Origin of the sequence: Anoxybacteroides rupiense (assembly GCF_014196195.1) — a bacterium.
Classification (GTDB): Bacteria; Bacillota; Bacilli; order Bacillales; family Anoxybacillaceae; genus Anoxybacteroides; species Anoxybacteroides rupiense.
In genome coordinates, this window is record NZ_JACIDF010000002.1 from 403,701 (window position 1) to 460,167 (window position 56,467).

The window sequence follows — 56,467 nt, forward strand, 5'->3', positions numbered from 1 at the left end:
GATCTACCAATATACTCGCTTTTCCAATAATTAATTGGTTTTTTCCCCTTCACCAGATCTTCACCTTCCCTATTCATTCAAACGAATAGGACTGACTTAAGGACAGCCAGCCCAATCGATCTCAACTCATGGTGCCAAATAATCGATTCACGTTGTTCTCTTTGTACTGTATTCATACAACGGACAGATGGAACGATTGATATCTGTAAAAAACCCTGATCAATGCTCAGAGACAAGCCGATGGCTTCCTCGGTCATGCCAAAGCGTGACGGAGCGCCAAACAACCAGTCGCTTATCGATCCATTCATGGATCGATAAGCGATGGGTTCGGTCGCCCGTTCATCGAAACCGGATGAAACTTGATTCATTTGGTGATCAATATGGATTCATCGTAATCTATATAACACCACGAATGATCACATTATTCTAATTCCGACATCGGAATATATCCCATTTCTTTTACCTTTGCCGCAAACTCTTCACCTTTAATAAAGTCGATAAATCCTTTTACAGCGTCTTTCGGTTCCCCTTTTGTGACCATGTACTCATAAGACCAGAACGGATATTTTTGCGCTTTAATATTTTCAATCGTTGGTTCAGCACCATCAATTTTTAGCGTTGTTAAAGCGTTCGCTTTATCTCCTACAAGGTACGACATGGCTACATAACTAACGGATCCTGGCGTCGTTTGAATCGCTTGCTCTACTGCGCCATTAGAATCCTGAACGGTTCCAATGCTTTCATCAATGGCCACGTCTTTCATGATCGTTTTTTCAAATGTTGCGCGTGTTCCTGAAGAAGCCGGGCGGTTAATGACATTGATTTTCTCGTCGTTTCCACCAACTTCTTTCCAATTTTTCACCTTACCAGAAAAAATATCTTGAATTTGCTGAACAGTTAATGATTCGACCTTTACATCTTTATTTACAACTAAAGAAAAGGCAATGCCTGCTACTTTAGTGTCAATTAATTCTCCTGCTTTTGATTGGTCTTCAATTTTTTCTGCTGATGGAACATCTGAGTTACCGATTTGAACAGCACCAGCTGCTACTTGGTTGACACCCGTACCGCTTCCTCCACCTTGCACGGTAATCGAAACATCTGGATATTTTTGCATGAACTCAGTTGCTGCTTCTTCAGCAAGCGGCTGAAGCGCTGTAGAACCGGCTAATGTCACCGTTCCGGAATAAGATGTGTTTCCTTCGTTGCCTTGATCGTTCGTTGCTCCTGATGTTTGATCGTTGTTATCAGAATTCCCACATCCAGTAAGTGCCCCCGTGATGAATAGTGCTGCCATCGCTAGCTTTAGATTTCTTTTCAGCATCATTTTACCCTCCATATTTTTTCTGTATCTGATTTACAAAGCCATTGTATCGAACAAGTTTTAGGCTTTTATTAATGAAATGTTAAGTTTCAGTAAAGATGATTTCCTTTTTTTACAAAACTCTAGAACGGACAGAAAATAAAACAAAATCTGAAACAATCTTTCAACTTGCTCTTTACGAGTCTCTCCTACCTACATGGAAGACTTCGCTCTGAATCGTTGGCTATGGGCTTTTTAATCGAAAAGAGGCATATTTATAAAGGACAAGCATACATAGTTAATAACGGCAATTTGTTCGTTGATGGAAGAAATAGGAAGAGAAACGGAGAAGGAGCCATTCATCTAAAGAAGATTCACTTGTGCTTTTGGTTGTGATCATCATTAGGAGGACAGAAAGCCGCGATGAGGAAATTAATGAAGGTATGCGCCGTTTGTCTAGCGATTTATATTATTTATCATGACGTCACAAAAGGAACATTGCCCGTTTCCGAACAAAAAGTGGCCCATGCACCTTCTGCTAAAACAGAAACAGCTGCATCAAGCAGCTATCGGGTCATCAAAGTACAAGCGGGAGACACTCTGCTTTCGATTATGGAACGCGAACAAGGCCAATCGCTGCCGGTTTCGATTGAAGAGCTTATTGAAGATTTTGAAGCACTCAACCCGGGCATAAAAGCAACCTCTATTCAAATTGGCAAAGCGTATAAATTTCCCATCTATAAATAAAAAGAACTGAATTTCTTGTCAACCGTTGACCAACACTGTTACAATAATTGAGAAGTTGACATGAACTTGTTTCTTAAAAGGAGCGAATGTTTCGTGAATGAAATAATTCATCGTTCAAAAACCCGGCCTGTTCGCGTCGGAAACCTGACGATCGGTGGAAGCAATGAAGTTGTTATTCAAAGCATGACAACGACAAAAACGCATGATGTGGAGGCAACGGTTGCTGAGATTAAACGGCTGGAAGAAGCGGGATGCCAAATTGTTCGCGTAGCCTGCCCTGATGAACGAGCAGCCAATGCTATCCCTGAAATAAAAAAACGAATTAATATTCCTCTTGTTGTAGATATCCATTTCGATTATAAGCTGGCGCTAAAAGCCATTGAGGGTGGAGCAGACAAAATTCGTATTAATCCAGGAAACATTGGACGCCGCGAGAAAGTGGAAGCGGTCGTGAAAGCGGCAAAAGAACGGGGAGTTCCTATTCGAATTGGCGTTAATGCCGGCTCCTTAGAAAAACGGATATTAGAAAAATATGGATACCCAACAGCGGATGGTATGGTGGAAAGTGCGTTGCATCATATTCGAATTTTAGAGGAGCTGGACTTTCACGATATTATCGTCTCGCTAAAAGCATCCGATGTTCGTCTCGCGATCGAAGCATATGAAAAAGCTGCACGCTCATTTGATTATCCACTTCACCTTGGCATTACCGAGTCAGGAACATTATTTGCAGGAACCGTTAAAAGCGCCGCTGGACTTGGCGCCATTTTAAGCAAAGGCATCGGAAATACGATCCGTATTTCACTCAGCGCCGATCCAGTCGAAGAAGTTAAGGTTGCAAGAGAACTATTAAAAACCTTTGGCCTTGCCTCCAACGCGGCTACGCTGATTTCTTGTCCTACATGCGGCCGTATTGAGATTGATTTAATTAGCATCGCCAATGAAATTGAGGACTATATCGCCAAAATCAAAGCCCCTATTAAAGTCGCAGTGCTCGGTTGCGCCGTCAACGGTCCTGGCGAAGCACGAGAAGCTGATATCGGCATTGCTGGCGCGCGGGGAGAAGGCCTTCTTTTCCGCCATGGAAAAATTGTAAGGAAAGTTCCAGAAGAAACAATGGTTGACGAATTGAAAAAAGAAGTGGATAAACTGGCTGAGGAATATTTCGCCAAGCAAAAACAATCACAAAAAGCTTGACGCATGATGCGTCAAGCTTTTTATTCAGTAATAAAACGGCAAAATAAACAGTTTTACGATTATCGACACAATGCCGATCCCGATCGCCCAAGCCCCTAAAGTTCTTGCGCCGCGTCGGCGTGCAATAAAGCCGACAATAATTCCTGCTGCTCCTAAAATAATCGGCATCATAAACAGGGAAAGAAGCGAAAGGGCGAGTGCTGTCCAGCCAAATCCTGCGCCTCCTGCTCCTTCTCTTTCATCACTTCGATCGTAATGACGAATCGGTTCAGCGATTTCTGACGATGTTTCCTCCATAAAATCAGGTTCACTGTCTGTTTCTCTTATTGATCGCACGTAGCTCTCATTGTCATACGAGCGATTTCGATCATCGGCCATGTTATTCCCTCGCTTTCCTTAAATCAAGGAGCATTTATAGTATGATTCAACACCTTCAAAATATTGATGCGAATGTTTTCATCGCGAGGAAAAATACACGTAATATGTTACAATATAGATGAAGAAAGGAGTGCAGAAGCGACCATGAAAAAACGACTCGGGATTGACATCGACGGAACAGTTACGTGCCCAAGCACATTTATTCCTTATTTAAATCAGTCATTTCAAAAGGAGCTGACACTTGCTGAGATTACCCAATACAATTTAGCTCCTTTATATGGCACCACAGAAGAAGAAATGGATCAATGGATGGAGCAGTATGAGGCCACGATTTATGAGCAAGCCCCTCTCGCCCAGCACGCTCTAGAGATGATCAACAGCTGGAAGGACGAATATGAGCTTTTCTACATCAGCGCTCGCGGCAAGCATTTATATAATATTACAGAGCAATGGTTTAAAAAAAATGGCGTTCATTACCATCATATTGAGCTTGTTGGTTCTCACGATAAAATTGCAGCAGTGAAAGCCTTTGATATCGCTGCTTTTTTTGAGGATAAATATGATAACGCTTGTGACATTGCAGAACAATGCGGCATTCCTGTAATTTTATTTGATACTCCGTACAACCAGGGACCTTTGCCTAAGCAAGTAATCCGCGTCAATACATGGATAGAGGCAAAACAACAGCTTGAACAATGGTTCCATGCCGTTCAAGGGGACATCTCGTTATAACGAGATGTCCCCTTGACATTCCGGACATTTCCCATATATTTCGAATTTATGACCAGATACTTCATACCCTTGTAAATGCTCAGCTAGCTCATTCATCGGACAAGTCGCAATCTCTTTCGTCTTTCCGCACTCCATACAAATAAAATGATGATGGTGGTGCGAGGTGCTGCAAGTAAAACGAAAATGCTTTTCTCCAGACAGCTCGGTCATTTCTAAAATTCCAAGCTCCACAAATAAGGACAAATTGCGGTAAATCGTATCAAAGCTTAATCCAGGATAATCGTCTTTTAAAGCATCCAATACATTTTTGGCCGTTAAATACTTATCTGTTTTGGCAAATAAGTAAAGCATATCTTCCCGTTTTCCCGTATGCTTAAACCCGCTTTTTTTCATTAACTGAATCGCTTGCGCCACATCCATTTTTCCTTATCTCCTTCTCCATTTTTTCCAAAAAACAGAAATGAGCAAAATCACGATGGCCAGCATCACAATCGTTCCACCTGGTGCCAAATCAATCTCATACGATACCACTAATCCGACAATTACCGCTAATTCGCCAAATAATACCGAAAAAAACAGGGTCTGTTTAAATCCTTTAGCAATGCGAATGCTTGCAGCAACTGGCAGCGTCATTAGAGACGATACAAGCAAAATTCCCACAATTCGCATTGAAGCCGCAATCACTAATGCGACAAGCACAATAAAGATAAAATGAATCGTCTTAGCGCGAATCCCTGATGCTACCGCATATTCTTCATCAAACGAAAGCAGAAATAATTCCTTATAGAGCAGAAAAATCACGGCAATCACAACAAAGGCAATCCCTAAAATAATCCAGACGTCCTGTCGACTAACAGCGCTTACGCTGCCAAACAAATACGTAAACAAATCGGTATTAAATCCATCAGCTAACGAAATAAAAATAACGCTTAGACCGATTCCGCCTGATAAAATAATCGGAATCGCCAGCTCTTGATAGTGCTTATATACGCTGCGTAATTTTTCAATCAAAAGCGAACCAGCAACAGAAAAGCCCATTCCCATGTAAAGCGGATTCCAGCCTATCGATGTCCCCATTTTTTTCTCCAGCAGCAGCCCGGCTGCGATGCCGGCAAGCGTGACATGGCTGAGGGCATCTGCAATCAGCGACAAGCGGCGCACAACAATAAATACGCCCAATAGCGGGGCAATAAAGCCAATTAACATCCCTGCAAAAAACGCATTGCGCAAAAACTCATAATGAAACATATCTCCGATCATTGCAAAGTACCTCCACTAGTGCTGATGAGAGAGCACATGAAGATGGTGTCCGTAAAAATGGGACAAATCACTTTTCTGAAGCTGTGCAAATTCCCCGGCTCCCCCATGAAAATAGAGATGCTTGTTTAAGCACGCCACATGCGTCACCTTTTCTGTAATGGTCCCGACATCGTGAGTCACTAATATAAAGGTAATGCCAAGCCCTTTATTCAGCTCTTCTAGCATGTTGTAAAAATTTTGGACATGATGGACATCGACTCCAACAGTCGGCTCATCTAAAATTAACAGCTCGGGTCTGCTTGCAATCGCCCGTGCGATAAACACCCGCTGTTGCTGGCCTCCCGAAAGCTCACCAATGTTTTTTCGAGAAAATTCGCTCATGCCGACAGCGTCAATCGCATCAAAAACAGCTTGTTTATCTTTAGGAGATAAAAAACGGAATAACCCAAGCTTAGCTGTTAACCCGCTTGCCACTACTTCGTATACAGTAGCTGGAAAGCCTGTGTTAAAACTGTTCGCTTTTTGTGAAACAAAGCCAACGCGATGCCATTCTTTAAACGACGTAATCGGTGTATCAAATAAAAATATATTCCCTTTTTGAGGTTTTAACAATCCTAATATACATTTTAGCAGCGTTGACTTGCCAGAGCCGTTTGGTCCAACTAGCCCTAAAAAAGCTCCTCTCGGGACAGCAAATGTAACGTCCTCCAGCACATTTTCTTTTTCATAGCGGAATGACACGTTCTCCACTCTTAATACCGTTTTCACTGCCATTTTCTTCTCACCTACTGATGAAATAAGTGCGGCTCGTTAGGCGAAAGCCCTTCCCCCGCCGCTTGATACAAGATCTATCATCTATTGATCCGTTCATACAAAAAAGGAATGAATATAAAAAATTAAGAATGATTACGATTTATTTATGAATGTAGTATAGCGAAAAGATCGCCGTTTGTAAATAAAATCGGCTCTCGAGCAACGTTTCATTTTCCGATGCTCTTATACTTCTGGTCGATTCAATCTAACGCGCACTCCCTTGTTTTCTTTCGACCATACAGACACATAAAAAGCATGTGCCCATGATATTCCGCGGCTTTCAACAGAATTTCATAACACATTCTAGGCCTACACTTCATACGATACACATATAATACAATACATCGCAAAGGGGAGAGGAACCATGAATCTTTATCAACAATTGATCAATCAAAAAATCAAAACCATCACTCCAGAAGAGCTTGTTTCATACAGTCGGGATTATAATATTCCGCTAACATTAGAGGAAGCGGAGCAAATCATCCAGATCGCCCGCAATAACAAAATCAATATCTTTAATGCACAAGAAAGAGCAAAATGGGTTCGCGAGCTCGCGAAAATCACATCACCACAAACGGCCAAGCAAGCGAACGAGCTATTTATGAAATTTACCAGCAAAAAATAAAAAATTTCGCATTTGATCTAAACCGCGTTCTTTATGGCAAAATACATTGCCTTGCTATTGCTATCATCCAACCAACAAGCATCGATAATTCTTTCGTGAAATATCCTGGGATGAAACGAACGGTATTTATAAATGCTCACAGTCGAAACCATTCCTTCTCTTGCTTTTCCGTCATCCATCACATAACAGCGGCAAGTCTGTCGGCTGCGAACGCCGACAATCGTTTATAGAACTCGCAGTTCCAGATCTCACCAATTCACTGATGGCCTTCGTGCTGTCATCAATCATGATGAATGAGCGGTATTTGTCAAAACTCGCGGTCAGGAAGCGATTTGGCGGATTGCCTCGATCACGTTCAACTAGCATCACGGATGGTTTTATATATCATTAGATTTCACAGACCGATTTTCTCCATTTATAAGCGGTCTCTGTTACATGTTTGAACATAAAAGCGATCCTATATAATGAGAAGGATCGCTTCTCTGTTTTCCATTCATTTTTCGGCACGCTTTCTCATCAGGGATTCGCTTATCACGGACAGCAACAGAAAGAATGAATCCTGCTATGTTGCCAAGGTAAATTCAACTACCTCATTCTTTTCATGCATAGAGAACGGAACAGTCCTCTATTGATCATGATGCTTGCATAATTTTTGCTAGCACCTCTTCATCAAACTGTCGGCTGCGCAGCATGGCAATTTCAAAACGATATGGCGGCTTTTTATTGTTTTTATCTTCACCAACATATGGAGTTTCTAAAATCTTTGGAATATCTCCCAGTTGTGGATGATGAACAATATAATTAAGGGCTTGGAAGCCGATGTGCCCAAAACCGATATTTTCGTGACGGTCTTTGCGGCTGCCGCGCGGATTTTTGCTATCATTAATATGCAGAACCTTTAACCGCTCAAGTCCAATGATTTTATCGAATTCCTCAAGAACACCGTCAAAATCCTCCACAATATTATAACCCGCATCATGAACGTGACACGTATCAAAGCAAATGGACAGCTTATCATTATGTGTAACGCCATCCATAATTTTTGCTAGCTCTTCAAAACGACTACCGCATTCCGAGCCTTTTCCGGCCATCGTTTCTAAGGCGATTTGTACCTCTTGATCAGATGTAATGACTTCATTTAATCCTTCGATAATTTTGGCAATTCCCGCCTCTGTGCCAGCTCCAACATGCGCGCCCGGATGAAGCACAATTTGTTTGGCGCCAATGGCAGCTGTTCTTTCAATCTCCGCGCGCAAAAATTCCACTCCAAGCTCAAATGTCGCCGCATTCACCGTATTGCCAATGTTAATAATATATGGAGCATGAACGACTATTTCTATAATTCCGTGCTCCTTCATATGCGCCAGTCCCGCGTCAATATTCAGTTCTTCAATCTTTTTTCGTCTTGTGTTTTGTGGTGCACCCGTGTAGACCATAAAGGTATTTGCTCCATAGGAAGCAGCTTCCTCACTGGCAGCGAGCAACATTTTCTTACCGCTCATTGATACGTGGGAACCAATTTTTAGCATCTCCAATCTCCCTTTCCTTCCTAAACCCTTATTTATTTTTCAGGCGCCGCAGCCTTTTTTTCTGCTTTTCCATTTCTTCCTTCATTTTTTTCTTGTATCCCGGCTTTACTTTCTTTGGCTTCTTCACGGTTTTTTTGACAAGCTGATCTATTTCCCCTGCTTGCTTCGTCCGTTTGCTTCGCTGATTCCACGCCGGCAAATCGGTCCATTCTCCGCTTACAAGATCGCGCTGAATAAACTCAATGCCCATTTTTTCTAGCTTTGCTAATGCATCATAATCGGACGGCTCATAAATCGTGGCTGCTACTCCCTCATATCCAGCGCGTCCAGTCCGGCCAACGCGATGCACGTAAAATTCAAGATCGTGAGGCAGCTCGTAATTAATCACGTGACTGACACCTTCAATATCAATGCCGCGCGCCGCTAAATCCGTAGCAACAATGTATTGAAATTCAAGATCACGAATTTGCTTCATAATTTTTTTTCGCTCTCTCGGCGTTAAATCCCCATGCAGCACTCCTACCCTTAATCTTTTTTCATTCAGGGCATAAGCTACCTCATCAGCCATTTTTTTCGTGTTGGTAAAAACAATCGCTAAATACGGATTGTATGCAACAAGCATGTCATACAACAATTTTAATTTATCACGATGACGAAGCGGAACGAGAATATGTTCAATTTTTTCAGCCGTCGCCTGTTTCGGAGCAACATGAACATATTTAGGATTCTCCATATATTTTCGCAAAAATGGCTTTAATTTTTCAGGAATCGTAGCTGAAAATACGAGCATTTGCAGTTGATTGGCCATTTTCGCTGCAATTTGGTCGACATCGAAAATAAATCCCATATCCAGCATTAAATCCGCTTCATCGACCACAAGCATGTCCGCCTTATGGACAAACAACGCCTGTTCACGCAGCAGATCATTAATTCTCCCAGGCGTCCCAATAACAAGCTGTGGCTGCTTCTTCAATTTTTCAATCGTCTTTTGCTTATCCGTACCACCGATGAAACATCGGGCATGAATCACAGCATCTGGCGGGCAATGTTTGATCATTTTTAACGCCTCATGATAAATTTGCGTCGCTAGCTCACGCGTAGGCGCTGTAATCACAGCTTGAACCTCTTCACGGGATGGATCGATTTTTTCTATGATCGGCAATAAATACGCATGAGTTTTTCCTGTCCCTGTCTGCGACTGGCCAATCACACTTTCACCGCGAAGAATCGATGGAATCAGGCGCTCTTGGATTTCGGTTGGCTTATAAAAGCGCAGGTGCTTAATGGCTTCTATGATAAAAGGCTGAAATGCAAATCTCTCAAACCGTGTTTCCTTCATTGCTTCATCTCCTTTCATTTGCCGTATTACCAAATAAACTCGACTTATCATTATAGCCGATTTTCTCTTTTCTATGCAACTATAGGCGGCCGTCTAAATAAAAAACACTTTCGATGATACTCGCATATTTTATGTTATAAACTATTTTAAGAAAGGAGGAAAAAGAGATGATGAGACCCCCAATGCCTCCAACTCCGCCGACTCGCTCATTTCCATTTATGAACTCGTCATTTTCGCCTCCAGCAGCCTATCCACAGCCAAGAATGGGCGGATTTTTATCAAGGCTGCTTTCACGCGGACAACCAATGATGCCTTCCTCTCCTTTCTCCTCGCTGCCCATGATGCAAAACGCTGTCAGTAGCGCCAGTACAGCGACAAGCGGCGGAGGAATTAGCGGCATGCTGACAAATGTACAAAAGATGCTCGGAATTGCTCAAAACGTCGTGCCAATGGTTCAGCAATATGGACCATTTGTAAAAAACCTTCCAGCGATGATTAAAATTTTTAGGGAGCTGAAGCCGACGGATGACAATAGCGAGTCTGAAACATCAGACATAAATCCTGCCAAAGAAAAGGAAGCCAAAGAAGAAAAGAAACAGCATTCCAAAGACCAGAAAGAGCACAAGCCGCGCGAACTGCCATCCGCCAAATCAACACCAAAGGAAAGAACACCAAAAGAAGCAAAACCGTCTACCCCTAAATTGTATATCTAGTTCTTCTTTGTATTCTTTCCCCTTCTCCGATATAATGAAAAAGAAGTGCCAATGGGCAGAGCGAAGGAGGGGCTTTACAAATGGAAGTAATCAAAATAACACCGCGCGGCTATTGCTATGGAGTGGTTGACGCGATGGTAATGGCCAGAAATGCCGCGTTAGATCCAACACTGCCAAGACCGATCTACATTTTAGGAATGATCGTTCATAATAAACACGTAACCGATGCATTCTCTGAAGAAGGCATCATCACGCTTGATGGAGAAAACCGTTTAGAACTGCTTGAAAAAATTGAGCATGGAACGGTCATCTTTACGGCGCATGGCGTTTCTCCAGAAGTGAAGAAGCGAGCTCGTGAAAAAGGGCTTGTCACCATTGACGCCACATGCCCAGATGTCACAAAAACCCATGATTTGATTCGCGAAAAACTAAAAGCCGGATATGAAATCATTTATATCGGCAAAAAGGGGCATCCAGAGCCTGAAGGAGCCATTGGTATCGATCCGTCGCGCATTCATCTTGTTGAGACGCTAGCGGATGTTGACAAGCTAAATATTCATAGTGAACACATAATGGTGACGAATCAAACCACCATGAGCCAATGGGATGTAGCGGATATTATGAAGAAAGTGCAAGAAAAGTATCCGCAAGTAGAAGTGCATAAAGAAATTTGTTTAGCCACACAGCTTCGCCAAGAAGCGGTTGCCGAGCAGGCAAAAGAGGCAGATGTAACCATCGTCGTAGGCGATCCGCGGAGCAATAACTCCAACCGGCTTGCGCAAGTATCGGAAGAAATCGCTGGAACAAAAGCATACCGCATAGCGGATGTAACCGAAATCGAAATCGATTGGATTAAAGATGCGAAAAAGGTGGCTGTCACCGCTGGCGCTTCGACACCGACTCCGATCACCAAAGAAGTGATCGAATTTCTCCAGCAGTTTGATCCAAACAATCCGGAAACGTGGAAACGCGAGCGCAAAGTACCGCTGCAAAAAATCTTGCCGAAAGTCAAAACAAAGCAACAAGAAACCGGGGTTTAAGTCAGCCCCGGTTTTTATTTCGCCATTCAGTAGGTTACACAAATGTAAACGGATCTGTATGGACTTTTGACGCATAAACAGCGGTATTCCACTTTTTCTTGGCAAATTCCTGTTCTAAAAAGCGGGCAACTCCCTGTTTCATCACTTTTTCCACATTATGTCCCGGATCAACGATATTTAACCCAAGGGCCATAGCATCGTGCGCTACATGATAATAAACATCGCCCGTTACATACACATCTGCTCCGCTCATTTTCGCTTGCCGAATATATTTATTTCCGTCTCCGCCGACAACAGCTACCTTTTTCACCGGATCGTCAAGCTGTCCTACAACACGAACCGCAGGGACATCAAGCGATTTTTTGACGTGCTCTGCAAACTCTCCCAATGTCGTTTCCTGTAGCAGCTTCCCTACTCTGCCCAATCCCCATGTATGCCCCTGATTGTCAAGCGAATAGACATCATATGCGACCTCTTCATACGGATGGGCTTTCAGCATAGCCGCAATGACTTTTTTTTGCAGAGAAGCGGGGACAATCGTTTCAATCCGCACTTCCTCTACCTGTTCAAGCTCACCCTTTGCTCCAATAAATGGATTCGCTCCGTCTTCTGGCAAAAATGTGCCGATCCCTTCACTGTTAAATGTGCAATAACTATAATTCCCAATATGGCCAGCGCCGGCATGTCCAAGCGCTTCCCGAACAGCAGAGGCATGAGTTTTCGGAACATACACTACTAATTTTTTCAATTTCTCTTCATACGTTGGCGCAAGCACCTCTACTTCCTTCAGTCCAAGCGCCTCAGCGAGCCAGTCATTGACGCCTCCTTGGGCGATATCTAAATTCGTATGAGCTGCATACACTGTGATATTATGCTTTAAGCATTTTTCAATGATGCGCCCTTGGGCTTGATCAGTTAAAATCTGCTTCAGAGGACGATAAAGAGGCGGATGGTGGGCGATCATTAAATCTGCGCGATTAGCGATCGCCTCATCCACTACCTCTTCCAGCACATCTAGCGCAATGAATACAGTATGAATCGGCTTATTCAACGTTCCCATTTGTAAACCGATTGGATCCCCTTCCATTGCTAACGACTTCGGGGCAAATTGTTCAAATAATTGAATGACTTCATATCCATTTGGAACCTTGCTCATCGCAATACCTCCTCGATCAGTTGAATTTTGCGCTCTAGCTCTTGCTTTTTTTTCATACTTTCCTGCGTGAGTGCTTTTTCTTCAAGCTGCGCAATAATTTTCTTCCAATGCTCGAGCTCACTTCGCCATTTTTTTAAAAAGATGTCATTCCTCTCTTTCAGTAAAAACGGGCCAAGAAGCAATTCAGCCTCTATATGGTCATGGTTATAAGGCTTTAAACCGTTTCCTTGCTCGGCGACAAGAACCTCATAAATTTGTCCGTCCTCCTCCAAAATCCGTTCCGCCACAAGCTCCCATCCATGGGAAATCAGCCAGTTTCTCACAACATGTGCTCCGACATTCGGCTGTAAAATCAACCGCTGAACCCCTGATAATTTCTCCTTGCCATTCTCTAGAATATGAGCAATCAACGTTCCGCCCATCCCAGCAACCGTCACACAATCCACTTCATCCGGCTCGATTACAGCCAGACCGTCTCCTTTTCTCACAAAAATAACTTGGCTAAGTCCTGTTTTTTCGACCTGCTTTTGTGCCGAGCGGAACGGTCCGTCAGCCACTTCCCCGGCAACAGCCTTCGTAATATAGCCATGCAAATACGCATAGCATGGCAAATAGGCATGGTCAGATCCTATATCAGCCAGTTTCGATTTTTTCGGTATAAATGAAACAACGGTTTCTAGCCGCTTTGACAGTTTTAACTCATTCATTGTATCTCCCTTTCCGCACTGCGACATGATCGCCTTTATTGTATCATAAACAAAAAATCCCTTCACCCAAGGTAAAGGGACTTTGGCTATTATTGCAATTTTGAAAGCCATTTGGCCATCTCGTCAGCTTTTTCTGGCGGTACAAGTCCTGCAGGCATATTGCCGCGACCGTTTTCAAGGACATGCTTGATTTCGTCTACTGAGAGACGTTTTCCAACACCTTTTAATGACGGACCGACGCCACCTTCGTAATTCACGCCATGACAGCCGCTACATGTTTGTTTATAAAAGTCTTCTGGTTTTGCAGCTGTTGTTTGTTCTGTTTTAGCTCCGCCCTCTTTCTCTTTTGCCATCTCTTTAGCGTCGCCAAGCCCTTTAAATGAAAGAGCAATCATTAGACCAATCCCAAATACCATGATAATAACAAATGGGATTAACGGGTTTCGATTCATCAGTTTAACCTCCCTTATGTATAGACTATCCTGAAAATGTAACCGCTACAAACAATTTTATTTTACTGTAAATCTGGAAGAAGGAAAAGCCCTAAATCACTTTCTCGCTGAAAATCGTCGAAAAAGAGCGACATTACACAAAAAAGGAACCAATGAGCAATGCAATGCCGAACACCCCTGAGATCGCAAAATAAAGCAGCCGCATGCGAAGGCCAAAAACAATCCACAATGCGCAATTTAAAAAAATCACCAAAGCGGAGATCGGCTTGTTTTTGGGAAAATAATAATCACTCAAATGAACAGAAGCCAAAAAGACCAAAAAAGCGCCGATAATGAGCGGCAGATGCACGAGCCTCGCTTCTTTTCTCCATTTCCATATTCCAATAAAGCAAAGAAGAATAAAAAAGGATAAAAGGAGCATTTGCAAAACAAACGACAATTCAGTAAAATAAATGGCAAGAACACTTATTGGCAACAAAAGACAAATTAACAATATAAAGAAAATGTGAAGCCAAGCGCCTGCCCTCCTCACAGCCGTCTGAGCCGAGGAGCGGTCTCCTTCTGTATAAAGCGCTAGCAAATAATCGCAATATTGCTCTGGAAGAAGGCGTGAGCGCTTCCAATATTCAATTTCTCTTACAATGATTTCGCGTCGTTTTTCATCCATGCTGATCGACCTTCCTGGTTGGAAATAAAAATAGTTTACTTCTCTTGCGGCAGAAGTAAACTATTGGTCTCAACCTTTATTTTGTAGACGCGGGCAAGAGCCCGTGAAAAAAGAAGGATCTCCTTCTTTTTTCACACAACGCTCTGCATATGGATTCATGCGATGTTGTTGAGAGCCATTTTTTCAGCGCAGACATTACTCTAAAAAGTCTTTCAAACGCTTGCTACGGCTTGGATGACGCAACTTCCGGAGCGCTTTCGCTTCAATTTGTCGAATACGCTCTCTCGTAACGCCGAACACTTTTCCTACTTCTTCAAGCGTACGAGTGCGCCCATCATCTAAGCCAAAGCGAAGACGGAGCACATTTTCTTCACGATCAGTAAGCGTATCAAGGACATCTTCAAGCTGCTCTTTTAATAACTCATATGCCGCATGTTCGGAAGGGGAGGTTGCATCCTGATCTTCGATGAAGTCTCCTAGATGTGAATCGTCCTCTTCACCGATCGGCGTTTCAAGCGATACAGGCTCTTGGGCAATCTTCAGAATTTCGCGGACTTTCTCTGGCGTCAAATCCATTTCCTCTGCGATTTCTTCTGGAGATGGCTCGCGGCCAAGATCCTGAAGAAGCTGGCGCTGCACGCGAATCAGCTTGTTGATCGTTTCCACCATATGCACAGGGATGCGGATCGTCCGAGCCTGATCAGCGATAGCCCGAGTAATCGCTTGACGGATCCACCATGTGGCATACGTACTAAATTTATAGCCTTTTCGATAATCGAACTTCTCAACAGCTTTAATTAGACCCATGTTCCCTTCTTGAATTAAATCCAGAAACAGCATGCCACGTCCGACATACCGTTTGGCAATGCTGACAACAAGGCGCAAGTTAGCTTCCGTTAACCGCCGTTTCGCTTCTTCATCTCCCTGCTCAATGCGCTTGGCCAGCTCGATTTCTTCTTCGGCAGAAAGCAGCGGAACGCGGCCAATTTCTTTTAAATACATGCGGACAGGATCATTAATTTTTACGCCGGGAGGAACCGTTAAATCATTTAGATCAAATTCCTCCTCTTTTACAAGGTCATCGAGATCTGGGTCATCGTCTAAATCCGATTCGCTAATAATATCCACACCCTGCTCCGTTAAATACTCATAGTATTCATCCATTTGATCTGAATCGAGATCGAAACCAGATAAGCGCTCGGCAATTTCTTCATATGTTAATACACCGCGTTTTTTTCCTAATTCCAGTAACTGTTCTTTTACTTGTTCCAGAGTTACATCAGAGTCGACTTGTTTTGAACGAGCTGATTTTTCAGCCATTTCGTCCCCTCCTTCTAAAACTTTCAGACGACATTATGAACTAGATAACAACTTTTTCATTTCGAGAATTTCTTTAGCGATGCGTGCAGCTCTCAGAAAATCCTTCTGGCGCTCCGCTTCGATTTTTTCTTGCTCTTTTTGCTTTAGGTTTAACCATTTTGGGTAATTCAACACATGTTTCATGTAATCATTTAATTCTTGTGATGAAAGGTTTTCATTGATAAGCATCATTGATAGCTCCGTCACAAGCGGTTTTAATCCATCGGGTATTCGCGCAACTAGCGCGCTGACATCAGGTTCGTTTCCTTCTTCATAAAACGCATAAATGTAAGCGGCAATTGCCCGATGCTCCTCAATGTTGAAATCGCCTTGAATCGTCTGCTGCACAGTAAAGGCCACATCTCGGTTTCGAAGCATGTGAGCAAGCAACAACCTCTCAGCGTTATGAAATGCTGGAAAAAGTTTCTTCGAAGGTAGTTGCGGAGCCGCAGTCGACTGCCTACTATTTGAAGAAGCGGCTGTTCTCGTTTTTTTGTAGCGCTCCAGCTGCTGCTGCAAAGCTGACAAGGAGAGAGAAAATTCATCTGCCAGCTGCCGCAGATAATAATCTAACTCGACGGGATTCGATAACTGGGCGATTTCCTTTAGCGCCTCTTCAATATAGCGAATTTGCTCGCTTTCATTTTGCAGATTTTTTCCTTTACGCAAATAGGCCATTTTAAAAGCCATCAATGTGCCGCTCGCTTCAAGCACATTATGCCGAAATCGCTCTAGGCCGTATGTTCTAATATATTCATCTGGATCAAGGCCATCAGGAACAGCGGCGATTCTTACGTAGCATCCTGCTTTTTCTAAAAGCTCCGCTGCCCGAAGAGTGGCTTCCACCCCTGCTGTATCACCATCATAGCAAATGACGATCGACTCCACGTTGCGTCTGAGAATGCGCGCTTGCTCGTCAGTTAACGCTGTGCCCATCGTCGCGATAGCATTTGAAACTCCCGCTTTAAATGCTGAAATAACATCAGCAAACCCCTCGAATAAAACAGCCTGCTGCAGCTTTCGAATATGCAGCCGAGCTTGATGAAAATTATATAAAATCTTACCCTTATGAAAGATCGAGGTCTCTGGGCTGTTTAGATACTTCGGCTGTCCTTCTCCTAAAATGCGTCCGGAAAACGCGACCGCTTCTCCGTGATGATTATGGATTGGAAACATCACACGATTGCGAAAACGATCAAAATATTCTCCGTTTTCCTTTCGAATCACGAGTCCGGCTTTTTCCATCAGGTCAAGCGGAAACCCACGGCTTTTTAAAAATTTCACAGCAAAATCCCAAGAATGAGGCGAATAGCCGATTTCGAATTGCTCGATTACTTCGCGGGTCATGCCTCGCTCCTGTAAATAATCAAGTGCATGTTGCCCCTCTTTTGTATTTATGAGCAAATGATGATAAAATTTCTTTAAAAGTTCATGCGCCTCTATCATTTTTTTGGCATCGCTTGCTTCAGCTGACCTTTTATGCTGATGATCAAGAGGGAGAGGCGCCAAATCTATATTGGCCCTCGCTGCCAGCCTTGCGGCTGCATCGGTAAACGAAAGGCCTTCTATGTCCATTAGGAACGAGAACACGTTCCCGCCCGCTCCACAACCAAAGCAATGGAAAATTTGCTTTTCGGGTGAAACCGAAAAAGACGGCGTTTTCTCTCCATGAAACGGACATAGTCCAAAATAGTTACGTCCTTGTTTTTTCAGCTGAACGTAATCGCTGATCACATCAACAATATCGACTGATCGCCGGATTTCTTCAATCATTTCTTCGGGAATGCGGTATCCCATACGAACAACTCCGTAATTTTATTATTCTCGTCCTATGCCTTATTTCCTGCGGATTTCGACAAAATTTTTTCGAAACTTTTTCGAAAGGTCTGCCGCTCTTCATCAGAGAAACGTTTCATTCCTTTCATACGCACACCTTGTCTCCGTTGTTTTGCATGAAGATAGCGAATATAGAGCACATGTCCTATCCCATCTTCGCTATACATTTTTCCTTGAGGAGACATCACACAAATGTCCCGATTGACTAATAAGCTTGCCAATCCGATATCGTGCGTAATCACAACATCCCCCTTTTGCGCATGATTAACAATATACAAATCAACAGCTTCTCTTTCCGTATCTACATATACCCACTCCATTTCCGCCACATGTGAAAAATGGTTATATGAAGATACAAAAACACTTTGTACATTATATTGACGAGCAAGAGAGAAAATTTCATCTTTTACAGGACAAGCGTCTGCATCGACAAAAACAGTCATATGTCGCCCGTCGCCTTTTTTACATTCTACACCATCTTCAAAAATCCTTCTTCTCCTCCCATGAACATAAACGAATTTTGTCGACATCTTCCTCTTGACAATAAGCTATCAATAGTTTACTCGTTCTATCTCTGCTCTAAACGTAGCACGGTTTATTTTTATCACAATTTTTTATTATAATACAATCAATACGAATGCGCCAGAAAAAAATAAAAGAATGCCTATGATGCTAGTCGAGCGTTATGTCCAACCATAGACGGAGCTCGACATGTTAACCCATGCACAACTATGGAGTTCAACGACCTTGGCTTATCTCCGATCCTCGAAAAAAGGATTCTATTTTTGGAACGGCTATATGCGCTTCCATTTCTTTACCTAACACTAAGACAACATTATCTGGCACCATGAACAAAACGATAGATGCTGCAAAATTATGCATTTTCCAGCTAAAAGGAAATTCAAAAATATCACGAATGATCGCTGAAAAGTCGAAGACCGAAACAAACAAAAAAAGAAGCCATTGATAACATTGCATGGATAGCAATGAAAATCATGAGGCTTCCCCTTATAGCTTCCGTTTTTTCATGATAATATTCGCGGTCTCTTCGATCGCTTTGTTCGTCACATCAATGACATCGCAGCCGATTTGCTGAATTACTTGCTCAAAATAATTAAGCTCCTCCTTAATGCGTTCCATATTCGCATAGATCGCTTTATCGTCAAGCCCTAGGGCTCTGAGCCGCTCCCGACGAATGGAATTCAGCTTTTCAGGGCTGATTTTTAAGCCGAAGCACTTCTCTCGAGATACTTTAAACAATTCTTCTGGTGGCTCGACTTCCGGCACAATGGGCACATTGGCGACTTTTAAGCGTTTATGAGCCAAATACTGTGACAGCGGCGTCTTAGAAGTGCGTGACACCCCGATCAACACAATATCAGCACGCAAAATGCCGCGCGGATCCCGCCCGTCATCATATTTTACAGCAAATTCAATCGCTTCGATCTTTTTAAAATAATCTTCATCTAATACGCGAACCTGCCCTGGTTCATAGCGAGGAGTCATATTGAATAAATGGCTCATTTTCTCCATAAGCGGACCAATAATATCATATAGCTCCACACCTTCACGTTCAGCCTCTTCAATTAAAAACTGGCGCATTTGCGGCACGACAAGCGTAAAAGCAATAATCGCATGATTCATTTTGGCTAGCGCAACCACTTCCTTCAACGTGGAGACATCTTCTACATAAGGAACGCGCTTTAGTTGAATAGCAGCGCTATTAAATTGGCTTGCGGCCGCTTTGACGACCAATTCAGCGGTTTCTCCGCCTGAATCAGAAACCACGTATACAACGCGTTGATTCATCTTCATCCTCCTTAAAGCAAATCATCTTTTGCTAGCGCAACAAAAGCTTTTGTAATATTTGTTTTGGTGATTCGTCCAATCACCTCATATCCCTTGTCTGTTTTTTTTACGACCGGCATGGCATCAATTTGTTTTTCAATGAGCCGCTCAGCCACATCAATCAACAGATCATCTTTATAACAGACATTGATGTTTGGCATTCTTGTCATAATGATGTTAACCGGAATCGAAGTCAGCTCCTGCTTGCCAATGCTCGCTCGCAATAAATCTTTGCGCGACAAGACACCCACTAATAAAGATTCTTCATCCACGACAAACAATGTCCCGACATCCTCAAGAAACATCGCCACAATGGCGTCATATACGCTGACATTTTCATTGACTACGACAGGAATCGATTGAAAGTCACTGACTTTCATTTTTTTTATTCGATCCGCTAAAAGCTGTGTTCCTGTTTTTCCTGTATAAAAATAGCCGACTCTCGGTCTTGCTTCCAAATAGCCAGCCATTGTTAAAATCGCCAAGTCGGGACGCAGCGTCGCTCTTGTTAAATTTAATTTTTCTGCGATGTTTTCCCCGGTAATCGGTCCATGGTCTTTGACGATTTGTAAAATTTGTTCTTGGCGTTTATTCAGTTCGATTTTCACTCACCACCTTACCAAAAACTAAAAAAGGCTGTACTCATACGAACCTATTATAACGTAATGATTCATTTTACGAAAGGAAATCAAGAAAATTCGCTTTGTTCTAAAAATACGTGCATCGTTGCTCCTGATTTCCCTCAAGCAAAGACGCCATCGACAGACCGCTTCCATATAAAAACAGGGCTGCCTCAGCTTCGTGACAGCCCTTTATTATTGCAGCCGAGATTTTAGCTGCTCGATTTGTTCTAAAAATCGTTTCGTTTTTAGCGAAAGTCCGGAATATTCGTCATAATAGGCGGAAATAACGTGGTGTAATTCGTTTTTCGTTTCCTTCTTAACCGAAATTTTGCCCAACCTTGACAGATCAAGATGGTAAAAAAGCCGCAACAGCCTAACCGCTGCCGAAGAAAGAGAAAAGCGGTACGGATCCTTTTCCTCGCATTGATCGCAAAGAAATCCCCCTTCCTTTATGGAGAAGGAGAACCTCCCCTCGCTTCGCCCGCAAACCGCGCATCCGTCTAACGATGGAGGCAATCCGATCACCCGCAGCATTTTCATCTCGTAAATATATGTAAGAATTTCTAAATCGAGTCCGTCATTCATATATTTTAATGTCTGAAGAAGCAGCTCAAATAAATAAGGATTGGGGCGCCGCTCTTCCATAATTTTATCTGTTAGCTCGACGACATAAGAAGCATAAGCTGTTGCAAAAATATCTTCGCGAATCCCTCTCAGTGCATCAATGATTTCACCTTGATGCAGGCTTCCTACTCCGCGACTCTTTTGAATTAAATAATGTCCATAAGTAAATAAGTGCGTCACAGAAGAAAGGCGACTGTTTGGCTTTTTCGCTCCTCGAGCCATAACAGCCACCTTTCCCCATTCTCTCGTCAGCAAGGTAACAATTTTATGAGTTTCCCCGTAATCAATCGTTCGAAGCACAATTGCTTCGCATTTTTCAAACAATATGATCACCACCAAGCTGGAAAAAGCAGCTTAGAAAATCGGCTGGTCCATTTCCGTAAACTCGATTTCTTGTTCATCGCCATTTGGCTGATGCTCCCTTTCAAGCTCTTTGAAAAGGAGATATGTGTCGATATTCCCCGTTTGGCTAAACAGCTTCCACGTAAATTCTAGCATCGAACCACACCTTTCCGCCTGTAGGATCGCTTTATAAAGGTTGCGTGCAAGCAGCGCTTACACGTTCAATAAGCTATTTATAGCTTGGCTTCCCTACAATCAATTTATGTTACACAAAATTTGTTAATATTCGTCCTCTCTAAATCCGAAATCGCGCAATTGAGATAATTTATTTCGCCAATCCTTTTGGACCTTAACCCAAAGCTCCAAAAACACTTTAGAACCTAACAGCGCTTCAATGTCTTGACGGGCTCGTTGCCCAATTTCTTTTAGCATTCGCCCTTGCTTTCCGATAATGATGCCCTTTTGTGAGTCACGTTCAACAATAATCGTCGCGCTAACATAAATGGTGTGATGATCTTCTGGGCGTTCAATTGAATCAATGACGACTGCAATGGAATGAGGAACTTCCTCGCGTGTTAAATGAAGAGCTTTTTCCCGAATTAATTCAGCGATAATAAAACGCTCGGGATGATCCGTTATTTGATCAGCAGGGTAATATTGCGGACCTTCCGGTAAATATTTTTTTATTTGCTCGATTAGCGTTTCGACATTGTTTCCTTGTAGCGCTGAAATCGGCACAATCTCTGCGAACGGATATTGTGACTGATAATGCTCAATAAGAGGTAGCAATTCGTCCGGATGCACTTGGTCGATTTTGTTAACGACTAAAAACACCGGCGTTTTTACTTCCTTCAGCCGCTCTATGATGAAAGCATCGCCGCGGCCGAATCCTTCTTCAGCATTTACCATAAACAAAATTAAGTCGACTTCTTTTAAAGCGTTTTGCGCCACCTTCATCATAAAATCGCCCAGCTTATGCTTTGGCTTGTGGATTCCAGGCGTATCAATAAAAATGATCTGTGTGCTTTCCGTTGTGTATACGCCTTGGATCTTATTGCGTGTCGTTTGCGGTTTATCGCTCATAATGGCGATTTTTTGACCAATGACACGGTTTAAAAACGTTGATTTTCCTACATTTGGTCTACCGATAATGGAAACAAATCCTGATTTATACTGTTCCTTATTCATGCAAATCCTCCGCTGAAAATGCTCCTGGCAATAATTCTTTTACTGTTAATTCTCGAATGTCTCCTTTTAAATTGGTCAAAATGATTTTCATATCTGGCGGACATAATTCAGCAATCACTTGACGACACGCTCCACAAGGCGGGACCGGACGGGAGCTGTCAGCAATCACCGCTAATGCCGCATAATCGGTGTCTCCTTCAGAATACGCTTTAAACAACGCTGTCCGTTCTGCGCAGTTGCACACGCTATAAGCGGCATTTTCGATATTGCAGCCGCGGTAGACTTTGCCGTTTTTAGTTAATAAAGCAGCGCCTACTTTAAACTTGGAGTACGGTACATAAGCATACTCTCTCGCTTTTTTAGCTTCAGTGATCAATTCCTGTGTATGCAATGATGCTCTTCCTTTCTTTTCGAGGAAAAACTCCTCCTTTTTATTTTACAGGAAATCAAGAAATTTTTCATCTCTATTCATGTATATATAACAGAAAAATTCGAATTTTCTCATTTCAATACCCAATTATACAAATGTGGCAGAAAAAGGATGGCTCCTATCATAACCGCCATGATCGCACCAAGCAAAACAGCGCCGGCCGCTATGTCTTTGGCTGCTTTGGCAAGCGGATGAAAGTCTTTTGTTACTAAATCGACCGTCCGTTCAATCGCCGTGTTCACCATTTCTAAACTGATCACCGCGCCAATTGTCAACAGCAATATAAGCCATTCCCATTTCGTAAAATGAAAAACAATAGCGAAAACAATGGCGATAGCAGCAAGCATAAGGTGAATTTTCATATGCACCTCTTCCCTTACTGCTGCCACCATTCCTGACCACGCATTTCGAAACCGTTTCCATCGCTGACGCCACTGCTTCATCGTTTATCGTTTCAACCCGTATTGTTCCAGAATTTGCTCTTGCTTAGCAAACATTTCCTTTTCGTCTTCCTCTGTTTCATGGTCATATCCTAACAAATGTAAAAAGCCATGCACAGCTAAAAATCCTAATTCTCTCATAAAGGAATGGCCGTATTCTTTCGCTTGCTCTTGTGCTTTCGGAACGGAAATAATAATATCTCCTAATACCGGCGGTGCATCTAATCCAATGATTTCCGTTTCTCCTTCCCCCATCTCTTCAAGTGCAAACGAAATCACATCAGTAGGTTGATCCTTCCCGCGATACTCACGATTAATCATCCGGATTTGTTCATTATCGACAAAAGAAATGCTAACCTCCGCCTCATCTGGAATCTGTTCAACATCAGCCGCATAATTTAATAATTTGGCGATGACCTCCATCTGCTCATCAGTTACTTCATTTGTTTCGTCTAACCAATCAATATGTAGTGCCATTTTTTCTTCACCTTTTCCTTCTCTTCTCGTTGATGCCCCTTCGATAAAAAGAGACCCATCATGTTAATGGGTCTGTCGCATGACCGGGCTATAATAATGTTTAAATCACGAAGACCGCGTTTGTCAAATATTATTTTCATTTAAAGAATCGCGGCCTAACCAACGAATTTCGACTGCCTTTATGCTGCAGCATAACATAGTTGCTGATTTACGCCCTTCGCCCGTAAACCCCTCGTTTTTTCATCATACCATAAATGCAGCTCCATGATAAATTTCTATCTATTGGCTGAAAAGAAGCCTTCCCTATTCTTATACGCTCGCTTGATCATACGCTTCAATAATTTTTCCGACAAGCGGATGGCGAACAACATCAGCCTGCTCCAAAAAGACAAATGAAATGCCGCTAACAGATGATAAAATATCCTTGGCTGCAGCCAACCCAGATTGAACGCCCCTAGGCAAGTCAATCTGAGAAATATCGCCTGTAATAACCATTTTCGAGCCAAATCCAAGCCTTGTTAAAAACATTTTCATTTGCGATGGCGTTGTATTTTGCGCTTCATCCAAGATCACAAATGCATCCTCAAGCGTGCGCCCTCTCATATAAGCAAGCGGTGCAATTTCAATCGTCCCTCGCTCGATGAGACGCTGTGTATGATCAGTACCCAATATATCATGAAGAGCATCATAAAGCGGACGTAAATACGGATCCACCTTTTCTTTCAAATCTCCTGGCAAAAAGCCTAAATTTTCTCCCGCCTCGACTGCTGGACGAGTTAAAATAATTCTCTTGATGTATCCATTTTTAAGTGCATGAACAGCCATAACGACTGCCAAATAGGTTTTTCCTGTTCCCGCCGGGCCGATGCCAAATACAAGATCATGCTTTTTAATCGCCGCTACATATTGGCGCTGTCCTAATGTTTTGACGCGAACCGGCTTTCCTTTAGCGTTTTTCGTAATCTCTTCCTCATATAACTCAATGAAATACTCTAGCGTGTTGCTTTTCGCCATTTGAATCGCATACATCACATCGCGTTCGCTAATCGTGACTCCCTTGCGAATCACGATGAGCAGATGGCGCAGCACCTCATCAACGAGCCGAACGCTTTCGCTGTTTCCTGAAACGTGCACGGCATCTCCCCGCGTCACAATCGAAACGCCCAGCTCCTGCTCAATTCGTTTTAAATGAACATCATGAATGCCAAAAAGGGCAATCGCCTCATTGGCATTTTCTAATTGCTGGCTAATCGTCACAAACTCCTCTGACATCCCTTAATCTCCTTGAACAATAGGTTGTGGTATCGCAATATTTTCAACTACTTGGTAATGAATCTCTACTTTTACTTTACCATTCTCTTTGGTTGCATGCAAAATCTTTTCACCTACAATGGAAGCATCTGTTTCTAGTTTGCCCTCCAGCTCATTTCGCGCCATTTCTTTTGCTTTCTGCAGCGCTTCATTCCATGTATAGCTCCGCTTAACCTCCTCGTTTTCCCGATAAATCACCCGCTCGTAATAAATCGGCAGCTTCCATCGCCAGAACTGCAGGGCCCTTTTTTGGTTTTCGGTTTTATAATGGCTAAATGGCGGTTTTTTAAAACCCCAAACCGGAAGTGAAAAAGAACCAATCGCTATATAATGCTTTTCCATATACTTTCCTGTGTATACTTGAAACACGGAATCAAACGGCAAGACAACTGTAGACTTGTACCATGTTTCTCCAAAAATTTTTCCACGAGCCGGCACAAGCTTCGTTTTCCCCTCTTTTCCAATAATTCCTGACACTAAAACTTGTCCTTTATTCACATAATCATGAACAGCAACAAGCGGTTGTCCCTCTTCGACAAACATATGAGTGATGACGGCTTTCTTTTTCGCCACTAAATGGCGTACCCCCACCGCTTCCGGTTCCTTCGGCTTCTTTTTTTCTACCACTTGAAAGTAAAAGGTCGTCCCCTTTAATTCAACCCCGACCCATGTAATGGTTTCAATGCGATCGGTCAGCTTCTGTTGAATTACTTCAGGAGGATCTAACAGAAATTGAAAAGCTCCTTTTTCAACCCCCATTTGCTTGAGTTCCTTCAAAATGCGGTATTCTGTTTCCGGCTTAGCTCCTTCGATCCGAACATTCCAGACCATGTTGGAAAGCAAAAAAACAAGCGCAAAAAATAAAAAGATTCCGATGAGAAATCCAGTATTTCTGAGCATTTTTTTCCCCAAAAAGGGCAGACCGCTTTTTCCGATAAAAAATAGTTTACAACCGCTTTTTCGCACCATTACTCGCATAGCTCGAACGTCTTTTAGAAAGATAAAAAAAGTTGCTGTGTGTTCATCCTGCTTTTTAACATTCCAAATATGAATGCCATTTCGCAAGCATTTATTTACAAACCGTTCGATTCCTTTTCCCTGAACTTTAACCTTTACGCTTCCTGATAAAAAATTCATCCACTTGTTCTTCATTTTTTTCCTCCCCAATGCTATTCATCTAAATAAATGACATGATGAATTTTTCCTTCTAATAAAATTTCCTCAGGTAGAATCGTCTTAATAACAAATTGCTCGCCGCGAACAAGAAGCTGTCCTTGCTTTAAAAGCAAGCGCAATTCTTTATCACTAAATGTTAATAATCCGCGATGGTTTTCGATATAAATATGTATGTGTCCAATCATGGTAATACGGGGAAGGTCCATCACTAGATCAGCAGGCAGTTCTAACTGGTTTGTCAACCAATTTCTCACTTGCTGGCGCCACTTTTTCATCATCGAAAAGAACCCCCTTTCATCTCATACATATGAAAAAAAATAGGTATGTAGCACATCTGACATAAAAAAAGAAGCCTTGGCATAAGCCAAGACCGTTTACATTATGTATCAACCCCTATTTTTCGCATCAACGCTCCCCTACATGACATGCTGCATTTTTAGGTAACATCGATACATGTCAGTAAGAGAAGGAAGGTTTGCTGTTCCCTACCTTCAGGCTTTTTATCATAAGAAAAGCGCCCGCCGAGGAGAGCTCGAATCAAGCTTGATCCTGTGCGAGTCGAAACTTCACATGTCGCCGCAGCAGCGTGGGGCGACTTGAGCCGATGCAGCTTGAAGTTAGACAGCACCTGATTTCTTTCAAAAAACAAGAGACAAATTCTGACATAAAAAACAATCCCCTACAGATCGACGCTGAAGAACGAAACGGTCCTTCATCTTGATCTGTAGGGGATTGGTAATGTCAATCATTTATTTCTTGTTACGCTAAGTGCTGCTGAACAAGTTTATTAACGAGAGAGCCGTCCGCCTTTCCTTTTACTTTCGGCATGATTGCTCCCATCACTTTTCCCATATCAGCTTTTGAAGAAGCTCCAACCTCGGCAATCGTTTCTTTAATAATGGCTGTTAGCTCTTCTTCTGTAAGCTGCTTAGGCATATATAGCTCAAGTATGCGAATTTCTTCTTTTGTTTTATCAGCAAGGTCTGAACGACCAGCGTTTTCGAACTCTTGGAGGGAGTCTTTACGTTGTTTTAATTCGCGAGAAAGTACAGTCAGCTCTTCATCTTCAGATAATTGGCCCTTTCCAAGCTTGATCGCTTCGTTCTGCAACGATGCTTTGACCATCCGAATGACGGAGAGTTTTTCTTTTTCTTTGTTTTTCATCGCTTGCTTCATATCATCGTTTAAACGTTCAAGAAGACCCATAAATACACCCTCTTTTAATGCTTGCGCTTTCTAGCCGCTTCAGACTTTTTCTTGCGTCTTACGCTTGGCTTCTCATAGAATTCACGCTTTCTTGCTTCTTGTAACGTACCTGTTTTTGAAACAGCACGTTTGAAGCGACGAAGAGCATCTTCAAGCGATTCGTTTTTACGAACGATTGTTTTTGACATCTTACTTCCCTCCCTCCGAACAACGCCACTTGCATTTGTATTACTAAACATGTACCTGTCAATTATAATATATCCGATAAAAGAGGTCAACTAAAAAAGCAGTCATCGTCTCTCCTTCTTGTCCATACAATGGTGATGAAAGGAGAGAAGGACATGTTGTCATTATTGATCTTATTTAGCGTTTATATTAGCATTTTTTTGCTTGGAATGTTTATGCTGAAAGCAGGTCTCTACGCTCTTTCTGGCCATCGCCTGAAGAAATGGCTGCTGCATTTTACGAAAACACCCTTTCAAGGATTTCTCACAGGAACAGCGCTTACCGCTCTTCTGCAAAGCAGTTCGGCGATGATGATCATCACCGTAGGCCTTGTAACAACCGGCTATTTAACATTTCGCCAATCGATCGGCATTATTTTAGGCAGCAACATAGGCTCTACCATCACAACGGAAATTATTACGCTTGATCTGGGAGCAAGTGCTATTCCCATGCTGCTGACCGGAGCTTTTTTTGTCTTTTTTCTTCGGCATCGCATCAGCTACAGTATCGGTATGATCTTGATTGGGCTTGCCTGCTTATTTTTTGCCATGAAAGGATTTGGCGATCTTGCAAAGCCGCTTGCTTCTTACCCCGTTGTCTACGAGTGGCTAAAAAAGACCGATCGCTCTAATCTATTAGGAATTGCTGTCGGCATGCTCCTCGCGTCGATTATTCAGTCAAGCGCAGCGACGATCGGTATTACGATGGGCTTTCTTCATGAGCATTTGCTCACATTGCCGGCCGGTATTGCGATTTTACTTGGCGCCAATATCGGAACATGCGTAACGGCCCTTTTAGCCAGCATTGGTACAAGCCAGGAAGCAAAGCTTACAGCTTATACGCATTTATGGCTGAACATTGCTGGAGTAGGTATTTTCTTTTTTCTCATTCATCCTTTAGCTTCCTTTGCCGGCAGCTTAGCTGCCAAACCTGACGTCCAGCTGGCGCATGTCAGCGTTTTATTCAATGTTCTTTGCTCAGTCGCCGCTCTGCCATTCACTCGCTTCATTGAAGCGTGGATTACCTTCATCCATAAAAAATAACTTGCATATTAATAATCAGTAAGCGCCGTTTTTCCTTGAACGATCGCAACACCAGAGCTTGTACCGATGCGCGTCGCTCCCGCTTTCACCATCGCTTCGGCTCCTTGAAGATCGCGGACGCCGCCAGACGCTTTCACACCCATATCCGGTCCTACCGTTTGGCGCATTAATGCGATATCTTCAATCGTAGCACCACCGGTAGAGAAGCCTGTAGATGTTTTGACATAATCAGCCCCTGCTTGTACGGCTAAGCGGCAGGCGCGCACTTTTTCCTCTTCCGTTAGCAAGCATGTTTCAATAATGACTTTCACAAGGGCTTTTCCTTTAGCCGCTTCGACGACAGCGCGGATATCACGTTCCACAAGCTCGTCCGCTCCGTCCTTTAAAGCACCAATATTCATAACCATATCGATCTCTGTGGCGCCATTAGCGATCGCATCTTTCGTTTCGAATGCTTTTGTTTCCGGAGTATTGGCTCCAAGAGGAAAACCAATGACTGTGCAAACTTTCACATCAGTGCCTTTTAGCAGCTCAGCTGCAGCCGCTACCCATGTTGGATTTACACAAACAGAAGCAAAGCCGTATTGTTTCGCCTCTTCACATAATTGAACAATTTGTTCCTTTGTTGTATTCGCTTTCAGCAGTGTATGGTCAATCATTTTTGCCAATTGATTTGCCATATGAATGCCGCTCCTTTCTGTTGAAATAGAGAAGTCTGACCTCTATCATCATACCATTTTTCAACCGCAAAAACTAGCCGACAAGCAAAATTTGTTCAATGAACCTCTCTCACTTCCACTCCGTTAAGAGGCGGGAAACTTCTCGATGGATGAGGTTAAAAAAAGCTCCCACCGAGCGGCGATGAACGCCTAAGCGCCGCCGACGAGAGCTCGAATCAAGCTTGACCCTGCACGAGTAGTTCAGCGATGAGGCTCCACGTGTCGCCGCTGCAGTGCGATGCGGAGCGACTCAAGCCGCTGGCGTTTGAAGCTGGAGACAAGATATCCATTCTGACAGAAGCAAAAAACCCAGCTAATCGCTGGGTTTTACGAGCTTAATTTCATTTTTTCCGTTATCTGATCAGATACTACGCGGACGAATTCTCCTTCATTATATGGATAGCCCGCTTTCGTAATTTTCACTTTTACAAGCTGACCGACCATTTCTTCAGTGGCTGGAAATTTTACTTTTAAGTAATTATCGGTATATCCAACGTATAAGCCACTGTCCGGCTCTTCTTTATATGGCTCTTCTGGAATGACTTCAAGCACTTGTCCTTCGAACTGCGAAGCATATTCCTTCGCCAATTGGTCAGAAAGAGCGATGAGGCGATGAACGCGCTCGTTTTTCACCTCTTCATCGACTTGGTCTAGCATGCGCGCCGCAGGTGTTCCTGTACGCTTCGAATATGGAAATACATGAAGTTCCGAAAACTGATGGTCACGGATAAATTCATACGTTTCCATAAATTCTTCTTCCGTCTCACCAGGAAATCCGACAATAATATCCGATGTGACCGCCAGCCCAGGCAGTGCTTCCCGCAATTGAACAAGCCGCTCAGCAAAAAATTGAGTCGTATACTTGCGGCGCATCCGCTTTAATACGCTGTTGGACCCAGATTGAAGCGGAATGTGCAAATGGCGGACAATTTTATCGGAACGCTTGAGAACTTCAATGACTTCATCGGTGATTTGACTTGCTTCAATGGATGAAATGCGAAGCCGCTTTAAGCCGACTACCTGTTCATCCATATCGCGAAGCAGCGCAGCAAAATTATAATCCTTCATATCTTCTCCATAGCCGCCTGTATGAATGCCTGTTAGTACGATTTCTTTATAGCCGGCATCAACAAGCTGTTGCGCTTGGCGAATGACTTCTTTCGGATCGCGTGAACGCATGAGGCCGCGCGCCCACGGAATAATGCAAAACGTGCAAAAATTATTGCAGCCTTCTTGAATTTTCAAAGAAGCTCGCGTCCGATCCGTAAAGGCAGGAACGTCCATTTCTTCATATACGCGGGTCTTCATAATGTTTCGAACCCCGTTAATCGGCTGGCGCTCTTGCTTAAATTGTTCAATATATTCAAGGATCTTGGCGCGATCCTGCGTTCCGATTACGATATCAACCCCAGGAATCGCCATAACTTCAGCTGGAGAGGTTTGCGCATAACAGCCTGTGACACAAATAACCGCATCAGGATTTTGCCGGATGGCACGCCGAATAACTTGACGACTTTTTTTATCGCCCGTATTCGTCACTGTGCATGTATTTATCACGTACACATCTGCATGAGTTTCAAAGTCTTTTCGTTCATAGCCCGCTTGTTTAAATAACTGCCAAATCGCTTCTGTTTCATAATGATTTACTTTGCAACCTAACGTATGAAAAGCCACTGTTGACATTATTCTCACCTCACCTTAATTCCCATTCATATGATGCAGCCGCTAATACATAAAGCGGGGCTGTTTCCGTCCGCAAAATCCGCGGTCCGAGGCCGCATGTGAAAAAACCGTTTTCCTGAAGCTTCGTGATTTCATGCTCCGCCAAACCGCCTTCCGGCCCAAATAAAACGAGCATCGACTGGCCCGGCTTCATCTGTCGCAAAACTTTTCGCAAAGCTGCTGCTTCTCCTTGCTTTGCTTCTTCTTCATAAGCAACCATACGATAGTCCAGCGTTCGGGCAAATTCAATAAACGGCTCCATAGACATCGGCTGGTAGATATCAGGAATGCGCGTGCGATGCGCTTGCTCAGCTGCTTCTTTTGCAATTTTCCTCCATCTTTCCAGCTTTTTATCCGCTTTTTTCGCTTCCCATTTAACAACAGAGCGAGCCGCCAAAAAGGGGATAAATGCAAAAGCACCAAGCTCTGTTCCTTTTTGAATGACCAATTCAAATTTATCTCCCTTTGGCAGCCCATGAGCAATGTAAATCCGTATTGGAAGCTCTGTTTGTTCCTCTATCCATTTTATAATGCGAAGCATCATATTCTCACTGGAAATTCGTACAATCTCACATAAAGCGGCTTTGCCGTTTTCGTTACAGCAAATAACCGCATCTCCCTCCCTCATGCGCATGACGCGTACCATATGGTGATAATCGTCCCCAGTCATGACAATTTGGTCATGATGAATTTGATCCTTTGAGACAAAATACCGTTGCAAACCGCCACCTTCTTTTCATGCTTTTCTTGCAATTAATGCGATCCAATCTTCCATCGCCAGTGTTTCTTCAATAACAAATCCAGATTCAATCAACTTTTCTTTTACCTCGTGTTTTTTCGCTTGAATAATTCCAGATGTAATAAAATATCCGTTTTCTTTTACCAGATGGTACGCATCATCTGTAAAACGCATAATGATTTCTGCTAGAAGATTGGCCACAATAATATCGGCCGGCTCCTTTACATTATCCAGCAAATTCCCTTGGGTAACCGATACGATATCTTGAACTTTATTTAATTTCACATTTAGCTTGGCGCTGTCTACGGCCACTGGATCTAAATCAAGCGCTTGAACAGAAGCGGCTCCAAGCATCGCTGCCGCAATACTCAAAATCCCTGATCCAGTCCCAACATCAATGACGGTATCACCTGGTTTCACACATTTTTCTAGCGCTTGAATACACATGACTGTGGTCGGATGTGTGCCTGTGCCAAAAGCCATTCCAGGATCTAGCTCAATAATAAACTCATCAGTGGAAACCGGTTCATAGTCCTCCCATGTTGGCACGATCGTAAATTTTTCAGAAATTTTTACTGGGTTATAATATTTTTTCCACGCTGTCGCCCATTCTTCTTCGTTCACTTCGCTGATCGTAATTTTATTTTTTCCTATATCAATATTATAGAGCATTAAATTATTGATCGCTTGTTTAATTTCCTCAACTGTTTCTCCTAAAAAACTATTGACTGGCAAATAAGCTTTAATGATGACTCCTTCATCCGGATAATCATCGGGATTTAGCTCATAAATTTCGCCAAATGTGGTATCACGTTCTTTTGTTAAATCAAAAGGGTCTTCAATGACAACTCCCCCAGCACCTGCTTCGTGCAAAATATTCGAAATCGCCTCAACTGCTTCTTGTGTCGTATGAATGCTGATTTCTGACCATTTCATAAATGTGTTTATTCCCCTTTAAACGCTTTTTTTACTTTCTCAAAAAAGCTATCTTGCGGTCCTTGGTGCATGCTTTGGTCTCCCAATTCATCAAATTCGCGCAGCAGCTGCTTCTGCTTTTCCGTTAATTTAGTTGGCGTCACAATGCGCACAATCACATGCTGGTCCCCTTGACCATATCCGCGCACATTGGGCACACCTTTTCCTTTTAAGCGAAATTTTGTACCTGTTTGTGTGCCTGCTGGAATTTTCAATTTTACTTTTCCGTGAAGCGTCGGAACTTCAATTTCATCACCAAGAGCTGCCTGTGCAAATGTCAGCGGAATTTCACAATAAATGTCATCATCATGGCGTTCAAAAAATTCATGCGGCTCTACACGAAACACGATATATAAATCGCCCGCTGGACCTCCGTTTATGCCTGGTTCTCCTTGTCCAGCTACGCGCAACTGCTGTCCGTCGTCAATACCTGCTGGAATTTTCACATGAATTTTTTTCCGCTTTTTCACCCGACCGCTACCGCCACAAGTCGCACATTTTTCCTTAATAAATTGTCCTGTGCCTCCGCAATAATGACATGCTCTGCGATTCACAATGCGTCCAAACGGCGTTGCCTGCTCTATGCTGATTTGTCCCGTTCCGCCACAATGTGAACATGTTTCCTTTTTCGTTCCCGGCTTTGCTCCTGATCCATGACACGTATCACACGTTTCTTCGCGAGGGATTTCAATATCCGTTTCTTTTCCAAACACTGCTTCTTCAAATGTCAGTGTCATCGTATATTGTAAATCAGCACCAGCCCGCGGAGCGTTCGGATCACGCCGTCTTCCTCCACCAAAAAAGGAGCTGAAAATATCCTCAAAACCACCAAAACCGCTAAAGCCGCCAAAATCAAAATCATCGCTTCTAAAGCCGCCAAAGCCTTGATTAGGATCCGTATGACCAAATTGATCGTAATGGGCACGCTTTTGATCATCGCTCAATACTTCATAAGCTTCTTTGATTTCTTTAAATTTTTCAGCTGCATCTGGTGACTTATTAATATCTGGATGATATTGTTTTGAAAGTTTTCGGTATGCTTTTTTTATTTCATCTTTTGTCGCTGTTTTGCTTACCCCGAGAACCTCATAGTAATCTCGCTTTGTCATCATCATCCACTCCCGATTCACTCACATAAAGCTAATTGTACCATCCATTTCTTTATATATGCAATAGATGTTATTTTTCCTATCGTTGCTTTTTTTCTAGAAAAAAAGTCAAAGCCAAGGCAGGCCTGACTTTGACTTTTTCCCGTTTTTACTTATCTTCTTTTACTTCTTCAAATTCCGCATCAACTACATCGTCATTTTTTTTCGCAGCGCCGTCTGCATTTGTTTGTCCTTGAGCTTGCGCCTGTTGAGCGGCTTGCTCGTATAGCTTAATGGACAATTGCTGAACGATTTCTTGCAGCGCATTTTTCTTTGTGCGAATTTCTTCGATATCTTTTTTCTCTAAAGCAGCTTTTAATTCTTCTTTAGCCTCCTGCGCTTTTTTCACTTCAGCTTCGTCCACTTTTCCTTCAAGCTCTTTGAGTGTTTTTTCTGTTGTAAATACTAAATGATCCGCTTCGTTGCGAAGATCCACTTCTTCTTTGCGTTTTCTGTCCGCTTCTGCGTTTTCTTCCGCTTCTTTCACCATTCGTTGAATTTCTTCTTCGGAAAGGCCAGAAGATGATTTAATCGTAATGGATTGTTCTTTGTTTGTTCCTAAATCTTTTGCACGCACATGGACAATACCGTTGGCGTCAATATCGAATGTGACCTCGATTTGTGGCACACCGCGCGGAGCCGGTGGAATGTCGGTTAGCTGGAAGCGGCCTAACGTTTTGTTATCGGCCGCCATTGGACGTTCTCCTTGCAGAACGTGAATATCAACCGCCGTTTGATTGTCCGCCGCCGTTGAGAAAATTTGCGATTTGCTTGTCGGGATCGTCGTATTGCGTTCAATTAATTTCGTAAATACGCCGCCCATCGTCTCGATTCCTAAAGAAAGTGGAGTCACGTCAAGCAGTACAACATCCTTGACATCCCCAGCGATCACACCGCCTTGAATAGCAGCTCCAATCGCGACCACTTCGTCTGGGTTGACACCTTTATGCGGCTCTTTTCCAATTTCCTTTTTGATTGCTTCTTGCACAGCAGGAATGCGCGTCGAACCCCCGACAAGAATCACTTTGTCGATATCGGATGGTGTCAAGTCTGCATCTTTCAATGCTTGGCGCACCGGTCCCATTGTCCGTTCCACAAGATGGGCAGATAGCTCTTCAAACTTTGCGCGCGTTAATGTCATTTCTAAGTGAAGCGGTCCTGTTTCATTCGCGCTGATAAACGGCAATGAAATTTGGGTTTGCGTAACGCCAGAAAGATCTTTTTTCGCTTTTTCAGCAGCATCCTTTAAGCGCTGCAATGCCATTTTATCTTTTCCTAAATCAACGCCATGTTCCTTTTTAAATTGTTCAACTAAATAATCGATAATGACTTGGTCGAAATCGTCGCCGCCAAGATGGTTGTCCCCAGCTGTCGCTTTTACCTCAAACACGCCATCGCCAAGCTCCAAAATCGAGACGTCAAACGTCCCGCCACCTAAGTCATATACGAGAATCGTTTGATCTTCCTCCATTTTATCAAGTCCATAAGCGAGCGCTGCCGCTGTCGGCTCGTTAATGATACGTTCAACTTCCAATCCGGCAATGCGTCCGGCATCTTTTGTTGCTTGGCGCTGTGCATCATTAAAATAAGCTGGAACCGTAATGACCGCTCTTGTAACAGGCTCGCCTAAATAGGCTTCCGCATACGATTTTAAATATTGTAAAATAATAGCTGAAATTTCTTGTGGAGTATATTGTTTTCCTTCAACCTCCACCTTATAATCGGTACCCATATGGCGTTTGATCGAGATGATCGTATTTGGGTTCGTAATCGCTTGGCGCTTCGCTACTTCCCCCACTTGCCGTTCTCCGTTTTTAAATGCCACAACTGACGGAGTGGTTCGGTTTCCTTCTGGATTTGGAATCACTTTTGGCTCGCCGCCCTCTAATACAGCTACACAAGAGTTTGTTGTTCCTAAATCAATACCAATGATTTTGCTCATCCGTATCACCCTCCTATGACATTATTGACTCACTTTCACCATTGCTGGACGAATGACACGATCTTTTAATTTATATCCTTTTTGAAATTCTTCAACGACCGTGTTTGGCTCATATCCGCTATCTTCTGCCTGCATCACGGCTTGATGCAGATGAGGATCAAACGGTTTTCCAATTGATTCGATGACTTCAACGCCTTCTTTTTTCAATGCATCAATCAAAGAGCGATATACCATTTCCATCCCTTGCAAAATGGATTTGGCTGTTTCGTCTTCTGTCTGGATTTTTAAAGCGCGCTCGAAATTATCTAACACCGGTAAAAGATCTGTCACTAAATTTTGTGCGCGATATTTTTCCGCTGCCTCAAATTCAAGTCTTGTACGGCGGCGGAAATTATCAAAATCTGCATGCAGGCGAAGATAACGATTTTCTAATTCCTGCAGCTTTTGCTGAAGTTCAGCGATTTGCTCGTTTGCCGCTGTCAGTTGATCTTGTTCGTCATCAGTAATTGATTTATCTTCTGTCAATGACTCATTCACTTCTTCTTGCGGCTGTTCATATGTAACTTCCTCTTCTGTTTGAAGCATTTCTTTTTGTTCGTTTTCCATCGGCTTCACCTCCCTTAAGTGAACAAATAAGTCCAATATATGTATAATCAAAAAGTTATTCACAAGGAAAGGATGGGGTGCTTCACACCATCCATCCATTATCCAATATGACCAATGCTACCCATTTTGATACCAATCTGTCAACGCCTTTGTTAAGTCAGAAGCCACTTGATTCAAAATGGTAATGACACGCGAATATTCCATTCTCGTCGGCCCCAGAATTGCAATCGTTCCCAGCTGCTCCTCTCCGATCGAGTAGGTCGCTGTAATTAAGCTGCAATTTTCCATGCCGCTCAATTGGTTCTCATGGCCAATTGTCACTTGAATTCCCTTTTTGCTGCTTCGACGCAGCAGTCGATAAAACTCTTTTTCTTGTTCAATGATTTTCATTAAAGAATGAACTTTTTGAATATCATTGAACTCTGGCTGGCTGAGCATATTAGCTCTTCCCGCTAAAAACAGCTTTTCTTCCCGCGGCAGCTCAATCATATCCGCAATGGTTTTTAACATGCTGTCATAATTATAAATGTGGGCACGCAGGACGTTGGCAACCTCTTTATAAATCTTATCCTTCAATTCCATAATAGAAGAACCAATCAATCGCTCATTCAAAATATTGACCATTTTTTCTAAATCAGAAGCATTCACGGAAGCCGGAATCGTAATCACGCGGTTTTCTACATGGCCTTTGTCCGTGACAAAAATGGCTACCGCCGTTTCTTTATTTAAAGGAATGATTTGAATTCTTTTCAGCTTATTATCTTTCACAGCCGGACCGAGAACGATAGATGTATAGCTTGTCAAATCCGATAAAATCTGCGCCGATTTTTGAACGAGTTTCTCTAGCTCATAAATTCGTTCTGCAAAAATCGATCTAATCTTCCTCATATCCTCCGTTGTAAGATGCTGTGGTGACAATAGATGATCGACGTAATAACGATAGCCTTTTTCCGACGGTACCCGGCCTGATGAAATATGCGTTTTTTCAATGTATCCCAATTCCTCCAAATCAGCCATTTCGTTTCGGATCGTTGCTGAACTGAAGGTAATTTTCTCCTTCTTCGAAAGCGTCCGCGAACCGACAGGCTGGCCGTAACGAATAAAATCGTCAATAATCACTTGCAAAATCAATAACTGGCGATCAGTTAACAACGATCATCACCTCTGTTAGCACTCAAACATATTGAGTGCTAAATCTATTATTAAAGTACCAAATCCCCGCACATCTGTCAACTTTAGATTACTCCAATAAATGCCTGAAACACTTCATTTCCAAGCAGTTTTCCTTGGTGAGTAAGACGAATATGAGTTTCCGTTTCCTCCAATAGCCCTTTCTGCTTTTCTTGCTCAATCGGTTCATGGAATACCTCATGGACTGGACAATGAAATTTTTCCATAAACCGCTGTTTGGAAATGCCTTCTATTTTGCGGAGACCTAAAAACATTTCTTCTTCTTTCTGCTCTTGCTCGGTTACCACATGGCGTTCAATATACGCTTCTCCCGTTTTTTCAACTAAATCAATATATTTTTTGATCGGTCCGGCATTCGCGTTTCTCATGCCGGCTACATAACTGTGCGCCCCTGCACCAAATCCGTAATATTCTTCATTACTCCAATACGTAAGGTTATGATGGCTTTCAAATCCCGGCCGGGTATAATTGCTAATTTCGTACTGCTTATAGCCGTTCTTCTCCATTTCTTCCATAATGACCTCGTACATATTTGCTTCTTCTTCTTGACTTGGCAAAGATAGCTTTCCTTTTCTCATTAAATTGTAAAACACCGTTTTCGGTTCAACGATGAGCGAATAAGCAGAAATATGCTGAATGTTGAGTGCAAACGCCATATTCAAAGAATCGCGCAGCTGTGGAAGCGTCTGTCCCGGCAAACCGTACATCAGATCAACGCTAATGTTTGCAAAGCCGATATCTTGAGCGATTCCAATGATTTGAAACACATCATCTCGCCGATGAGTTCGTCCAATTTTTTTTAACAATTCATGATCAAACGTCTGTACGCCAAAGCTTAGGCGATTGACTCCTGCGTCTTTTAACAGCTGCAGTTTTTCCCGCGACAACTCGTTCGGATTCGCCTCGAAGGTAAATTCCACTTCGCCCGCAGTAAAAGGAAGGCGCTTATGAATGGCATTGAGAAAAAAGTCAAGCTGATCCATTTCCAGCACGGTCGGCGTCCCCCCACCTACAAAGATGGTATCAAGTTTTTGTGTAGGATATCGAACCACTGTTTGTTCCATTTCGGTTTCTATCGCCTGCAAATACTCGTTCACCGGCTGTCCTTTAAAGAATACTTTATTGAAATCACAGTAATAGCAAATTTGCGAACAGAACGGAATATGCAAATAAGCGGCTTGAATCAATGTTCATCGCTCCTTTTTCATAACAAACAAGGCCATCTCATCATGAGACAGCCTCGTATGGCATTATTTTTTATCATCCATTTTGAGCACAGCCATAAACGCTTCTTGTGGAACTTCGACAGATCCGACCTGCTTCATTCGCTTCTTTCCTTCCTTTTGCTTTTCAAGAAGCTTGCGTTTCCGCGATACGTCACCGCCATAGCATTTAGCTAGCACGTTTTTCCGCAATGCTTTGATCGTCGAGCGGGCAATAATTTTATTGCCGATCGCTGCTTGCACAGGAACTTCAAACTGCTGGCGCGGAATCAAATCTTTCAGTTTCTCAACAATGACTTTTCCGCGCTCATAGGCTGAGTCGCGATGAACGATAAAGGAAAGGGCATCGACTTTCTCCCCATTTAATAAAATATCCATCTTCACAAGCTTTGAAGGCTTATAGCCGATGAGCTCATAATCAAACGATGCGTATCCTTTCGTGCTTGACTTTAAAATATCAAAGAAATCATAGACAATTTCTGAAAGCGGAATTTCATAAATAAGCATAACCCTTTTTTCATCCATATATTGCATATCGACAAAGATGCCGCGCTTGCTTTGACATAGTTCCATTACCGCTCCAACAAAATCGTTTGGCACCATGACCGTCGCTTTGACGTAAGGTTCTTCCACCCGGTCAATTTTTTGTGGATCTGGCATGTTGGATGGATTATCCACTTGAACCTCCTCACCATCGGTCAAGTATACTTTATACACTACGCTTGGCGCTGTCGTAATTAAATCGATATTAAACTCGCGCTCAATGCGTTCCTGAATAATCTCCATGTGTAGCAGCCCTAAAAAGCCGCAGCGAAAACCAAAACCGAGCGCCTGCGATGTTTCGGGCTCAAATTGTAGCGCGGCATCGTTAAGCTGCAATTTTTCCAATGCCTCACGCAAATCATTGTACTTGGCTGTATCAATTGGATACATTCCGCAAAACACCATCGGATTTAAGCGACGATATCCCGGAAGCGGTTCGGCCGCAGGATTTTTGGCATCTGTAATGGTATCACCTACACGCGTATCGCTTACGTTTTTAATGGAAGCGGTCAAAAAGCCAACATCGCCCACGGTTAGCTCATCAACCAATTTCGCTTTTGGCGTAAACACCCCTACTTCAACTACCTCAAACTCTTTTCCAGTCGCCATCATCTTGATTTTTTGTCCCGGCTTAACCGTTCCTTCCACAATGCGAATATAGGCCACTACACCGCGGTATGGATCATACAGCGAATCGAAGATCAACGCTTTTAATGGCGCATCAGGATCACCAGCCGGCGCCGGAATTTTGTCGACGATTTGCTCCAAAATCTCTTCAATGCCGATGCCGGCCTTAGCGGAAGCAAGCACGGCTTCAGAAGCATCCAAGCCAATTACATCTTCAATTTCTTGGCGAACGCGCTCTGGCTCAGCGCTTGGCAAATCGATTTTATTGATAACCGGCAAAATCTCTAAATTATTATCCAGCGCCAAATAGACATTTGCCAGCGTTTGCGCTTCAATTCCTTGCGCCGCATCAACAACAAGAATAGCCCCCTCGCATGCCGCTAAACTGCGCGACACTTCATAGGTAAAATCGACATGCCCTGGCGTGTCAATAAGATGAAAAATGTATTCCTCTCCATTATTTGCTTTGTACTTTAACTGAACAGCATTCAACTTAATCGTAATGCCGCGCTCCCGCTCTAGCTCCATAGAATCTAGCATTTGCTCTTTCATTTCTCGCTGCGAAAGCGCCCCCGTTTTTTCAAGGATGCGATCTGCAAGCGTCGATTTTCCATGGTCAATATGAGCGATAATAGAAAAGTTGCGGATTTTTTCTCTTCTTTCCAGTCTTTGTTCACGATTCATCTTTTTCACTCCTACTGTTACCCGAAACTACACTAGCTTTGATTATAGCAACACAACGGTTAAGATTCAATGAGAGAAATAAGAAAAGCGCAAAGCGCCCTCCAAGAAGATTGTCACCGTCACAATGCGGAGTGAAGCGATTCGAGCCGACGGCAATTGAAGCTAGGCAACGCCCGAACCCTTAAAAAAGGATAAGAAAAAAGTCGAGCCTGTGCCCGACTTTATTCGATCAGCTGTCCTACAAAAGAAAGAAGGGATTGAATAACAGAACGAACTCCTTCCGCCAAATGCTTTCCAAGCTCCGAAAACAGATTGAACATTTTCATCTGTTCAAGCTTCTCTTTCTTCTCACTAATATTTTCGATACTTACTCTATTTCCCATAACCATTGCTTCCATTTCGCCGTTTTTATCTTTTGCAACATGGAACACGGTCTGAAAAGACGGATCATTGTAGCCCTTCATTTTGATCATCCCTTGATTCGCCTGCTGCATGCCAAGCAAGACACCAAAGAAAAGAAGGATAACAGCCGTCAAAAATTGAAGGGTGAATTTTGCCATTTTGCTTCCTCCTTACTGCTTTTGCGGCGGATCAGAGGCTGGAGCCTGCACTTTTTCTGCCTGCCAATAATGCTCACTAAACACATCGGCAACAGCAGCTGCGGATCGGAAAAGTTCATCAAACGTATTGTCTACCCCGCCAAACTCTATGAGTAACGCATTATTTGATAAATCTTGGTTGAATTTTCCATTTGTTCCTCTTCCTTTCTTCTCGATGACCCCCCGACTTAATCCCGGATATTTTTTTTGTAAAAGCTGATGAAGCTGTGTTGCTAGTTGTAAATTCTTTTCATAGTTTGCATTTTCTCCGCCAACAATGAACGCAACACGCGCATAGCTAACTCCGTTAATAGTCGCAGTTGTAAATTTTCGTCTTTGGGCATCGCGGTGAATATCAATCAAGTATTGTAAATCACGGTTTTGGCCCATCGCCTGCATAACAACCTGTCTTGACATGTCATATGATTGCGCATAGTCCATTCCTTTTTCTGATAATTTTTGTTGAACATCAACGGTGCTTTCCACCGCTCCAATCCCTCGTTTCTCAAGTTCCTCCTGCAATTTTTGTCCGACTTTCGTTACATTGACCGTACGATGAAAGGCCTGATCTGGATCATTTGCCCCTTTGAGCGCTGGCAAATACGATTCATACGTATGGGTGCTGTAAATATAAACGACTTTCCGTCCGCCAGTCGTTTTCGTTGGCGGAGGCACTGGCTGTTTATCTTGATCTTGATCCGCTTTTTCTAAATTTTCGATGGATGCCTCGCGTTCAGCCAGCATCACTTCAAGCGGCGGTGCCGATTCGTAAGGCATGTTTGTATAGTCCGTTCCTTCTCCTGCCACCACAATCTTACTATCATATAGAGCAAAGCCAGGCAATTCGCTGCCAAGCAGACTGCGGGGATCATCTGGATTAATGCTCGTAATCATACGCAGCAAAATAGATGAATAACTAATGTTCTGTCGCTCTTTCGGCAAGCTTTGTAAAAAATAATGGTTTTCAAAACTAAATAAATGAATGAACGTTTCCTCAGGAAAATGATTTGTCACACTATTAACAGAAGAAGAGGTAATTCGATATTCAGGTTTTAACGATGTCATGACCCCGACAACCGTAAACATCATCATCCAGCCTAAAACGGCTAAAGTCACAACTTTTTTAATGCTTGTCCCTTGAATGGTGACGACCATTTGCCGAGAGCGAAACCTTTTCATGTTCTCACCCTTTCTAAGCTTGTCTACTAATTTAACAGTATGGTCAAGCTTAAAAAGATAGAACATCTTTTTTATGATTAGCGCGTATACATCCCTGTATTTCCTTGATCAATCTGGCCATGCAGCGCTGCGTTTAAGCCGCTCGCTAGCAAATGGGCCATGTCCCCGATAAACATATCGACTTCTTTCGGCGTCACCATCAAATTATGTCCGAGCGGGGCCAACACTTCATGAATAAGCGTTCTTTTTTCTGTATCGCTCAGGGTTCCAACCATGCCAAGAAACGTCGAGCGCTGTGCTTGTGTAGGCAGATCCTCTTCGGTTAATTTTTTTCTTCTTCCAAACATCCATCCAGCTGGAGCAAGAGCACTAGAGGGACGATTCCCTTCACGCATTTCTTTGCCAAAATGCTTTAAAAGAAAGTCAATGGTATCGCTTGTAATCGACACAGCATCGACAACCGTCGGCACACCGATAGCGATGACAGGAATCCCTAAAGTTTCTTTACTTAATTCCTTGCGTTTATTTCCCACTCCTGATCCGGGATGAATGCCAGCATCTGAAATTTGAATCGTCGCATTTACTCGTTCAATTGAACGAGCCGCTAGTGCATCAATGACAACAATAAAATCCGGTTTTGTTTTTTCAACGACACCGTCAATAATGTCGCTCGTTTCAATTCCTGTTGTTCCCATTACTCCGGGAGCAAGCGCGCTTACAGGACGAAAGCCTTCTTGCACGCTTTCCGGTTGAAGCTGAAACAAATGCCTTGTAATTAATAAATTCTCTACCGCCAACGGACCGAGCGCATCTGGAGTAACATTATCATTTCCAAGCCCCACAACAAGACAGCTTGCTTCTTTTGGAATATTCAGCTTCTGCAAAAAAGCATGGAACTCTTTCGCAAACACTTCCTCTACCTTTTTTTGCAGTTCTGTATCCTGTTCCCGAATCCCTTGAGCCTCCAGCGTGATATAGGTTCCTGGCTTCTTGCCAATGGACTGCGCTCCTTCCTCGGTTACTTCAACATATGATAGCTTAATTCCGTCTATTTCACGATCATGAATCGTGACTCCTTCAATCGGAGAGGAAGTCTCTTTTTTTTGCTGCAATCGCTCTTCAATGGCCATTTCGTGAGCTTCAACAGCCAAATCTGTCCGCACGGAATACACGCTAAGATCTAATGGTTGATTCATCGATGCTCCTCCTTCTCAAAAACGATCGTTTTTATTTATTGTCGCCGCTTTCTTCTTATTTCATTCTTTAATAAGTAAAGTATTTTTGCTTGAATAGTCTTGCATAATTGAAATGTGTTTGATAGAATATCATTTGTTCTTGATATGTCTATATCGATCAACATGACAAAAGAATCACGTATATGGACAGCATTACGGAGGTGAAAGACATTGGCAAATATTAAATCAGCAATTAAGCGTGCGAAAACAAGCGAGAAACGCCGTGCTCACAACGCTGCGATGAAATCAGCCATGCGCACAGCGATTAAAAAATTTGAAGCGCTTGTAGAAGCAAAAGAAGTGGAAAAAGCACAAGAAGCATTTGTCCTTGCTTCTAAAAAATTAGACAAAGCGGCAAGCAAAGGATTAATTCATAAAAATGCAGCAAGCCGCCAAAAATCCCGTCTAGCGAAAAAATTAAACAGCATCACAGCGTAACAACAAATAAACGACCTTTTTGAGGTCGTTTTCTTTTTTGATTTTTATAAAATTGTCTTTAGCTGGAAATTAAGAAAATACGCGCACAAGCCTTTCCGTTTTTTATGATTCTCATCCAAAAATCCTCCAAGCTGACACCCCCATCTCTGAACGAAGTGGGGATGGGAGGAGTTCACCGGACAAAAGACTGTTCATTTGTCTCATTCGCTTTGCTCCATTTGACTAGCAGCAATTCAATAAGCAAGCGTTTATCAAGCACCCCTGTTTTCATTTGATAATCCGCTTCAGCCAAGTCGTGAATGATATCGAGCAATTCCTGTTCCGAAAATAATCCCGATTGTGCCATAGCCAGCTTAACGCGAAACGGATGGACCTTTAGCGACGAAGCAATATGCTGCTGGCCGTATCCTTTGGCATTAAGCCATTTAACTTGATACAAAAGCCGAAACTGGGCCGCTAGCAACGCAACAATTTTAATAGGTTCTTCATTATGTTCCATTAAATCACCAAATACTTGCAATGCTTCTCTCACTTTGCGTTGAACGACCTTTTCCACCAATACAAAAACATTTTGTTCAAGTGTCCGCGAAACAAGCATCGTCACGGTTTCACCATCAATTGTTCCTTGATGGCCAACAAACAGTGAAAGCTTATCGAGTTCATTAGCAAGCGACATCAAGTTCGTCCCCGCCAGCTGCAGTAAGGTTTTCTTTGCTTCTTCTGTAATGGCGACTTCATTCGCATGTGCCCGTTCTTCCATCCATTGCCGCAATTCTTTTTCATTAAGTGAGGAGGCGACAAAAACCTTCGCTTCATTCATTAACTGCTTCGTGATTTTTTTTCTTTCATCCAATTTTTCATATGAACCAAGAAAAACGACAATCGTAAAAGGAGAAGGAGAAGCTATGTATTGCTCAAGCTTTTTTAAATTATGCTCTATTTTCTCCTTTCCCTTGTCAGAAGTGAGGAAATACGGATTTTTGATCACAACAACCTTCTTTTCCCCAAAAAAGGGCAGGGTTTCCGCTTCCTCAATTGCTGTTTCGATCGGTGTTTCTTCACAATCATACACCGATAAATGAAAATCCTGCTCCTCTTCTCGTAAAGCTGTACGTACAATTCGTTCATATGCTTCATTTAATAAAAATGTTTCCGTTCCGTATAATAAATAAAGAGGCGACAGAGTTTGCTTTGTCATTTTTCCCAAAAAGTTCACAGTCATATTTCTCTTCTCCATTCTTTTTTAAAACCATCCATGATGAAAAGATACACTGTTTTCTTGGTTTTTACAAGGGAACCGGCAAACGATGTAAGCCGATTCCCATTTATATAAACGTTGATAAATAAGTCCTAGGATCTTATTTATCAACGGGTATTTTTATATTATCCCGTGCCCCTTAAACTATTTGTGTCAACTGTTGTCAGCAAAGGAAATGATCAATTGTTGTATAGATTTTTTTTTTCTTTTGACGTATACTAAAAATGATTGCACGAGGAGGGGTAAATCATGAACGAATTTGAAAAAAATGTACAAAGCAAACGCAATGATGCAGTTGATTCCGGCGTCGGATTCATCGTTTCGTTCGGCTTCTTCGCTACTATGTTCATTATCGCCACATTAGTAAAATTTTTTGGTTCATGATGGAAAAGAGATTGCTTTTTAGAGCAGTCTCTTTTTTTGTATGCGGCATGCCAAAAAAATGTCGAGTTCTGTTATCCCCTAACGCATTGGCTGCTGCTTGCAGTCCATCTCATCTGCAACCATTCATATAATCTTATCATGGCGTTGTAATGCGGCCAAACTGGACTAAAGCGAAAGGTGCCGCTCATGCTGGTGATACTATATTATGGCAGCATAAAAGTAAAGGTTCCAGCTTTTTTCGTATAGCGATAGCGAATCGCTCCATGCTCATCCGTTCGCAAAATTCGAACCCCATGCTTTTTAAGCCGAGCGATTACATCATGATGAGGATGATGGTAACGGTTGTTCTTGCCAACCGAAATAATGGCAATCTGAGGTTTTATCATCTTTAGAAAGGGCTCGGAGGTCGATGTGGCACTTCCATGATGCCCGATTTTTAATACATCAACCTGAAGGTGAGGAAAATCACGAATGAGCCGTCCTTCTCCTTCAGCTTCCAAGTCTCCTGTAAACAGCCATGATAATCCCCCCAATTTCGCGTATAATACAACGGAACGATCGTTATCATTAGAAGGGAGAGCCGTTCTTGGTGGATTCAGTACATAAAATGATGCTTCTCCTACCTTCCAATCATCTCCTTTTTCCACTTTTTTAATCTTCATTTTTCGATCCTTCATACCAGCCATAAGCGCAGTCTGCCATGGTGAATACGCACGGCTTTCGTTGCCAATCACCAGCTCCTTCACCCGTATGCTTCTTATCACTTCAGGTGCCGCTCCCATATGATCGGCATCTCCATGCGTAATGATGAGTTGATCCAATTGGCGAATTCCTTTGGCTTTTAAAAACGGTACAACTAGCTTTGCGCCTACACGCCACTCGCTCCTCCGCTTTTGCCATGACTGCTTTGGTAAAAGAACCGTTCCTCCCGTATCAATAAGATATACTCCCTTTCTGTATGGCAATTCAATATAAATACAGTCGCCTTGCCCCACATCCAAAAAGACGACCTCACCATAGCGGTTCATATATGGAAAAGCGGCATGAAAGGCAATTACTATCACTACATACCCAAAAGCGCGATATTTTTTCTGCTCCATTTGCGTAAAGGCCCATACAATCGCCATTCCATAACATAAAAGCAGCAGCATGGACGGCCGTCCTAAAACAAATGCAAGCGAACGATCAGAAGCGAAAAGCTGAACAAAGCGATTAGCAAAATCAAGTACATGTTCAAGGAGATAGATAAAAGGCAAGCTCAACGGCTCCACAACATAATGTGCAACAAGAGCGATGATGGAGAGCGGCAAAATTATAAACGAATAAAGCGGAACAAAAATCATATTCAACGGAATGCTTAACAGCGAAAACTCAAAAAAATGGTATAACAAAAACGGAAGGGAGCTGATTTGTGCAACCAACGTTGCAGCAAAAAGCCGCATCATGAATGAACGGTATTGCTCAATCCAATCCATGGATAAAATAAGCGCGAAGGAAACAATAAAGGATAGTTGAAATCCCGGCTGGAACAAATCGTATGGTTGAATCAGCACCATCACGATGCATGTAAGGCTGAGGATATCACAAAGAGGAATGTTGAACTTCCGATAACGGCTCCATAATAACATCATAGCCATAACGGAAGCGCGGACGACGGATGGCGAAGCGCCTGTCAGGATCATGTACAAAGGAAGAAGAAGAATGAGGAGCAACGCGGCGGCTTCTCTTGTTATAAAGCGAATGCATAGATAAAAGCAGCCGCTGACAAGCAAAGTGACATGCGAGCCAGAAATTGCCAAAAGATGCACTAGCCCTAGCTTTTGATACCCTTCAAGCAGATCTTCATCCATTTCTTCTCGTTCGCCAAAGATTAACGCTTGCACAATGCCAATCACCGCAGGAGGAAAATGCTCATTAATTTCATCCATTCCTTTTTCTCTGATCGATCGAAGCACTTCAACAGGATGAAGCCGTGTCTGTTTACAAGCAGCGACAGAAAAGGAAGAGGGTTTTACAATCCAATGAATTTGTTGGGAGCGCAAATACTTTCGATAATCAAAAGCGAAAAAATTCCGTGCGGGTTCAGGAGCTTCCAATCTTCCTTCAAATCGGCAAACCATTCCCATGCGAAGTTGGAAAAGCTCTTTTTTATCGCGTTCACGATTGATTTTATACAAAAGCTGTACCTTTTCCTTTTCCTTCGTCCTTCCCTTTACCTTCAGCTGATCGCCATCAATGACAGGAGGCTCTATCAAGCGCAGCGAAAAATGGGTTTTATTTTTCGAAAGAATGGTTTGATTATGAGTCTCTGTCCAAATCATATAGAGATAAAAAAGGGCCGCCGCAAGTAAACATGCAGAAAGCAAATCACGCTTATATCTTAGCAAAAACAGCAAATAAACCGCCATCACGAAATGAAGCCCATATAATCGCTGATAGCCAGCTGTGATTCCCCATATAGCTGCTATCGCTACATACACACCATTTCCTCTCATTATCCAAAATCTCCTTTTTCTTGCCTTCTGCCGCCGCAAAAATCAGACGGCAGAAGAGCGCAGTTGCTTTTATAAAAGAGACAGGATCTCCTTATTAAAAGGAACATGCTTTACAATTAAGTCTGCCTGCTGAAAAAGCTCAAGTGCATACGGATGATTTTTATAGTCAGTCGCATAATAGACTGCACGAATACCGCTCTGAATAATCGCCTTGCAACAATGAAGGCAAGGAAAATGCGTCACATAGATTTCAGCGCCTTCTGTTGGCACGCCAAACTTGGCGCATTGAATAATGGCGTTCATCTCTGCATGGATCGTACGGACGCAATGATTATCAATCACATAGCATCCTTCATCAATACAATGTGCCCCTCCAGCAATCGATCCATTATATCCTCCAGCAATAATTCGTTTATCACGCACAATCGTCGCTCCGACCGCCAAGCGTGTGCATGTGCTGCGCAATGCCAATAAATGGCTTTGCGCCATAAAATACTCATCCCAAGTAATCCTTTCCATTTCTTGACTCTCCCCTAACCATAAACATATAAGACTAGTTTAGCGAGTGAAGAAAAAACCGTCAATTTTGCTAGCGAATCACAATTTGTGCTTTTAAGCTTTCCAGAGATTTTTCACCGATTCCTGATACATTCAATAAATCTTCAGCTTTTTTAAAGGGACCGTTTTCCTCGCGATAAGCAATAATAGCGGCCGCTTTAGCCGGACCGATTCCCTTTAGCTGCTCTATCTCCTCTTGAGTAGCATGGTTAATATCAACCTTGTTCTCCTCCTTCTCTTCAGGCGGGGATATCGGCATGCTCGTTTCCCCTTTAGAAGGTACATAAATCATCATTTCGTCATATGCTTTAGCAGCTAAATTGATTTTTGTTTGGTCTGCTTCTGTTGTCAATCCCCCCGCTCTAGCGATGACATCATTTACCCGCGCGTTTTCCAGCATTTCATATACCCCGGGATGGACAACCGCTCCTTTCACGTCAACCACAATGGTTTCCGGTTGATCCTGCTGCTTGCTATCTTGTTCCTTTTGTTCTTTTTGCTCCGGTTCTTCAGAAGGCAGCGGAAGTGCATGAGAAACACTCTTCTCTTGATGAGATTGCTGATAAAAAAATGCTGCAGCAATCGCCATAGCCGCCAGCGCGAGCATATACCGCTGCTTTTTTTCTTTGGCCGCAAGCCATTTCATTGTTCATCACCCTTTCGAAAATGATGCATAAAAACGTCTCTTTGTTCATACATATCGTTGAGAGGACAGATATCGGCCAAATAAACAGAGAAGGGGGGAGAAGCCGTGAAAATCGGAGTGATAGGCACAGGAAATATGGGGAGAATTTTAATTGAGGCTTTTTTAGAAGCGAAAGCGGTCAACCCAAATGAGCTGATTCTGACTAATCGCACGCTTCAAAAAGCATTGGACATCCAGAAGGAACACGCAGAGGTCGAAGTGGCAGCATCTCCAGAGGATGTGATCAGACGTGCGACCGTGATATTACTATGTGTCAAACCATTAGATATTCACCCCCTTTTAAAACAGCTGTCTCCTTATTGGACAAAAGATCATTGTCTCATTTCTATTACTAGCCCTATTACCGTCCAGCAGCTCGAATCCATTGTCCCTTGCCATGTGGTTCGGGTCATTCCAAGCATTACGAATCGCGCACTCTCTGGAGCATCGCTTATTACATTTGGGCATCGCTGTTCGTCTCATTATCAAACATATATAAAGGAATTATTTCAAAAAATTTCTACACCTTGCGTGATTGAACAAGATATTACGCGGATTGCTTCCGATCTTGCGAGCTGTGGTCCTGCCTTTTTCAGCTATTTACTGCAGCGATTTATTCATGCCGCTGTTGAGAAAACGAATATTTCCAGAGAAATGGCGACTATTTTAACGAGCGAAATGATTATCGGGCTAGGAGAATTGCTAAAAAAGAATGTGTACACTCTTCCAACTCTGCAGGAGAAAGTACACGTAAAAGGAGGAATTACCGGAGAGGGGCTGTCTGTACTTGAAGCGGAATTAGGTGAATTGTTTGAGCATGTATTTGAAAGAACACATGCGAAATTCAATCAAGAGATTGAGAAAATTAAACAGCAGTTTCAAAATTAAAATTCGCCAAAGATCAAAAAATTCCTTCTGAAACATGACAAGCGTACCGATTCTTGAGTAAAAATTTGTCCATAAAGCGTGATACCCAGCGCTGTATCCTGTACGTCAGCATACCTTAATCCCATTTAAACAAAATAAAATAATACATCATTCACAATCATAAGCTTCCGGATGAAACTGCTTTCTCAATTCTCCTATTTCAAGCAGAGATACTGTTCTCTCACCTAATCAGCCTCCTTCCATAGAGACAACAGCACTGCGAATATCAGCCGTCATAACTAAAAAGCTGTCCACTCTACCGTGGACAGCTTATTTTTTAGCAACAAAGAAAAGCCGTTCCGCCGCATCATGGAGAGGGCGATCCGTAAAATCAGCACTGATCTCCATTACAGTAAAGCCCGCTTCCTTCAACCATTGCTCATATTGAAACGCTGGGAATGTCCGCTGAATATGATCTTCATCATATCGTTCGTAACGTCCATCCTCTTCTTGGACAAAAAACGTAAGCTCATGAACCACTGTATGAGGAGTGTCTAGGGCATTACACAGCCATATATAGCTGATCGATTCATCATTGCTTGCAAAAACCGCATCTTGAAAAATATGATCCATTTTATAAATAGAATGAACGTCAAATAATAGCAAGCCATCTTTATGCAAAAGCTCATAGATACGGCGGAAGGTTTGCTGAACATCCTGCTCTGTTGGCAGATAATTAAGGGAATCGCAAAAAATCAGCACGGCATCAAAAGGAGAAAATCCATTTAAATCCCTCATATCCTGCTCAAAAAACTCGATATGCACATGATGCTGCTCCGCTTTTGTTTGTGCAATGGCGAGCATGTTTTCTGATTGATCTACACCGGTCACAGAAAAGCCAGATTGAGCTAGACGAACCGCCAACTCTCCTGTTCCACATCCAACATCAAGCAGCCTTTTTGTGCCTTTGCGCCCATATTGTTCAACTTTTTTATTGACAAATTCCTTCCATTTATCATATGGCGCTTCCTTCATTAACTCATCATACCAATAAGCAAACGATTCATATGTCATCGCGCCAAATCACTCGCTACGTCCTCAAATGGAGCATCTCCCCAAAGCCGTTCTAAATTGTAGTATAGGCGATCTTCTTTATGAAACACATGAGCAACGACATCGCCTAAATCCACCAGCACCCATTTAGCTTCATCAAAGCCTTCTAAGCGTTTCACTGGAATTTGATGTTCTTCCGCTTTTTCTTTAATTTCCCGCGCAATCGCCTGTACCTGCTTTTCGGAGTTCCCGTGGCAGATCATAAAATAATCCGCGACAAGAGAAATTCCTTTCATATTTAAAGCAATAATATTTTCAGCTTTTTTCTCATCAGCCGCTTGAATGGCCATTCGTAAAATATCGCGTTCCGTCATTTTTTCATTCCCCCTTCTTGTTGATTATGAGCGCATTATACGTATAAATGGTATCGGGATAAATCGGTTGATTTTTTTTCAGCAGAAATTGAATCGTATTTTGTAAAGCCCGGATCAGCGCCTGATCCAAATCCTTCCGCGCCAGCTCGCGCACCTCATCGACTCCTGAAAAAATGCGGCCAGGTTCAATATAATCTGCCACATAAACAATTTTATCAAGCAAGGTCATTTCCGCACGGCCAGATGTATGATAGCGAATCGCGTTTAAAATTTCCTCATCCTCAATCCCTACTTCTGTTCGCACTAAATAAGCACCAACTGGCGCATGCCAAAGCTCAGAATGATACGAAAGTAAATCTTTGGGCATATTTTGCTCTAAAATGATTTGTTTCATTTCCTCTTTTGGACGAAACTTCGCATAATCGTGAAAAATCGCAGCCAATTCAGCTTTCTTTTCATCTTCTCCATAACGCCGGGCTAGTTCAATCGCGGTTTCCATTACGCCGATCGTGTGCTCATAGCGATGTTCAGTCAACTGTTTTTTTACAATCTCCAACGCTTCATGACGATTCATATAATCCCTTCCCCTCAATATACAATCTGACGCGCTCTGGCACTAAGTATCGAATACTTTTTCCTTCCCTCACACGTTCGCGAATAAGCGAAGAAGAAACAGCGAATTCCGGACTCTCTACCTCGATTAATGGATAGGATGTGCGAAGCGAAAAGCCCGGACGTCCGACCCCAACAAATGTCACCAGATGAGCCAGCTCATGGATCCGATACCAATTCGGCAAATATTCTACCATGTCCGCCCCGATAATAAAATAAAATTGATGCTTAGGATACAGTTCCTTGAGTTGACAGATAGTATCATACGTATAGGATGGGCCTTCCCTTTGCAATTCGATCGTTTCAATTTTAAATTGTGGATGATCGCTAATGGCTAGCTCAAGCATATGAAGTCGATCGGCGCTATCTGTTATTTGTTCATAATGCTTATGTGGAGGAATCCGATTGGGCATAAACCAAATTTCTGATAGATCTAATGCCTGCAACACTTCATTCGCCATTAGCAAATGTCCATTATGCGGCGGATCAAAAGTTCCTCCAAAAATTCCAATTTTACTCATTTTCCCCTCTCCTTAGTGAGCTGGGTATTTTCAGCGAGGCAAAATGATTTGTTTGTTTTCTTTTGATTCTTTATAAAGCACAATGGTATTACCTATCGTTTGTACAATGTCTGCTCCTGCTCCATTGGCCAGTTGCGTCGCTACTGTGTCTTTATCCTCCTCGCAGTTTTGCAGCACACTTACTTTAATAAGCTCACGCGCTTCTAACGCATCGATGATTTGTTTGATCATATTTTCGCCGACTCCACCTTTTCCCACTTGAAAAATCGGCTTTAAATGATGGGCCTTTGCACGTAAAAACCGTTTTTGCTTACCTGTTAACATACGCTTCCTCCTAGCTGTTGAATCACGATTTGTTTCATGCGTTTGACATCAGGAAAGATTCCCGTCCATTTTTCAAATGCCAACGCTCCTTGATAAATAAACATCCCAACCCCATTTTGCACAATGGCACGTTTCTGTCGCGCCTCTTGCAGCCACTTTGTTTCCAATGGATTGTAAATAATGTCACTTACAACCGTATCGGCTTCTAAGCGATCAAGCGATAGCGGCATCGCTTCAACGTTCGGATAAAGGCCGACAGGAGTCGTATTAATGATGATCTCATATTCATCAAGATGTTTTTCCGCTTCCTCGATTGAATAAACAGATGAGTCAATTGAGACATCTGCTTCCTCGATGAGTTGCGTAGCGGTACTTCTTGTCCGGTTGCAAATATCAATTCGTGCCGCCTGTTCACTAGCTAATGCAAAATAAATGCCTCTGGCCGCTCCCCCTGCTCCAACGAGCAAAATCCGTTTTCCTTTAATGACGGTCTTTGTTTCTTCACAAAGAGCTCGCACAAAGCCAGGGCCATCTGTATTATAGCCGATTAACCGTCCGTTTTCATTAACAATCGTATTGACAGCCCCAATGCGCTGGGCCATCTCATCAATTTCATCAAGCAGCGGCATAACCGCTGTTTTGTGCGGAATCGTGACGTTTGCTCCTGCAATACCGAGCGCTTTTAGACCTTGGATAGCCGCTGGAAGCTGATCTTTTTCAACATGAAAGGCATGGTAATAAGCCTCTATTCCCAATTGCTGAAAAACGCCATTGTGCATTAGCGGCGACAATGAATGATGCACAGGGCAACCAATCACTCCATAAAGTTGTTTCATTTTCTTCTCCCCCTAAAACAACGAAATTAAATCAGCGATTTCCTAAGCAGCACGTTCACACCTTTTGGCACATGTGCGACGACATGAGCTCCCGGCTCGTTGCACGTCACCCAGCCTAGTCCAGAAAAAACAATATCCGTTTTTGGCTCTTTAATGGTAAACGAGTGGGCAACTAAAGAAGGAAACTCCTCTGCATAGCTTTTTCGCGGCGGCTGCAGCAAATCCCCTTTTTGTTTCTCATAAAGCTCATCGGCCTTTTCTATTTTTGTTCGATGAATCAGTAATTCATTGGAAAAATAACATACAAACGAGCGCCGTCCTCCTTTTACATAATCAAGCCGAGCCAGTCCCCCAAAAAATAGGGTCTGCTGTTCGTTGACTTGGTACACCTTTGGATGAATTTCCCGCTTCGGAGTAATCTTTTTTAAGTCTTTTTTATCAACATAGTGCGCCATTTGGTGCTGATTGATAATCCCAGGAGTATCATAAAGCATGGCCCCATCATCAAGCGGTATCTCGATCAAGTCTAGCGTTGTGCCTGGAAAATATGAGGTTGTAATGACACTTCCTTTACCTGTCGCCTCTTTAATCAGGCGATTAATAAATGTCGATTTGCCCACATTGGTACAGCCGACTACGTATACGTCTTTGCCGGAACGATGCTTCTCTATCGCTTCCATCACTTTCTTGATGCCGATTCCTTTCGCAGCGCTGATTAAGCACACATCTAGCGGCTGAAGCCCTAGTTCCTTTGCAGATGCTTTCATCCATTGCACAAGCTTATTGTATTTAACAGATTTCGGAAGCAAGTCTACTTTGTTGCCGACAAGCAAAATCGGATTATTGCGTCCAACAAAACGATGCAGCCCTGGCAACCAGCTGCCGTTAAAATCAAAAATATCAACAATTTTTACAACTAATGCATTCGATTGGCCAATTCCATGCAAAATTTTCAAAAAATCATCATCTGTCAAAGAGACATCTTGAATTTCATTATAATGCTTGAGTCGAAAACAACGCTGGCAAATGACCTCTTCCTTTTCCAAAGCGGCAGGAGGGGCATAGCCTATTTTATTTTGATCTTCTGTCTGAATCAGCACTCCGCAACCAATACAATGAATCATCTTCTCATTCCTCCCAATAAACCATTCCTTTTCGTTTCATCATCTCTAACAGCTTTCGTTCGATTTTTCGATTAAATCTCGTCCAAAATCCATCGGTTTGCGCTACAGGTACCACTAAAATCGTATGCATGCCAAGCCGGTTTCCACCCAGTATGTCAGTCAACAATTGATCGCCGATGACAACCGCTTCCTCCTTTTTCAAATTCATTTCCCGCAAAGCTTGGCGAAACGCTCGAACCATAGGTTTCCGCGCTGCAAAAATAAAAGGGATCTCAAGAGGAGCTGCGAACGCTCTCACTCTATTTTCATTATTATTAGACACGATCACAATCTGAATGCCGTGTTTTTTCATTTCCGCAAACCATTTGATAAGCTGTGGCGTCGCAGCCGGGCGATCCCATTCCACCAGCGTGTTGTCGAGATCGGTGATAATTCCTTTGATTCCTTTTTGCTTTAATTCATCTGGAGTGATGTCAAGAACACTTTTGACATATTCATTCGGCAAAAAATATTGAAGCATTTTCCCACACCTTTCGTTTCTCTTCCAGCTTCCCTCATCATACATAATTTTTGTGCCAGTTTCAAAACAAACTTTGACAAATATATACAAACCTAAAAAATTTTTCGACAAAATTCTTCATATCTTCAAGTTGTGGATAAGTTTACTCACATCATTCACAAGCCATCTATAATGCTTTTTAATGTTTATAAACAACTTTTCCACATATTATCCACTGTTTGTTGTGGATAATAGAACGATTGTTCTCTATGCATAATCGTGGTAAAGTATAGGAAAGATAACTTACCATTATATGTATTGGTTGTTACTTTTATACCATTGTTAAAGGAGGTTTCTCACCATGAAGCGTTTACCGGACGATTTGCTTATCGAATCGTATTATAAAGCGAAGGAGCTTAAGCTAAGCCCTGAGTTTATTGAAATGATTGAAAGAGAAATTCTCCGACGCTCATTAGGACATAAAATCAAGCTTTCATCATAATAACGGAGCCATCAGGCTC

The 56,467-nt window shown here is 42.7% G+C and carries 64 protein-coding genes (1 of these 64 running past the window's edge); 11 read left to right on the plus strand and 53 right to left on the minus strand.

The window, feature by feature from the left end; translation table 11 throughout:
• On the minus strand, positions 1 to 53 hold the 5' portion of the coding sequence (gene pstC / locus GGQ95_RS05590; protein ID WP_066145867.1) for a phosphate ABC transporter permease subunit PstC. The gene continues 838 nt to the left of window position 1, outside the view; 53 of the gene's 891 nt are visible here — the first part of the coding sequence; its start codon is at positions 51 to 53; its stop codon lies off the left edge, out of view.
• 368 nt (positions 54 to 421) lie between these two features.
• Entirely contained in the window at positions 422 to 1,327 is a 906-nt protein-coding gene (locus tag GGQ95_RS05595; RefSeq protein WP_183186467.1) for a phosphate ABC transporter substrate-binding protein PstS family protein, read from the minus strand.
• 399 nt (positions 1,328 to 1,726) lie between these two features.
• On the opposite strand from GGQ95_RS05595, the gene yqfZ reads away from it, so the two are divergent.
• Positions 1,727 to 2,050: a protein YqfZ gene (gene yqfZ, locus GGQ95_RS05600; protein WP_066145870.1), complete on the plus strand. Its 324-nt coding sequence runs from the start codon at positions 1,727 to 1,729 to the stop codon at positions 2,048 to 2,050.
• A 93-nt stretch (positions 2,051 to 2,143) separates the two neighbouring features.
• Positions 2,144 to 3,247: a flavodoxin-dependent (E)-4-hydroxy-3-methylbut-2-enyl-diphosphate synthase gene (gene ispG / locus GGQ95_RS05605; RefSeq protein WP_066145873.1), complete on the plus strand. Its 1,104-nt coding sequence runs from the start codon at positions 2,144 to 2,146 to the stop codon at positions 3,245 to 3,247.
• Positions 3,248 to 3,271: 24 nt separating this feature from the next.
• Here the strand turns inward: ispG and GGQ95_RS05610 are convergent, their stop codons facing one another.
• Positions 3,272 to 3,625 (minus strand): hypothetical protein, encoded by a 354-nt coding sequence (locus GGQ95_RS05610; protein ID WP_044744543.1) that lies wholly within the window; start codon positions 3,623 to 3,625, stop codon positions 3,272 to 3,274.
• 144 nt (positions 3,626 to 3,769) lie between these two features.
• On the opposite strand from GGQ95_RS05610, the gene GGQ95_RS05615 reads away from it, so the two are divergent.
• Positions 3,770 to 4,357 carry a hypothetical protein gene (locus GGQ95_RS05615; RefSeq protein ID WP_066145877.1) on the plus strand — a complete coding sequence of 196 codons (588 nt, stop codon included), beginning with the start codon at positions 3,770 to 3,772 and terminating at the stop codon, positions 4,355 to 4,357.
• Here the strand turns inward: GGQ95_RS05615 and zur are convergent.
• Genes zur through GGQ95_RS05630 form a run of 3 tightly spaced genes read right to left on the minus strand, consistent with a single transcriptional unit; the run spans position 4,352 to position 6,391 of the window.
• Positions 4,352 to 4,777, minus strand: coding sequence for a zinc uptake transcriptional repressor Zur (gene zur / locus GGQ95_RS05620; RefSeq protein ID WP_066145882.1), 426 nt, complete (start codon positions 4,775 to 4,777; stop codon positions 4,352 to 4,354). The genes GGQ95_RS05615 and zur overlap by 6 nt on opposite strands.
• A 6-nt stretch (positions 4,778 to 4,783) precedes the next feature.
• Positions 4,784 to 5,617 (minus strand): metal ABC transporter permease, encoded by an 834-nt coding sequence (locus tag GGQ95_RS05625; RefSeq protein ID WP_044744545.1) that lies wholly within the window; start codon positions 5,615 to 5,617, stop codon positions 4,784 to 4,786.
• Positions 5,618 to 5,632: 15 nt separating this feature from the next.
• Complete coding sequence (locus GGQ95_RS05630; RefSeq protein WP_066145885.1) at positions 5,633 to 6,391, minus strand: metal ABC transporter ATP-binding protein; 759 nt, start codon at positions 6,389 to 6,391, stop codon at positions 5,633 to 5,635.
• Between the two features lie 403 nt (positions 6,392 to 6,794).
• Here GGQ95_RS05630 and GGQ95_RS05635 point away from each other — a divergent pair, with 403 nt between their 5' ends.
• Positions 6,795 to 7,055, plus strand: a complete 261-nt coding sequence (locus GGQ95_RS05635) for a DUF2624 domain-containing protein (protein ID WP_044744547.1) — start codon at positions 6,795 to 6,797, stop codon at positions 7,053 to 7,055.
• Between the two features lie 632 nt (positions 7,056 to 7,687).
• Here GGQ95_RS05635 and GGQ95_RS05640 read toward each other — a convergent pair.
• Positions 7,688 to 8,584 (minus strand): deoxyribonuclease IV, encoded by an 897-nt coding sequence (locus GGQ95_RS05640; RefSeq protein WP_066145890.1) that lies wholly within the window; start codon positions 8,582 to 8,584, stop codon positions 7,688 to 7,690.
• Positions 8,585 to 8,612: 28 nt separating this feature from the next.
• Positions 8,613 to 9,923 (minus strand): DEAD/DEAH box helicase, encoded by a 1,311-nt coding sequence (locus tag GGQ95_RS05645; RefSeq protein WP_066145893.1) that lies wholly within the window; start codon positions 9,921 to 9,923, stop codon positions 8,613 to 8,615.
• A gap of 167 nt (positions 9,924 to 10,090) precedes the next feature.
• Here GGQ95_RS05645 and vrrA point away from each other — a divergent pair, with 167 nt between their 5' ends.
• Positions 10,091 to 10,636, plus strand: coding sequence for a VrrA/YqfQ family protein (gene vrrA / locus GGQ95_RS05650; RefSeq protein WP_080862298.1), 546 nt, complete (start codon positions 10,091 to 10,093; stop codon positions 10,634 to 10,636).
• An 80-nt stretch (positions 10,637 to 10,716) separates the two neighbouring features.
• Complete coding sequence (locus GGQ95_RS05655; RefSeq protein WP_044744550.1) at positions 10,717 to 11,676, plus strand: 4-hydroxy-3-methylbut-2-enyl diphosphate reductase; 960 nt, start codon at positions 10,717 to 10,719, stop codon at positions 11,674 to 11,676.
• Positions 11,677 to 11,710: 34 nt separating this feature from the next.
• Here the strand turns inward: GGQ95_RS05655 and GGQ95_RS05660 are convergent, their stop codons facing one another.
• The 20 genes from GGQ95_RS05660 to rpsU form a co-directional block, all read right to left on the minus strand.
• The gene (locus GGQ95_RS05660) at positions 11,711 to 12,832 is read right to left on the minus strand and encodes a Nif3-like dinuclear metal center hexameric protein (RefSeq protein WP_066145899.1); all 1,122 of its coding nucleotides are present in this window, start codon (positions 12,830 to 12,832) and stop codon (positions 11,711 to 11,713) included.
• Entirely contained in the window at positions 12,829 to 13,539 is a 711-nt protein-coding gene (locus GGQ95_RS05665; RefSeq protein ID WP_044744697.1) for a tRNA (adenine(22)-N(1))-methyltransferase, read from the minus strand. The genes GGQ95_RS05660 and GGQ95_RS05665 overlap by 4 nt, the downstream gene beginning before the upstream one ends.
• Before the next feature lie 89 nt (positions 13,540 to 13,628).
• Complete coding sequence (gene cccA, locus GGQ95_RS05670; protein ID WP_066145902.1) at positions 13,629 to 13,991, minus strand: cytochrome c550; 363 nt, start codon at positions 13,989 to 13,991, stop codon at positions 13,629 to 13,631.
• Positions 13,992 to 14,124: 133 nt separating this feature from the next.
• Complete coding sequence (locus GGQ95_RS05675) at positions 14,125 to 14,658, minus strand: hypothetical protein (RefSeq protein WP_066145904.1); 534 nt, start codon at positions 14,656 to 14,658, stop codon at positions 14,125 to 14,127.
• A gap of 195 nt (positions 14,659 to 14,853) precedes the next feature.
• Positions 14,854 to 15,978 (minus strand): RNA polymerase sigma factor RpoD, encoded by a 1,125-nt coding sequence (gene rpoD, locus GGQ95_RS05680; RefSeq protein WP_044744554.1) that lies wholly within the window; start codon positions 15,976 to 15,978, stop codon positions 14,854 to 14,856.
• 33 nt (positions 15,979 to 16,011) lie between these two features.
• Positions 16,012 to 17,814, minus strand: a complete 1,803-nt coding sequence (gene dnaG / locus GGQ95_RS05685; protein WP_066145906.1) for a DNA primase — start codon at positions 17,812 to 17,814, stop codon at positions 16,012 to 16,014.
• 32 nt (positions 17,815 to 17,846) lie between these two features.
• Complete coding sequence (locus GGQ95_RS05690) at positions 17,847 to 18,296, minus strand: YaiI/YqxD family protein (protein ID WP_044744556.1); 450 nt, start codon at positions 18,294 to 18,296, stop codon at positions 17,847 to 17,849.
• A gap of 565 nt (positions 18,297 to 18,861) precedes the next feature.
• Positions 18,862 to 19,662, minus strand: a complete 801-nt coding sequence (locus tag GGQ95_RS05695) for a pyruvate, water dikinase regulatory protein (protein ID WP_066145910.1) — start codon at positions 19,660 to 19,662, stop codon at positions 18,862 to 18,864.
• A gap of 11 nt (positions 19,663 to 19,673) precedes the next feature.
• Entirely contained in the window at positions 19,674 to 20,303 is a 630-nt protein-coding gene (gene ccpN / locus GGQ95_RS05700; protein ID WP_044744698.1) for a transcriptional regulator CcpN, read from the minus strand.
• A 213-nt stretch (positions 20,304 to 20,516) separates the two neighbouring features.
• A complete protein-coding gene (recO, locus tag GGQ95_RS05705) occupies positions 20,517 to 21,272 on the minus strand; it encodes a DNA repair protein RecO (protein ID WP_080862294.1) in 756 nt (251 codons plus the stop codon).
• 30 nt (positions 21,273 to 21,302) lie between these two features.
• Positions 21,303 to 21,446 (minus strand): YqzL family protein, encoded by a 144-nt coding sequence (locus tag GGQ95_RS05710; protein ID WP_080862293.1) that lies wholly within the window; start codon positions 21,444 to 21,446, stop codon positions 21,303 to 21,305.
• 123 nt (positions 21,447 to 21,569) lie between these two features.
• Positions 21,570 to 22,478 carry a GTPase Era gene (gene era, locus GGQ95_RS05715; RefSeq protein ID WP_044744560.1) on the minus strand — a complete coding sequence of 303 codons (909 nt, stop codon included), beginning with the start codon at positions 22,476 to 22,478 and terminating at the stop codon, positions 21,570 to 21,572.
• On the minus strand, positions 22,471 to 22,869 hold the full coding sequence (locus tag GGQ95_RS05720) for a cytidine deaminase (protein WP_044744561.1): 399 nt from the start codon (positions 22,867 to 22,869) through the stop codon (positions 22,471 to 22,473). The genes era and GGQ95_RS05720 overlap by 8 nt, the downstream gene beginning before the upstream one ends.
• Positions 22,870 to 22,979: 110 nt before the next feature.
• Positions 22,980 to 23,351 carry a diacylglycerol kinase family protein gene (locus GGQ95_RS05725; RefSeq protein ID WP_044744562.1) on the minus strand — a complete coding sequence of 124 codons (372 nt, stop codon included), beginning with the start codon at positions 23,349 to 23,351 and terminating at the stop codon, positions 22,980 to 22,982.
• A 3-nt stretch (positions 23,352 to 23,354) separates the two neighbouring features.
• Complete coding sequence (ybeY, locus tag GGQ95_RS05730) at positions 23,355 to 23,825, minus strand: rRNA maturation RNase YbeY (protein WP_044744563.1); 471 nt, start codon at positions 23,823 to 23,825, stop codon at positions 23,355 to 23,357.
• Between the two features lie 309 nt (positions 23,826 to 24,134).
• Positions 24,135 to 25,097 carry a PhoH family protein gene (locus tag GGQ95_RS05735; RefSeq protein WP_159720155.1) on the minus strand — a complete coding sequence of 321 codons (963 nt, stop codon included), beginning with the start codon at positions 25,095 to 25,097 and terminating at the stop codon, positions 24,135 to 24,137.
• Between the two features lie 3 nt (positions 25,098 to 25,100).
• On the minus strand, positions 25,101 to 26,288 hold the full coding sequence (gene yqfD / locus GGQ95_RS05740; protein ID WP_183186468.1) for a sporulation protein YqfD: 1,188 nt from the start codon (positions 26,286 to 26,288) through the stop codon (positions 25,101 to 25,103).
• 17 nt (positions 26,289 to 26,305) lie between these two features.
• On the minus strand, positions 26,306 to 26,590 hold the full coding sequence (yqfC, locus tag GGQ95_RS05745; RefSeq protein ID WP_044744566.1) for a sporulation protein YqfC: 285 nt from the start codon (positions 26,588 to 26,590) through the stop codon (positions 26,306 to 26,308).
• A 481-nt stretch (positions 26,591 to 27,071) separates the two neighbouring features.
• A complete protein-coding gene (locus GGQ95_RS05750; RefSeq protein WP_044744567.1) occupies positions 27,072 to 27,518 on the minus strand; it encodes a GatB/YqeY domain-containing protein in 447 nt (148 codons plus the stop codon).
• 14 nt (positions 27,519 to 27,532) lie between these two features.
• Positions 27,533 to 27,706 (minus strand): 30S ribosomal protein S21, encoded by a 174-nt coding sequence (rpsU, locus tag GGQ95_RS05755; protein ID WP_027407847.1) that lies wholly within the window; start codon positions 27,704 to 27,706, stop codon positions 27,533 to 27,535.
• Between the two features lie 153 nt (positions 27,707 to 27,859).
• On the opposite strand from rpsU, the gene GGQ95_RS05760 reads away from it, so the two are divergent.
• Entirely contained in the window at positions 27,860 to 28,786 is a 927-nt protein-coding gene (locus GGQ95_RS05760; protein ID WP_044744568.1) for a Na/Pi symporter, read from the plus strand.
• Positions 28,787 to 28,794: 8 nt separating this feature from the next.
• On the opposite strand, the gene deoC is transcribed toward GGQ95_RS05760, so the two are convergent.
• From deoC to gpr, 13 genes are all read right to left on the minus strand, one after another.
• Positions 28,795 to 29,466 (minus strand): deoxyribose-phosphate aldolase, encoded by a 672-nt coding sequence (deoC, locus tag GGQ95_RS05765; protein ID WP_044744569.1) that lies wholly within the window; start codon positions 29,464 to 29,466, stop codon positions 28,795 to 28,797.
• A gap of 366 nt (positions 29,467 to 29,832) precedes the next feature.
• The gene (gene mtaB / locus GGQ95_RS05770; RefSeq protein ID WP_066145930.1) at positions 29,833 to 31,188 is read right to left on the minus strand and encodes a tRNA (N(6)-L-threonylcarbamoyladenosine(37)-C(2))-methylthiotransferase MtaB; all 1,356 of its coding nucleotides are present in this window, start codon (positions 31,186 to 31,188) and stop codon (positions 29,833 to 29,835) included.
• 10 nt (positions 31,189 to 31,198) lie between these two features.
• Positions 31,199 to 31,948, minus strand: coding sequence for a 16S rRNA (uracil(1498)-N(3))-methyltransferase (locus GGQ95_RS05775; protein WP_066145933.1), 750 nt, complete (start codon positions 31,946 to 31,948; stop codon positions 31,199 to 31,201).
• A gap of 15 nt (positions 31,949 to 31,963) precedes the next feature.
• Positions 31,964 to 32,902: a 50S ribosomal protein L11 methyltransferase gene (prmA, locus tag GGQ95_RS05780; RefSeq protein ID WP_183186469.1), complete on the minus strand. Its 939-nt coding sequence runs from the start codon at positions 32,900 to 32,902 to the stop codon at positions 31,964 to 31,966.
• A gap of 8 nt (positions 32,903 to 32,910) precedes the next feature.
• Positions 32,911 to 34,050 (minus strand): molecular chaperone DnaJ, encoded by a 1,140-nt coding sequence (dnaJ, locus tag GGQ95_RS05785; RefSeq protein WP_044744573.1) that lies wholly within the window; start codon positions 34,048 to 34,050, stop codon positions 32,911 to 32,913.
• A 148-nt stretch (positions 34,051 to 34,198) separates the two neighbouring features.
• Complete coding sequence (dnaK, locus tag GGQ95_RS05790) at positions 34,199 to 36,031, minus strand: molecular chaperone DnaK (protein WP_066145936.1); 1,833 nt, start codon at positions 36,029 to 36,031, stop codon at positions 34,199 to 34,201.
• A gap of 21 nt (positions 36,032 to 36,052) precedes the next feature.
• Positions 36,053 to 36,637, minus strand: coding sequence for a nucleotide exchange factor GrpE (grpE, locus tag GGQ95_RS05795; RefSeq protein WP_066145939.1), 585 nt, complete (start codon positions 36,635 to 36,637; stop codon positions 36,053 to 36,055).
• Between the two features lie 117 nt (positions 36,638 to 36,754).
• The gene (gene hrcA, locus GGQ95_RS05800) at positions 36,755 to 37,789 is read right to left on the minus strand and encodes a heat-inducible transcriptional repressor HrcA (RefSeq protein ID WP_066145942.1); all 1,035 of its coding nucleotides are present in this window, start codon (positions 37,787 to 37,789) and stop codon (positions 36,755 to 36,757) included.
• A gap of 83 nt (positions 37,790 to 37,872) precedes the next feature.
• On the minus strand, positions 37,873 to 39,015 hold the full coding sequence (hemW, locus tag GGQ95_RS05805; protein ID WP_066145945.1) for a radical SAM family heme chaperone HemW: 1,143 nt from the start codon (positions 39,013 to 39,015) through the stop codon (positions 37,873 to 37,875).
• 63 nt (positions 39,016 to 39,078) lie between these two features.
• Complete coding sequence (lepA, locus tag GGQ95_RS05810; protein WP_044744578.1) at positions 39,079 to 40,905, minus strand: translation elongation factor 4; 1,827 nt, start codon at positions 40,903 to 40,905, stop codon at positions 39,079 to 39,081.
• 221 nt (positions 40,906 to 41,126) lie between these two features.
• Complete coding sequence (locus tag GGQ95_RS05815) at positions 41,127 to 41,465, minus strand: YqxA family protein (RefSeq protein WP_066145947.1); 339 nt, start codon at positions 41,463 to 41,465, stop codon at positions 41,127 to 41,129.
• A gap of 12 nt (positions 41,466 to 41,477) precedes the next feature.
• On the minus strand, positions 41,478 to 42,683 hold the full coding sequence (gene spoIIP, locus GGQ95_RS05820; protein ID WP_066145950.1) for a stage II sporulation protein P: 1,206 nt from the start codon (positions 42,681 to 42,683) through the stop codon (positions 41,478 to 41,480).
• A 77-nt stretch (positions 42,684 to 42,760) separates the two neighbouring features.
• On the minus strand, positions 42,761 to 43,879 hold the full coding sequence (gene gpr / locus GGQ95_RS05825; RefSeq protein ID WP_066145953.1) for a GPR endopeptidase: 1,119 nt from the start codon (positions 43,877 to 43,879) through the stop codon (positions 42,761 to 42,763).
• Between the two features lie 210 nt (positions 43,880 to 44,089).
• Here gpr and rpsT point away from each other — a divergent pair, with 210 nt between their 5' ends.
• On the plus strand, positions 44,090 to 44,356 hold the full coding sequence (gene rpsT, locus GGQ95_RS05830; protein ID WP_044744582.1) for a 30S ribosomal protein S20: 267 nt from the start codon (positions 44,090 to 44,092) through the stop codon (positions 44,354 to 44,356).
• 172 nt (positions 44,357 to 44,528) lie between these two features.
• Here the strand turns inward: rpsT and holA are convergent, their stop codons facing one another.
• Positions 44,529 to 45,578, minus strand: a complete 1,050-nt coding sequence (gene holA, locus GGQ95_RS05835) for a DNA polymerase III subunit delta (protein WP_080862280.1) — start codon at positions 45,576 to 45,578, stop codon at positions 44,529 to 44,531.
• 285 nt (positions 45,579 to 45,863) lie between these two features.
• Between holA and GGQ95_RS05840 the strand changes: the two genes are divergently transcribed.
• Entirely contained in the window at positions 45,864 to 45,998 is a 135-nt protein-coding gene (locus tag GGQ95_RS05840) for a YqzM family protein (protein WP_044744584.1), read from the plus strand.
• A 203-nt stretch (positions 45,999 to 46,201) separates the two neighbouring features.
• Here the strand turns inward: GGQ95_RS05840 and GGQ95_RS05845 are convergent, their stop codons facing one another.
• The 3 genes from GGQ95_RS05845 to GGQ95_RS05855 all read right to left on the minus strand — a co-directional run bounded on the left by GGQ95_RS05845 (position 46,202) and on the right by GGQ95_RS05855 (position 49,697).
• Entirely contained in the window at positions 46,202 to 48,493 is a 2,292-nt protein-coding gene (locus GGQ95_RS05845) for a DNA internalization-related competence protein ComEC/Rec2 (RefSeq protein ID WP_183186470.1), read from the minus strand.
• A gap of 69 nt (positions 48,494 to 48,562) precedes the next feature.
• Entirely contained in the window at positions 48,563 to 49,012 is a 450-nt protein-coding gene (locus GGQ95_RS05850) for a ComE operon protein 2 (protein ID WP_066145960.1), read from the minus strand.
• Between the two features lie 70 nt (positions 49,013 to 49,082).
• Positions 49,083 to 49,697 carry a helix-hairpin-helix domain-containing protein gene (locus GGQ95_RS05855; RefSeq protein WP_066145962.1) on the minus strand — a complete coding sequence of 205 codons (615 nt, stop codon included), beginning with the start codon at positions 49,695 to 49,697 and terminating at the stop codon, positions 49,083 to 49,085.
• Positions 49,698 to 49,802: 105 nt separating this feature from the next.
• On the opposite strand from GGQ95_RS05855, the gene comER reads away from it, so the two are divergent.
• Positions 49,803 to 50,624, plus strand: a complete 822-nt coding sequence (comER, locus tag GGQ95_RS05860) for a late competence protein ComER (protein ID WP_066145965.1) — start codon at positions 49,803 to 49,805, stop codon at positions 50,622 to 50,624.
• 309 nt (positions 50,625 to 50,933) lie between these two features.
• On the opposite strand, the gene GGQ95_RS05865 is transcribed toward comER, so the two are convergent.
• Genes GGQ95_RS05865 through GGQ95_RS05900 form a run of 8 tightly spaced genes read right to left on the minus strand, consistent with a single transcriptional unit; the run spans position 50,934 to position 55,967 of the window.
• On the minus strand, positions 50,934 to 51,677 hold the full coding sequence (locus GGQ95_RS05865) for a class I SAM-dependent DNA methyltransferase (RefSeq protein WP_066145969.1): 744 nt from the start codon (positions 51,675 to 51,677) through the stop codon (positions 50,934 to 50,936).
• A complete protein-coding gene (gene rsfS, locus GGQ95_RS05870) occupies positions 51,674 to 52,030 on the minus strand; it encodes a ribosome silencing factor (RefSeq protein WP_044744590.1) in 357 nt (118 codons plus the stop codon). The genes GGQ95_RS05865 and rsfS overlap by 4 nt, the downstream gene beginning before the upstream one ends.
• Before the next feature lie 4 nt (positions 52,031 to 52,034).
• Positions 52,035 to 52,604, minus strand: coding sequence for a bis(5'-nucleosyl)-tetraphosphatase (symmetrical) YqeK (gene yqeK / locus GGQ95_RS05875; RefSeq protein ID WP_066145975.1), 570 nt, complete (start codon positions 52,602 to 52,604; stop codon positions 52,035 to 52,037).
• Entirely contained in the window at positions 52,591 to 53,163 is a 573-nt protein-coding gene (locus GGQ95_RS05880; protein WP_066145979.1) for a nicotinate-nucleotide adenylyltransferase, read from the minus strand. The genes yqeK and GGQ95_RS05880 overlap by 14 nt, the downstream gene beginning before the upstream one ends.
• A gap of 30 nt (positions 53,164 to 53,193) precedes the next feature.
• Positions 53,194 to 53,487 (minus strand): ribosome assembly RNA-binding protein YhbY, encoded by a 294-nt coding sequence (yhbY, locus tag GGQ95_RS05885; protein WP_066145982.1) that lies wholly within the window; start codon positions 53,485 to 53,487, stop codon positions 53,194 to 53,196.
• The gene (gene aroE / locus GGQ95_RS05890; RefSeq protein WP_080862277.1) at positions 53,481 to 54,323 is read right to left on the minus strand and encodes a shikimate dehydrogenase; all 843 of its coding nucleotides are present in this window, start codon (positions 54,321 to 54,323) and stop codon (positions 53,481 to 53,483) included. The genes yhbY and aroE overlap by 7 nt, the downstream gene beginning before the upstream one ends.
• A 26-nt stretch (positions 54,324 to 54,349) precedes the next feature.
• Positions 54,350 to 55,447, minus strand: a complete 1,098-nt coding sequence (gene yqeH / locus GGQ95_RS05895; protein ID WP_183186471.1) for a ribosome biogenesis GTPase YqeH — start codon at positions 55,445 to 55,447, stop codon at positions 54,350 to 54,352.
• A gap of 4 nt (positions 55,448 to 55,451) precedes the next feature.
• Positions 55,452 to 55,967, minus strand: coding sequence for a YqeG family HAD IIIA-type phosphatase (locus GGQ95_RS05900; RefSeq protein ID WP_066145991.1), 516 nt, complete (start codon positions 55,965 to 55,967; stop codon positions 55,452 to 55,454).
• Positions 55,968 to 56,307: 340 nt separating this feature from the next.
• Between GGQ95_RS05900 and GGQ95_RS05905 the strand changes: the two genes are divergently transcribed.
• A complete protein-coding gene (locus GGQ95_RS05905; RefSeq protein ID WP_063504925.1) occupies positions 56,308 to 56,448 on the plus strand; it encodes a sporulation histidine kinase inhibitor Sda in 141 nt (46 codons plus the stop codon).
• Positions 56,449 to 56,467 lie beyond the last annotated feature (19 nt).

Bases quoted from the DNA above. Each gene is read 5' to 3' on its own strand.
- GGQ95_RS05595 (WP_183186467.1), bottom strand. From the start codon at position 1,327: ATGATGCTGAAAAGAAATCTAAAGCTAGCGATGGCAGCACTATTCATC.
- yqfZ (WP_066145870.1), top strand. From the start codon at position 1,727: ATGAGGAAATTAATGAAGGTATGCGCCGTTTGTCTAGCGATTTATATT.
- GGQ95_RS05610 (WP_044744543.1), bottom strand. From the start codon at position 3,625: ATGGCCGATGATCGAAATCGCTCGTATGACAATGAGAGCTACGTGCGA.
- GGQ95_RS05615 (WP_066145877.1), top strand. From the start codon at position 3,770: ATGAAAAAACGACTCGGGATTGACATCGACGGAACAGTTACGTGCCCA.
- zur (WP_066145882.1), bottom strand. From the start codon at position 4,777: ATGGATGTGGCGCAAGCGATTCAGTTAATGAAAAAAAGCGGGTTTAAG.
- GGQ95_RS05625 (WP_044744545.1), bottom strand. From the start codon at position 5,617: ATGATCGGAGATATGTTTCATTATGAGTTTTTGCGCAATGCGTTTTTT.
- GGQ95_RS05630 (WP_066145885.1), bottom strand. From the start codon at position 6,391: ATGGCAGTGAAAACGGTATTAAGAGTGGAGAACGTGTCATTCCGCTAT.
- GGQ95_RS05635 (WP_044744547.1), top strand. From the start codon at position 6,795: ATGAATCTTTATCAACAATTGATCAATCAAAAAATCAAAACCATCACT.
- GGQ95_RS05640 (WP_066145890.1), bottom strand. From the start codon at position 8,584: ATGCTAAAAATTGGTTCCCACGTATCAATGAGCGGTAAGAAAATGTTG.
- GGQ95_RS05645 (WP_066145893.1), bottom strand. From the start codon at position 9,923: ATGAAGGAAACACGGTTTGAGAGATTTGCATTTCAGCCTTTTATCATA.
- vrrA (WP_080862298.1), top strand. From the start codon at position 10,091: ATGATGAGACCCCCAATGCCTCCAACTCCGCCGACTCGCTCATTTCCA.
- GGQ95_RS05655 (WP_044744550.1), top strand. From the start codon at position 10,717: ATGGAAGTAATCAAAATAACACCGCGCGGCTATTGCTATGGAGTGGTT.
- GGQ95_RS05660 (WP_066145899.1), bottom strand. From the start codon at position 12,832: ATGAGCAAGGTTCCAAATGGATATGAAGTCATTCAATTATTTGAACAA.
- GGQ95_RS05665 (WP_044744697.1), bottom strand. From the start codon at position 13,539: ATGAATGAGTTAAAACTGTCAAAGCGGCTAGAAACCGTTGTTTCATTT.
- cccA (WP_066145902.1), bottom strand. From the start codon at position 13,991: ATGAATCGAAACCCGTTAATCCCATTTGTTATTATCATGGTATTTGGG.
- GGQ95_RS05675 (WP_066145904.1), bottom strand. From the start codon at position 14,658: ATGGATGAAAAACGACGCGAAATCATTGTAAGAGAAATTGAATATTGG.
- rpoD (WP_044744554.1), bottom strand. From the start codon at position 15,978: ATGGCTGAAAAATCAGCTCGTTCAAAACAAGTCGACTCTGATGTAACT.
- dnaG (WP_066145906.1), bottom strand. From the start codon at position 17,814: ATGGGATACCGCATTCCCGAAGAAATGATTGAAGAAATCCGGCGATCA.
- GGQ95_RS05690 (WP_044744556.1), bottom strand. From the start codon at position 18,296: ATGACTGTTTTTGTCGATGCAGACGCTTGTCCTGTAAAAGATGAAATT.
- GGQ95_RS05695 (WP_066145910.1), bottom strand. From the start codon at position 19,662: ATGAATCAACGCGTTGTATACGTGGTTTCTGATTCAGGCGGAGAAACC.
- GGQ95_RS05710 (WP_080862293.1), bottom strand. From the start codon at position 21,446: ATGCTAGAATTTACGTGGAAGCTGTTTAGCCAAACGGGGAATATCGAC.
- era (WP_044744560.1), bottom strand. From the start codon at position 22,478: ATGAATAAGGAACAGTATAAATCAGGATTTGTTTCCATTATCGGTAGA.
- GGQ95_RS05725 (WP_044744562.1), bottom strand. From the start codon at position 23,351: ATGAAGCAGTGGCGTCAGCGATGGAAACGGTTTCGAAATGCGTGGTCA.
- ybeY (WP_044744563.1), bottom strand. From the start codon at position 23,825: ATGGCACTACATATTGATTGGTTAGACGAAACAAATGAAGTAACTGAT.
- GGQ95_RS05735 (WP_159720155.1), bottom strand. From the start codon at position 25,097: ATGTCAGAGGAGTTTGTGACGATTAGCCAGCAATTAGAAAATGCCAAT.
- yqfD (WP_183186468.1), bottom strand. From the start codon at position 26,288: ATGAAGAACAAGTGGATGAATTTTTTATCAGGAAGCGTAAAGGTTAAA.
- yqfC (WP_044744566.1), bottom strand. From the start codon at position 26,590: ATGATGAAAAAGTGGCGCCAGCAAGTGAGAAATTGGTTGACAAACCAG.
- GGQ95_RS05750 (WP_044744567.1), bottom strand. From the start codon at position 27,518: ATGGGTCTTCTTGAACGTTTAAACGATGATATGAAGCAAGCGATGAAA.
- rpsU (WP_027407847.1), bottom strand. From the start codon at position 27,706: ATGTCAAAAACAATCGTTCGTAAAAACGAATCGCTTGAAGATGCTCTT.
- GGQ95_RS05760 (WP_044744568.1), top strand. From the start codon at position 27,860: ATGTTGTCATTATTGATCTTATTTAGCGTTTATATTAGCATTTTTTTG.
- deoC (WP_044744569.1), bottom strand. From the start codon at position 29,466: ATGGCAAATCAATTGGCAAAAATGATTGACCATACACTGCTGAAAGCG.
- mtaB (WP_066145930.1), bottom strand. From the start codon at position 31,188: ATGTCAACAGTGGCTTTTCATACGTTAGGTTGCAAAGTAAATCATTAT.
- prmA (WP_183186469.1), bottom strand. From the start codon at position 32,902: ATGAAATGGTCAGAAATCAGCATTCATACGACACAAGAAGCAGTTGAG.
- dnaJ (WP_044744573.1), bottom strand. From the start codon at position 34,050: ATGACAAAGCGAGATTACTATGAGGTTCTCGGGGTAAGCAAAACAGCG.
- dnaK (WP_066145936.1), bottom strand. From the start codon at position 36,031: ATGAGCAAAATCATTGGTATTGATTTAGGAACAACAAACTCTTGTGTA.
- grpE (WP_066145939.1), bottom strand. From the start codon at position 36,637: ATGGAAAACGAACAAAAAGAAATGCTTCAAACAGAAGAGGAAGTTACA.
- lepA (WP_044744578.1), bottom strand. From the start codon at position 40,905: ATGAATCGTGAACAAAGACTGGAAAGAAGAGAAAAAATCCGCAACTTT.
- GGQ95_RS05815 (WP_066145947.1), bottom strand. From the start codon at position 41,465: ATGGCAAAATTCACCCTTCAATTTTTGACGGCTGTTATCCTTCTTTTC.
- spoIIP (WP_066145950.1), bottom strand. From the start codon at position 42,683: ATGAAAAGGTTTCGCTCTCGGCAAATGGTCGTCACCATTCAAGGGACA.
- gpr (WP_066145953.1), bottom strand. From the start codon at position 43,879: ATGAATCAACCATTAGATCTTAGCGTGTATTCCGTGCGGACAGATTTG.
- holA (WP_080862280.1), bottom strand. From the start codon at position 45,578: ATGACTGTGAACTTTTTGGGAAAAATGACAAAGCAAACTCTGTCGCCT.
- GGQ95_RS05840 (WP_044744584.1), top strand. From the start codon at position 45,864: ATGAACGAATTTGAAAAAAATGTACAAAGCAAACGCAATGATGCAGTT.
- GGQ95_RS05845 (WP_183186470.1), bottom strand. From the start codon at position 48,493: ATGAGAGGAAATGGTGTGTATGTAGCGATAGCAGCTATATGGGGAATC.
- GGQ95_RS05850 (WP_066145960.1), bottom strand. From the start codon at position 49,012: ATGGAAAGGATTACTTGGGATGAGTATTTTATGGCGCAAAGCCATTTA.
- GGQ95_RS05855 (WP_066145962.1), bottom strand. From the start codon at position 49,697: ATGAAATGGCTTGCGGCCAAAGAAAAAAAGCAGCGGTATATGCTCGCG.
- GGQ95_RS05865 (WP_066145969.1), bottom strand. From the start codon at position 51,677: ATGACATATGAATCGTTTGCTTATTGGTATGATGAGTTAATGAAGGAA.
- rsfS (WP_044744590.1), bottom strand. From the start codon at position 52,030: ATGACGGAACGCGATATTTTACGAATGGCCATTCAAGCGGCTGATGAG.
- yqeK (WP_066145975.1), bottom strand. From the start codon at position 52,604: ATGAATCGTCATGAAGCGTTGGAGATTGTAAAAAAACAGTTGACTGAA.
- GGQ95_RS05880 (WP_066145979.1), bottom strand. From the start codon at position 53,163: ATGAGTAAAATTGGAATTTTTGGAGGAACTTTTGATCCGCCGCATAAT.
- yhbY (WP_066145982.1), bottom strand. From the start codon at position 53,487: ATGTTAACAGGTAAGCAAAAACGGTTTTTACGTGCAAAGGCCCATCAT.
- aroE (WP_080862277.1), bottom strand. From the start codon at position 54,323: ATGAAACAACTTTATGGAGTGATTGGTTGCCCTGTGCATCATTCATTG.
- yqeH (WP_183186471.1), bottom strand. From the start codon at position 55,447: ATGATTCATTGTATTGGTTGCGGAGTGCTGATTCAGACAGAAGATCAA.
- GGQ95_RS05900 (WP_066145991.1), bottom strand. From the start codon at position 55,967: ATGCTTCAATATTTTTTGCCGAATGAATATGTCAAAAGTGTTCTTGAC.
- GGQ95_RS05905 (WP_063504925.1), top strand. From the start codon at position 56,308: ATGAAGCGTTTACCGGACGATTTGCTTATCGAATCGTATTATAAAGCG.